Genomic DNA, 46,130 nt, shown 5'->3' on the forward strand with positions numbered 1-46,130 from the left:
ACCGCCGACACCGACCTGCGCCTCGCCCGCTATTTTGGCCTGTCTGACGGGTTTTGGATGGGCGTACAAGCCGACTACGAACTGATGGAGCGGCGACGGCAGATTGAAGCCGATCTTGCCGCCATCGCCCCTCGCCAGAACGCGGCATGAGGCGAACGGCCATAATCGCCGAATTTGTTCGGGGCACAGATAACCAGGTGTGACGTGGCGCGTCGCACCCGTCGGATCATCGGAACAGCCTCACCGTAGGGACCGGCGACGGCATCGGGGAATTGATCGTCACCAAAAATACACCGGCCGACCCGCCGCCAAATGCTCCCTGGCGACATCGCCGGAATCGTTCCTAAGAGCTTGAGTGAAGGCGTCCATGAAGCGGCATTCGTCCGCTTCGGTCATGATGTCGAGCACAGAGAAATCAAACTGTTCCATGATCCACGTCTCCGTTACTGGACGAGTGTAACCTCCTGCAGGGTGTCCAGGACAATTCCGTTATTTCCAGGGGGGATTACCATGCAAGCAGCCGCTAAAATTCCAGGCCAAAACTGAAACTGCCGAAGCAGGAAGAACTTTGAGGGCGAAAAAACTCCGATCCAAGATCAACCTGCGCAAAAAAACCACTGATATGGCTCGCGCGCACGCTGCTATGAACCAGCATGGCGTCCCGGCCCTGCATATCTGACCGACTTTCAAAATCTGGACTGTATCCCTTGAAACTGGCACTGCTGCTGAACGTTCCGTCAAGCCTGTCATGCCGCCAGCCAGCCAGAGTATCCCATGTGAGGGTTGTGCCATTATCCAGCGTGCGGGCAAGATTTGCATGGGCGCCCAAGACTGACGAGAGATTGTTGTAAGTGGCGGCATCAACCCTGAGTGCTGACGCCCCTGAGCCGCCCTCGGTAAATCCCGGTCTGGAACTCAGGCTATACTCCAGCCATGCCAGAGGGCCAGCTTCCACGCCGCCCCAGGCGGTTGCCCAGTCCCAGTTCTTGCCGCCGCCCACAAGCGTATCTGCGGTAAGGCCCGTCCATTTGCTGTTGTGGTTGCGCGCGTAGCCATTGAAGTTCACGGCCCGCTGCATTTGCACATCCTCAAAACCCACGCGTGCCATACCCACTGCATAGGCTCCATCCCACCAGCGGGGCTTAAAGCGTGCATGGCCGCCAACAGAGGCGGCTTGAGTTTCTGCCCTTGCTTCAGCCGCACTATGGATATCCGTGCGGCGGCCTGCGAGTACCAGATCAAATCCCGCAGTCAATCCGCTCTCCCACAGGCGGTCAACGCCAAGGGCCGACCCTGCACCTGACGCCGAGAAGCCCGCTGAGCCGCCATTGGCGTTCATGTTGCTGTAGCTGCTAAAAGGCAGTGCCCATGCCTGCCTGTCAGCAGCAGCACTGCTGGACACGCCAGTACCGCTCGCGCCTTGCTGGCCGTTGGCTCCCAAGAAGCGCCGCACCATAAGCAGATTAAGCTGCCGCTGCGCTTCAAGCCCGGCCCGCGCCACTGCATCATAACTGTTGGGACTCAACTGCTCCATTGCCGGAGCAATGTCGCTGCCGGAGGCATCGCTCCAGTCCAGAGCCTGAAACAGGTTTTGCATGTCGCCTGTTGCTTGCCCTGCCATCTGGTAAAGAGCGCGTCCAACACGGCTTGTGGTGGTACTGTCGGCATAGCGGCTGTAAGCGCTTGATACCCGCTGCTGACCCAATGAGGCCGCCCCGAGGCCATTGCTTGATGCAACGCTGAAATTCAATGTTGGTGAAGAGGAATTAACTCCAACGCTGTTAAATGCGCCCGTGGAGCTTGTTGCCTGCACACTGTTGATATTTATTGAATATTTTTCCGCATAAAATCCCGGCGAAGGAGAAAACCGCAAGGCTCCGTCAAGATTTGCAGAATTTGCACTGAGCACTGAATATTGGTCTCTGGAATTGAAACCGATTTGCAGCGTTCCCTGCCCTGTCTGGGTGTAGTCATTTACTGTGAGCGTCAGGCCGCGATAGCCTGGAGCAACAGTACCTGAATTGACTGCTCTCTTCTGTATTGCGCCATCACCCAGCAATACACCGCCCTGGCGCACGAGCACATCGCTGTTTTGCAGCACGCCGCCACTTCCGTCTGCCCGTTTGCTTACGGCCAGGCTTCCGCCATCAACCACTGTTGCCCCGGAATAGCTATTGACGCCGCTAAGAACCAGCAGGCCAGCACCCGTTTTTCGCAAGCCCACATCCTTACCACGCAAGGCCGTGGCGTCCGCACCAGCCAGAAAACTGGCGTGATGGTAGGCGTCATTCCACTGGCGCTGGGTGATATCATTGCTGAATTCGGCGACGTAGCCCTTGGTGTTAAACGTTTCAAGCGCATAATTACCCGGGGCCAATTCAGGCAACGCCACCACATCCGAAGCTGACATTCGGTTGGCATCCAGCCGGGCGATGCCGCGCACGGCCTTGCCCGCGTCCAGCAGACCCTGACCAAACACGTCTTCCTTGGTCAGGTCATTCACTGCCTTCTTGCCCTGATCAACCAACGCTTTCAAAGCATCTGCCGTCGTGCCTTGATAAACTTGTTCAATCCACTGTTTGATTGTCACATCATTCGGAGTGGGAACACTGTGATCTATAACGGTAATAATAACCTTATTTGGATTACGGCCATCATCAGATGTATATTGAACAAGGTGCGTTGGCGCTATAAAAGTACTATCCGCTGTGGTCAATACAGCATCAGCCAACTGCTTGCCGGTCATCCAGGGAAAAGCCTGCGCCACCAGGCCCACAGTGCCGCTCACATAGGGCGCCGCCATGCTGGTGCCACTTTTCTGCATATAGCCGTTCGTGGTGGCATTGAGCGAAATGATGTTGCTGCCGGGTGCCGCAACGGTCCAAAGATAGGCTTTGCTCCCAAGATTGCTGAAATAACTGACCCCAGACGGACCAATGGTACGTGTTCCGTCCGTCGCTGTGGTGATCCCGGCTGTATTAAGAGAAACTACGCTGATCCAGCCTGTCAGATCCGGCGCATAACGCGGCATCATGCCCTCAACATTGGGGGCTATCATGCTGTTGTTGCCGGCGGCAAACACAATGACCTTGCCGTAATCGTCACTGAGTTTGCGAAGTGCTCTGATCTCACCATCCTGGCCAGATATGACATCTGCGGGAATGTCTTTGAGAGGGTCAAGCGATGGGTAAAAATCCGAGCCCCAACTGTTGTTGATGACGCGAATCTCCGGATGCGCAGCAAAGAGGCTCAACAAATCAGGCGGAACAAGGTTCTCGTTACTCCCCGATGCTGTCCCAAGTATGACCGCCGAAACGAGGTTGGCGTCAAAAGCCACACCGTGCATACCAACACCATTGCGCAGGGCTGCCATAATGCCCGCCACATGGCTGCCATGCGTATCATATGCCCAGTTTGGCACGTATGTCTGACCCGTGGTCGTATCGAACGGCAAGGCCATCATCACGACTTTGCCAGCCAGCTCCGGGTGGTCGCCGCGTACGGAAGTGTCAATCATGCCCAGCGTGATGCCTGCACCGGTATATCCCAGGGCGTATGCATCGGCGGCGCGAATAAAATTTAACCCAGTGCCGCTCAAGTATTCATTGGTTTTAAAACTTTCGGCACTCGCCATTCTTAATGTGACCAGAGAAATAATTGGAACACAAAACAGAACAAGACAAAAACGCACCAAATAATCGTACAAATAAAGAAACATTTTACCTGCCCTGACAGCCGTAGACACACCTTACTCAGATTCCGGTCGCCTGGACACCTCGAAAAACCCTTGCCCTGAGCGGGGTCTGCTGATTCAATCAGCCTATGGTTGTGTTGGAGGAGGCAATGAGTCGGCAGCCTGGGCTCTTCGATCTTGAGGATCGGTATGCGGAATTGTCGAAGGCGGGCGACCCGCAGGAGAAGCTGCTGAGGGTGGTGAGCTTCGAGGCGTTTCGCTACCGGCTGGACAAGGCGCTGAACCGCAGCGACAGAGCCCGTGGCGGCCGTCCGCCGCATGACGCGGTTTGATGTTTAAGATCCTGGTGCTTCAGGCGCTGTACAACCTCTCCGACGACCAAGCGGAGTTCATGATCAATGACCGCCTGACGTTCAAACGCTTTCTCGGCCTGGGGCTGGCGGACAAGGCGCCGATTGCCCTCTTCGTCCGCACCATCGGCATCGCCAGGGCCAAGACCAAGATCGGCATGGACAATCTCGTCTACAACATGCGCCGCCTGGTCTGGTGGGACGGGAGAACTTCGCCCGCATGACGGCCCCGGGGCCGAGAAGAGGGGGCCGTAACGGCCCAAACACCTCGGCTTTAGACCGAAATCGCCCCAGAGTTCAGCGCGGTCACCCCATTTTCCCGTCCAAACCGTCCCAAAAATCGGTTCTTCGAGGTGTCCGATCGATCCCAGCTCCGTTCGACGGCCGGGTGGTCGAGCAGAAGGTGCGCAACCAAAAATTTGCTCAGCCCGGTCAAGCCTTGCTGGACATTCTTGACGATTCGGTGCTGGAACTCGATTTCGTGGTCCCCAGCAAATGGCTGGTCTGGTTGAAGCCAGGCCATAGCTTTCAGGTCGCCATCGACGAGACCGGGAAAAGCTATCCGGTCAAGCTGACCCACGTGGGGGCGCGTATCGATCCGGTCAGCCAATCGGTACGGATCACCGGAGCCATCGGCGGGCGGTTTCCCGAACTCTCTGCCGGGATGAGCGGCAAGGTACTGCTATCGCCCCCGTCATGAGTGACGCCTTGCTTACGCTGATCGAGCTGGAACGCCGGATTCTGGGGGTATAACCCGGCCGGACGAATTTGCCCTCCCATGCCGTGATCGTGCCCAGGGCGGGGAGTGTCACCGATCTGTCTCCGATGATACAGTCCGGCGGCGCAGCAGATAATTGTCCATGATCCAGCCCTTGCGGGCACGCTGCAAAGCGATAGCGGCGTCAATTTGATCGGCAACCGCGTCGAGCGGACCGGAGATCAAGCGTTCGTCAGGGCCGCCGACATCGCCGCCCCAATAGATATCGACCTCGCCCGAGCCTTCCAACCGACGGAAGGCCGAACGCGAATCCAGCATCACCACTGCATTGGTGATCGAGGCGGGATCGGCCTGTTCGATCTGGCGGCCGGTGGTGATGGTGATGCTTTCGCCAATCCGGTTGAGCGGGATTTTGTGACGGGCAACCAGCATCTGGACCGAGGTGATGCCGGGAATGACCTCGAAACAAAGATCGTTCCGACCCGACTCGATCAGATCGCGCAGATGCTGGATCGTCCCGTCATACAGCGCTGGATCGCCCCAGATCAGCAGCCCGGCGGTTTCGCCGTCGGACATCTCGGTGTCGATCAGCGTTCCGATGATTTCGGTGCGACGGCGGTGCCACTCTTGGACCGCACCGACATAGCCGTTGGCGTCCCGGTCGCGCTGGGGCAGAGCCGCAGAGGCAGTGCGATAGGGACGGTCGCCCCGGTGGGTTTGCAAAATTTGCTGGCGAAAGCGGATCAGTTGGTCTTTGCCCTCCCCTTCCTTTTCCAGAAAGAAGAACACGTCGGCGCGACTGATCGCCTTGATCGCAGCCAGGGTCAAGGCGTCGGGATCGCCCGGGCCAATACCGATCAGAAGAATGGTCTTCATCATGTTCCTTTCCCGTCTCTAATGACCGCCTCACCGCTGTCCGACGACCGGCAAGCCCGATAATCCGCTGTTGAGGCTAAACTGGACCGGCACCCGCAACGTCGCTGGAACCGGCGCAGAGTTGCGAGTTGCCGGATGAAATCGCCACGTCTTGACCGCTGTGATCGCGGCCTCGTCAAGGGAGGGGGTGCCGCTGCTGTCCGCCACACTGACCTCGACACACTCGCCAGACGCCGACAGAGTGACCAACAGGACGGTGCGCCCCTCGCGCCCCATCCGCCGCGCGCTCATGGGATAAAGCGGCGGCGGATTTCCTGCCATCGCGACGGGATCGGATGAGCCCGGCGGCGCGGAAGAAAGGCCGTTTGCCGTAGCGACGACGGCGGCTCCCTCGCCGCCTCCCGCCCCCGTCGTTCCGGTCGCGGACGATGCGGGGTCTCCTCCCTGCGGTGGCTCCTCTGACGCTGCGACCTCGTGCCGGATCGGCGGCGGTGTCCGAGCCGGTACCGAGGCCGGACGGGTGGCACGCACCGGGCGAGTGGATTGGGTCGCAGCGGGGGGAACAGCCACGGGAGCGGCAGCCACCGTAGGAGACGCGGCGGCGACCGGTGCCTCGGGAAACGATACAAGTTCGACCATTACCGGGGCAGGAGCCTCGTCCCCCGACGAAACGGACCAGGGACCAAAGCCGCCAAACAACCCGGCGTGCAGGATCAGCGACGCGGCCAGTCCACGCCAGGGTGGATAAGGCTGCTGGCTGAGATTCATCGCCCTGCCCCCGTTGGATTTGGCCCAGAAACCTGCTCCCACGGGATCAGCAGAGATTCGGCCCCGATCCGACCGCGATGGGCACGGATACCGAATGCCTGAGCCAGCACCTCATCCGACAAGGTTGCCTCGGTCGGTCCCACCGCCAGCAACCGCCCCTGACACAGCACGGCGACGCGGTGACAGAACCGCGCCGCCAGCGCCAGATCGTGCAGAACCACCGCGATACCGCGTCCTTCGGCCGCTAGCCGCCCCAGCAGATCCATCACCGCCAGCCGGTGTTGCGGGTCGAGCGCGGCGCAGGGCTCGTCGAGCAGCAGCAGATCGGACTCCACCGCCAGGGTCCGGGCGAACAGGGCCAGCGCCCGCTCTCCCCCTGACAGAGCGGTGATCGAGCGGTGGCGCAGCGATGCGATCCCAACCGCCTCCAGCGCCTTGTCCACCGCGTCGCGATCCTGCGGCGTCGCCCCGCCACCATGGGGGAGCCGCCCCAAGGCCACCGCCGCCTCGACCGGGATCGGCCACACCGCCTCGGTCTGTTGCGGAAGAAAGGCCACCGCCCGCGCCCGGGCCGAGGCTCCCAGACGATCAAGCGGAACTCCGCCGACGGTAATGCGCCCGGCCGTGGGCCGTTCCAACCCGCCGGCACAGCGTAGCGCCGTGCTTTTTCCGGCTCCGTTCGGTCCGACCAGACCGAGAACCTCGCCCGGTTCCAGCCGCAGCGCGATCTCGTCGAGAACCAGGGCATTGCCTCGGCGCAGGCTGACCGTCTCCCAGACCAGGGCGCTCATGACCGCCCCCGCATCCGCAGTACCAGTGTCAGGAAGAAGGGGGCTCCGACCAGGGCGGTCGCGACCCCCAATTTCAATTCGGGACCAACCGCAACCAGCCGGATCACAATGTCGGCGGCCAGCAGCAGGATTGCGCCGCCCAGGGCGCTGACCGGCAGCAAGCGGCGGGAATCGTGACCGACCAGCGGGCGCAGAAGATGCGGCACCACCAGCCCGACAAAGCCGATGCTGCCGGTCACCGCGACCGACGCGCCGACACAGCCGGCGGTGCCGACAATCGCCATCATCCGCAGCCGCCCCAGGTTGATACCGAGCGAACGGGCGACGTCCTCGCCCAGCGCCAGCGCGGCCAGCCCCCGCCCGGTGGCGAACAGCAAGCCCCAGCCGACCAGAATGAACGGAGCCGCCGTCTCGACATGGGTCCACGAACGGTCGGCGACCGATCCCATCAGCCAGACCATGATCTCGTAGGCTGCCAGCGGCGACGGAGCAAGGTTAAGGGCCAGCGCAGTCAAAGCGACGGCCAGACTGGACAGCGCCACCCCGGCCAGCATCAAGGTCAGGATCCCCGGAGCACGTCCGGCCAGGATCATCAGCAAAAGGGCGGCGCACAAAGCGCCAACGATGCCGCCGCCCGCCACCGACCACAGCCCGAAATAAAAGGCCAGCACCGACCCCAGCGCCGCCATCGACGACACCCCGATCACGCCGGGATCGGCCAGCGGGTTGCGCATCAACCCTTGCAGCACCGCACCCGACAGCCCCAGCGAGGCCCCGGCCAGCACGGCGAGCACCGTACGCGGCAGGCGGATATCGATCGTAACGGTGCGCGCCAGCGTCGCCCGAACCGGGTCGGCGGAGAAACTGTCCCACGGCATCAGCGCGGTGGGACCGACCGCCGCCGAGGCCACGATCAGCAGCAGCAGCAAGAAGACCAGGGCGATTTCGGTCCAATAACGTTTCATCGGCCTGCTCCAGCAATCAACGCCGCCGCCTCGATCAGGGCGACATCGGGACAGGCCCACAACCGCATCGGCACAGTGACCCGTCGTGCGCCTCCTGCGGCAAGAGCCGGATGGCGCAGCACTTCGCCCGCGATCGAGGGAGCCTCTTCTCCCATCGATTCGACAACGATCAGATCGGGACCGGCGGCTGCCAGGGTTTCCAGCGGCAAGGAGGCGAAGCCCACCAGTCCGGCCTCGGCGGCAATATTGTCCATCCCCACGGCGCGGAGCAGATCGTCGGCGGTGGTGCCGCGCCCAGCACTCCACCCCCCGGCTTGATAGATCGCGGCCTTCAGCCTGTGCTCAGGATGAGGCTGGGTGGCGAGCCCGGTTTCGATTGTCGCGACCAGCGCCTCTCCCGCCGCCTCGGAGCCAAGGTCGCGGGCTAGATCCCGGATCGCTGCCAGCGTTTCCGCGATCCCGTTGCCTGGGGCGAGGACATGAACCTGAATCCCGAGTTGACGCAGCATTGGGGCGGTGGTGGTGGCGTTGTAGGCTCCCAGCACCACCAGATCGGGAGCGCGGGCCAGGATGTCTTCAACCTCGCCCGTCGTCACCGCCAGCCCCGCCGCCTGCGCCGCCACCGTCGAGGCGACGGGATCGGCGGCAAAGCGGCTGACCGCCGCGACCCGGTCACGCCCGACCAGGGCCAGCACCAGACGGTCGGTGCACAGATTGGCGCTGACGATCCGTTGCGGCGGCGGCAGGTCCGCCCCGGCGGCGGAGACCGCCGCCAGGGACAGAAGTCCGGCCAGAAAAAGGGGCTTGGCGATCAGAACCGGACTCCCAGGCGGCCCATCATCGTCCGCCCCGGCATCGTATAGGTGCTGTAAGCGCCATAGGTGCTGGTGCTGGCGTAATGGAGGTCGGCATATTCGACATCGCCCAGGTTCTGGACCGTGAACGACCAATCGACCGGCTCGATCGTGCCACCGATCCGCAGATCGACCAGGGTGTAATCGGCAGCCAGCGGCTGGAAATTGGCCTGATCGTTATCCATCCGACTGCGGCCGACATATCGGGCATCGAGATCAAGCACGACATACTTGTCCCAGGCGTCCCACGACACCCCGCCGGTCGCGGTCCAGGGCGCCACCAGCGGCACGTCGTTACCCTCGTAACGCCCATCGCGGAACTTGGCCTGGGTATAGGCCCCGCCCGCCTTGAGCCGCACCGTGTCGGTCAGGCGATAGCCCAGACTGGTCTCGATCCCATAGCGGCGGGTGGGGTCGAGGTTGAGATTAACCCCACGCACAAGGTCGAAGTGAATTTCGTCGTTCAGATCCATCGCATAGGCACTGGCCCGCCAATCGAGCCGCCCGACCTGACCGCGCAATCCGGCTTCGATATCGCGCGAGGTCTGGGTCTTCAACTGCATCGGCGCCGTGATCCCCATCCCATTGGGGGCCGTGCCGACCCGGTCATCGACGTTGGGCAGGCGCAGGCTGCGCCCGATCCGGCCGAACACAGTGACGGCGTCAGTCAGGCGATGCTCGATCCCAAGATGGGCAGCATAATTGTATTCGATGTCGGAAAGCGGATTGGCCCCGGCACTGCCCGGAAGCGAACGATCGACCCCGCTGACATCGACCCGGACGACACGGGCACCCAGCGACAGGTCAGTGTCGGACCGCACCGCCAGGGTGTCCTGGCCGTACAGCGCAAGCGAGCGCTGCTGGAGGCGGTAACGGTCGGTGGGGGTGGAAGTCTTGGTTGCCGACCGGTCCGAATCGTAGAGCGAATGATAATAATCGAGACCGGCAGTGAAGCGGTTACCAAGACCGCCCAAGGTACCCTCGCCATTGAGACGCGGCGTGAGCGAGACGGTGGTCAGTGCGGTGTCGGTGTAGGAATAACCGAAACCTTGCCAGAACAGGCCCGATTGCTGGTCCTTGTGACGGATACCGGCGTCGGCAACCAGTTCCAGACCGGGGCTGAGGTCAAAGCGGCCGCCGAATGTCGCGTTGACGCCCTGCTTGTCGCCGTAATCCTCAGGAGTAGCGGTGCCGCGGCGGTTGCCGACAACCCGCTGTGCCTGTGACACGACACCGGGATAACCGAGTTTCTGATCGTCGGCCGACAGGTTGAGGTACAGTTCGCCGCTATCCAGCCCTTGGCGGATTTCCCCCGCCACGCTGCGCTGCTTCAGGTTGTTGTTGTCGCGATAGCCGTCCGAGGTGATCTGCGACCCGTTCAGCGACAGCGCGGTATCGCCGATTCGCCGGGTGATTCCACCGCTGGCCTCGCGATGACCAAGCGAGCCGATCGCACCTTCGGCCCGGACCTGATTGGGGGTGTTGATCGCATTCTTGGTGATGATGTTGACGACACCACCGACCGCGCCGTCACCATACAGCACCGCACCGGCATTACCGTGGATCACCTCGATCCGCTCGATCGAATCGCGCGGAATCGCGCTCAGATCGACCGCCGACATATCAACGTCGTTAAGGCGGCGACCATTGACCAGGATCAGGGTGTTGGACGTCGCGGCGGCACCAAAGCCGCGCATGTCGATCGTGGTCTGGGCGCTGTTGACCCCGCCGAAATTGCTTCGGATTTGAACACCGGGCACGCGGGCGAGAATCTCGGGGATCGTCTGGCCGGGCGAGCGTTCGATTTCGGCGGCGGTAATCACCGTGGTCGAGGCCCCGGTGACGCCCTCGCCCAATCGGCTGGCGGTGACCAGGGTGTCGGGCAAGGTGACAGGGGTATCGTCGTCGGCAAGGGCGGGCTGGCCGCCCAGCACGGCAAGCATCCCCGCCATGATCGTCAGGCCGTCGCGACAGGGAACAAGGGTCGTTTTCATCAAGACGCAATCCATCGGTCTCGCCCCCGCCGTCGGCGACGGGTGGGGCACAGTGGCAAGAACCGATGCGAACGCGCTGGGGGCGGCCTGCCCTTGGAGCAAGACAACCGACCAGACAAACAGGCACGGACAAAGCCCGTCGCCATGCTGTTCAAACAGCCGAAAGTCACGCGGGGAGGTCCCACCCGGCTTTCGCATCGGAAACGACGTCACCGCTGCGAAAGACCGCTCCGTGTGGTACGCCCCGCCCACCGGTTGGGTGACTGTGTCGGCAGGTCTCCTGGCTTGCGGGTCAATGCCCTTGGCGTCCGGCCTTCCCAGTTTCCCAGTGACCATGATGGACGCGGACTCGCCGCTTACAGTTGCGGGGGCAGCCGAGGCATCGGCCCAAACCGGGCGTCACCTCGTTCCCTCTTTCCTCCTCGGGGCAAACCGAGGAACCAACACGCTCCCACAATCCGTCACTTGCGGTTGAGGGGTCAAGGTGGAAGGTTGGACTATACCGTTCAGGCAGGCTTGCGCCCGCCCCGGCCCCATGACAAAGCGGTCGGCCATGACCCGATTGCTCAACATCACCTTGTCTCCGCCCTGGCTGATCGCCCGCCTGCCGGGCCTGTTCCGGATCGCGGGCTGGTCACTCAATCGTCCCGGCCTGACGATAGCGGACACGGTGGCGTGGCTTGAGGTGCGCGATGCCGACCTGCCGCTCGGCGTCGATCCGCTCGATCTGCTTAACCGCAGGCTGGCCGAACAGGGATTGGACAACGCAGCCGGTCTGATGACGGCCCGCGATGTTCGTCGCTTTTGCGTCGCGGCTTCGGCCGACGAGTCGATACGGGCCGAGTCCCTGGTCACGCTGGGGCTGACCAACGGGTCGATCCTGGACGAACAGGGCCAGCCGTCCGGTCCGGTCGGAGCGTTTCCGGTTGGCACCATCAATCTGCTGGTGGCGCTGTCGGAGCCGCTTGGCGACGGAGCGTTGCTCGAGGCGCTGGCGCTGGCGGCAACCGCGCGAACCGCCGCCCTGCTCGCGGAAGGGGGACGGATCGTCGGCACCGGCACCGATTGCATCCTGGTCGCCTGCCCGCCTGCCGCCAGAGGTCAAGATTATGCAGGTCTGCACACCGCAATCGGCCGTCACCTCACCAAAGCGGTTTATCGGGCCGTCCGTCAGGCCCGCCATGAGTGGGAAACGGAAAACGCATCGCTGCTCCGACAGATCGGCCTGGCCTGACCCCCTCTTTTCGCTTCGTCCGCCCCCCGTAACAGGCACGCGGATTGCTTTGTCCTCCGTCAATGCAGGGAAAGGGGCCGCAAAGCCGCCTTTCCCGCCACACCATTGACCAGCAAATTTTGCCCAAAAGGCAGATTTTGCCGAGCCGCAGCACGAGGGGAGAACACCCGTGAGCGTTAATCTGTCCGTTGATTCCGCCCGCGGGTATTCCGCGTTTCCCCAGACCAACCGCACCAGCAAAACCACCGAGCCCGAAGAATCGTTCGCCGACACCCTGGCGCGGGGAAGCGCCGCCTTGTTGGCGACGCCCCAGGAAAAGCAGGATTACGCCAGGGACTTGACCCAACGGTTGCAGGCGGCCGGAATCGACACGTCGAACCCGATTGCCTTAACCACCAACAGTTCCGGCGCGGTGGTGGCCAAGGACGGCACCCCCGATAAGGAGAAGATCGACGCCCTGTTCGCCAACGACTACAAGCTCGCCAACCAATATCGCAAGATTGCGAGCACCGAGTTGATGCAGGCGCTTGGCACCGAATATACCCCCTATGCCGCCGATTATCAGGCGGCGGGCAGCGACGCCGCCCGCAGTGCGGTGTGGCAGCGTTATCAGGGGACGTTCAGCGCGCTGGAAGCGGCGGGCAACGACCTGACCCTGTCGAACGGCAAACTGACCTCGCGCGCGGTTGAAATGGCCCAGTCCAGCGCCGCAGCCGCCACCCAAAACGGCCTGCCCGCCAAACTGGTGGCTCAGATCGAACGTTCGAACCAGGAAAGCCTGATGGCGACGGTCAGCGGCGGCAAGTAACTCCCTCCAATTGTCCGATGGATTTCCCGTCAAGGGACGCCGAAGATGTCTAAGACAGACTGAAACGAATGCGTGGGGTATCCCCCGCATTCGGATCGACGTCTTTGACACTGACCCGAGGATGGGACGCGACGAATGACGACAGGGGATTCCCTCTATAATGATTTGCGCCCAAGATTGCGCGATGCAACCAAGGCGCCACACCACCGCATTGACCACCGCCCTTTGATGGCTCCGCTGGTCCGGGGCGATTTGACCGCCCGCCTTTATGGCGATGCCCTGCTGGCGCTGTATAGCTTCCATGCCCCAAGCGAGCGGGCGTTCGCGGCGTTTCTGAACGATCCCGATGCGGTGCCCCCGCCGCGCAGCGCTTGGCTCGCCGCCGATCTCGACCGCCTGGGCCGGACGGAAATCACCCAGTCCGCAATTGGGTCGGTCTGGTCCGGACAGCCCCCCGCCTCCCCGTCCGAATATATCGGCATGCGTTATGTGATCGAGGGTGGATCGCTCGGCGCCCGGGCGATTCTCGCTCCCTTGATCGAGCGTCTTCCGTCCGAATGTAAGTCCGTCACCCGCTTTTTCGATGGTCAGCAGGAGGAACGCGACTGGCTAAACTTCTGGGCCTTGGCCGAACGCTTGGGGCCGCTTGATGCCGATGCGACCATCCATGCGGCAACGCGCTTTTTCGGCGAGATCGAATCCCTGGCCGATCGGCGTTGGCAGGAAAGCCACGGCACCGGATCAGCCTCTACCAAGAAGTAGGTATTGTTTTTAGCAATATCTGGGAATTGATAGGATCGGAACGGAGGTCTAATTTCAAGAGGATCCCGAATTATTTGGTGACTTTGTTGTGCCGAATAAGACCAATCCTCTTTACAACGAAAATGCGGGAATTACCCCTCTGCCGTGTGATGGTCGGGAAATCGACGCGGCGTTAAGAGCGGCGGCTCGGTGCTACGAGGCCAACCCGTATTTCATGGCGCGCTATGCCGAGCGCGGGGAAGCGTTTTCGCGCTCGGATGGCGGCTATATGGTGACGCTGGCCTCTCATCCCCTGGCTTACGTGATCCAGCAGATTAAATGGCTTGGTGTTCTGCTCGCGTCGCGCGGGATGCCCCGCTGGCTGCTGGAGAGCCATCTCGACCTGCTCTACGAAGAATTATCGGCCGCGATCCCTAAGCGCCGTATCAAATATCGTAAGCTGCTCAAGGCGGCGGAGGTTCTGCGCGAAGCCCGGCACGACTGGGTTTCCCAAACCGATTTTGAAACGCTGGCCGCGACGTTCGCGGCCAATTCGGGCGGCGGACTGGCACATGGCGGAGAAATGCTGGTCAGCGCCGTTTGTGACGAGTGTTGCGGCATCACCAAAGCAGTCCCCAGTCTGGTGGTGTGGCTGGGCGATCCCACTCGCTTTTCGGCGCAATGGTGTGCCGCTTTGAATCAGACCTTGGACAACGCCCGCGCCATGGCCGCACGAAATGGCAGCCCGTCGGCGAACCTTGAGGTTTCGGCGGGAGCCGCGTGATAGGCTTCTTCCGTCTCGGTTCAAGCGACCAGTGAGAAGGCGCGATGAGTCCCCTTGATACGTCCTCGTGCGAGACCGAGCCGATCCGCTATCCCGGGGCGGTTCAACCGCACGGTGCCTTGTTGGTCCTGGACAGCGACCAGCGAACCATCGAGGCCGCCAGCGATTCATGTCAGACGATGCTGGGCCTGTCGGCCGAAAGCTTGCTTGGCCGTCGGATCGGTCTGGTCGTCGGGTGGGAGGCCGAAACCGCCCTGCTCGCCCCTCAGACCGAGGGATTGGAGCCACTGGTTCCCCTCGAGATCAACGGAACAGCGTTCTATGCCCGCTCCAGCATGAACGATGCCGGTCTGATCGTCGTCGATATCGAAGCCGCTCACCAGGACGCGGCGACGATCCGGCGTTTGATCTATAATTGCCGCCGCGATCTGGCCCATCTGCGTCGGCTGAACGACATTCCCGAGATCACGCAGAGCGCGACCGAGATGATCCGCGACATCACCGGATTCGATCGGGTGATGCTGTATCGCTTCGACGAAGCGTGGAACGGCGCGGTGATCGCCGAAGCCCGCGCCGACGACATCGAACCCTATCTGGGGCTCAATTTCCCGGCCAGCGACATTCCTCGTCAGGCCAGGGAATTGTTCCAATTAAGCAAAGTGCGGATGATCCCCGACGTCTGCTACACCCCCTCGGGCCTGATCGCCCGGCGTGAAGCTCGCTCGATCGATCTGGGACGGTCGTGCCTGAGAAGTGTTTCGCCGATCCATATCGAGTACCTCACCAACATGGCGGTCCGTTCGACGATGGTCGGGGCCTTGGTGGTCGAAGGGGGATTGGTGGGGGCTGGTCTCGTGCCAGAACACGCGAGAGACCCGGTTCTTCGGTCCGGCCGAGCGCGACACGCTGGGCTGGATGTTCGAAGACATCGCCGCCTTGATCGAGGCGACCCAGATCCGGCAACGGCGCGAGCGGGAATATGGCTTGGCCCTGCACCGCCGTCGGCTGGTCGATGCGATGGGGGTGCATGATTTCAAATCCCTGATGCAGCACGAAAGCCGGGCTGACCTGCTTGAAGTGGTGGGTGCCGACGGCTTCGCCCTGCTGGTTGATGACTCGATCCAGACGATGGGAGTAACCCCCGACGCGGACCGCATCCGGGACTTACAGACACGGCGCCGGGCATTGCAGACCGACCCGACCTTCTTCGCTTCCAGTGCCCTGACCCACGATCTGGGCGCGCCCGAATGCAATGACGGGGTGGCGGGAGCGATCTTCGTCTCGCTGCGAGATCGTCCCGATATCACGATGATCTGGTTTCGCAACGAGCGCTATCACTCAATACGCTGGGCCGGTGATCCCGAGCACGCCCATTTTGTCGATGAAAGCGGGCGCATCTCGCCCCGGAAATCATTCGCGCAGTTTCTTCAGAACATTCGCGGCCAATGTCAGGCCTGGAGTCAGGCGGAACTGGATTCTGCGGGCGAACTGGGCTCGTTGATCGAAATCGAAGTCCAGCACCGCTATAAAGCCGAATTGAATATCCTTCAGACCGTTCTGTCCCGCGTCAACGAGGCGATCTTGGTGACCGAGCCGAATTTCGAGCCGGGCCAGAGCCAGAAAATCCTGTGGGTCAGCGAAACCTTCGAGCGATTAAGCGGCTTTAACGCCGAAGAACTGACGGAAATGCGGGCTGACATCATGTTCGGCCCCAAGACCGGGGCCGCCGACCTTGCCCGCATCGGCGAGCAATTCGCCAGGCGCGAAGCGGTTCGGGTCGAGGTGTTGCGACAAACCAAGGACGGCAAGCCGTTCTGGGTCGATATGGATATCCTTCCCGTACTCGACCGCACCGGCCAGGTCGCGCAATTGATTTCGATCGAACGGGACATCACCGCGCGCCGCCAGATGGAGGAATCGCTCCGGAAACTCTCGACCGCGATCGAGCAAAGTCCCGCTTCGGTGGTGATCACCGATCTCGACGCCAAGATCGAGTACGTCAATCCGCGCTTCACCGAGGTTACCGGATATAGCGCCGCCGAGGTGATCGGCAAGAATCCCCGCATTATCCAGTCGCAGGAAACGTCGCGGGAAACATTCCTGGCGCTGTGGAACACGTTGATGAACGGCGACATCTGGAGCGGCGAACTGCTGAACCGGCGCAAGAACGGCGAGCTGTATTGGGAGGAAAGCCACATCGCTCCGGTTAAAAATCCGGACGGAATCGTCACCCACTATGTCGCGGTCAATCTCGACATCACCGAAAGAAAGAACGCGGAAAGAGCCTTAAGGGCAAGCGAGGCTTTCACCAAGACCATCCTTGATTCGATTCCGGAACATATCTGTGTTCTTGATCCGCAAGGCCGCATCGTTTCGGTCAACAAGGCTTGGTGCCAATTCGCCGAAAACAATGAGGCGGCGTGGCTGGCCGAGAATTCGACGTCGTTCAGCTACCGCGACATCTGTATTGCCTCGACCGATCAGGCCGATAGCAGAATTGCGATTGATGCCTGGGCCGGGATTGAATCGATTCTGAAAAAGACCTCCGATCATTTCGTTCTCGATTATTTGTGCGACTCCCCCGACACCCCCCGCTGGTTCCGAATGAACGTCTATCCGATGATCGCGCCGTGCGAAGGAGCGGTGGTCGCGCACGAGAACATCACCGAACGCAAGCTGATGGAAATCAGCCTTGATAACGAGCGCACTCAATTGCGCACTTTGCTGGAGACGATTCCCGATCTGGTGTGGCTGAAGACTCCCGAAGGGGTCTATCTCACCTGCAACACCGCATTCGCCCTGTTTCTCGGGGCGACGGCCGCCGAGATCGTCGGCAAGTCCGATCGCGACTTTCTCGACGAAGAGCAGGCGGCGCTTTTCCGCGACAAAGATCGCGCCGCCATTGCCGCCGGTCGACCCTGTATCAGCGACGAAACCATGACCTTTGCCCATGATGGACACCGGGCCTTCATGGCGACAATCCGGACCCCGATGCTCGATCATTCGGGAGCTTTGATCGGCGTGCTCGGCATTGCCCGCGATATCACCGAACGGATGGAAGCCGAGGCCAGGATCAAGACGATCAATCTTCAACTGGCCGAGCAAGGGCGCAAGCTGGAACAGCGCGTGATCGAACGCACCGAGCAATTGCGCCAATTGGCGGTCAAAACCACCCTGGCCGAGGAACGAGAGCGTCAAGCCATCGCCGCCGATCTCCATGACGATCTCGGCCAGATGCTACATGTCGCCAAGATCAAGCTGGGCACGCTGTCAAAATCCCTGCGCGACGGCTGCTTTTCCGAAAGCCTGATCGCGGACATGAACGCAATCCTGTCCGAGGCAAGCGGGATGGTTCGGTCGCTGACCTCTCAACTCAGCCCGCCGGTGCTGAAGGATCTCGGGCTGGTTCCCGCGCTGGGCTGGTTGGCCGACGAGATGCGGCGGATCTACAGCCTGAACGTCACGGTCGAAGATGACGGGGCGCCGAAACCTCTTAGCGGGGCACAATCGGCGATCTTGTTTCGTGCGGTGCGCGAGTTGTTGATCAATGTTTCGAAACACGCCCGGACCGACCGCGCCGAGGTCAGGGTGCAGCGCGACGATAGTCAGATCGTTATCACGGTCGCAGACAAAGGCATCGGCATGACGGACCCTCGCGGGGCGACTCATTCGCCCAAAGGGTTTGGACTGAGCAGCCTGCGCGAACGCATTGCCTTCCTGAAAGGGGCGGTAACGATCGACAGCAATCCGGGGGGAGGAACCGTGGTGACCCTGCACATGCAGCTTGAGTCTGCTCCCGCCGCGGCCTCGGAGGGAGCATGACACCGATTCGCGTGATTCTCGCCGACGATCATCGAATGTTCCGCGAGGCCTTGCGGGTGCCGCTAGAGGCCGAAACCGATATCGCCATCATCGGCGAATCCAGCACGGGCGAAGAGACTCTGTCGATCCTGACCCGAATCTGTCCCGATGTTCTTCTGCTCGATATCGGCCTTCACGATATCAATGGCATCGATGTCGCCCGCAAGGTCGCCAAATTATATCCCGCCGTCCGCGTTATCGCCCTCTCCGGCTATGCAGACCGGCTGTATATCGAGGAAATGCTGAAGGCCGGGGCGCGGGGCTATGTCGTCAAATCGGCCGGAGCCGATGAACTGATCTCTGCCATTCGCGCCGTCGCCGCCGGGCATAGCTTTTTGTCGCAAGAGGCGACCCAGGTGATGATCCAGCGCATTCAGGACGACGCCAAGGCGCTGACTCCCCCTCCCAGCGTGATCAGCCCGCGTGAACGCGAAGTTCTCTGCCGACTGGCCAACGGGTTCCGAGCCGCCGAAATCGCCGCCAGGATGGGAATCACCGTCTCGACGGTCGAAGTTCACCGCCGCAACATTAAGCGGAAGCTTGGCCTTCACACCACGGCGGAGCTGACGCGTTACGCGATGCGCGAAGGTCTCGTCTCGGCATACGAAACCGGAGCCTGAGCTTTGTGCTCGCTTCGCCAGCCGGCCAAGGCCGGGCCAATTTCGTCAAGCTCGTCGAGGAAACGCACCCCGGCCATCGGCTTTAGACGAGTTACCCCCAGTCCGCCCACCCAAATCTCGACGGAGGGGTCGAGCCGACTGCGCAAGCTGTTGAGAAACTGGGTGGCGTTGCGGGCGGGATAGGCGATGCTGAACGACAAGCCGACGATATCGACCTCGCAGGCGGTGATGGCGGCAACCAATTCGGCCATCGGAATCTGCGAGCCGAGGCGGATGCACGAGGCCCCTTCCATCGACAACATCGCTTCGGCCATCAACAGACCGATCGTGTGAACCTCGCCCGGGGCCGTCGACATCAGAACGCGGGGCCATCCGGACGAACCCGAAACCGTCCGGATCGCATCGTGCAGAACGTCCAGCACCGCCTCGGTATAGATGTGTTCCTCGAACATCCGGATATCGCCCCGCAGCCAGGCTTCACCGATGAAGAGGGTTAATTCGGATAAGGTCTTCCCAATGAAATCGGCCAGACCGTCGCGGCCCCATTGCTGCTTGAACAGTTCTTTGAGGCGAGGAATATCGTGTTGCAAGACGGTATCGAGGACTTGCAACGAAAAGTCGGTCGGTTGAGAGGACATGGACGGCGAGCTTTCCCAAACCATCCGCTCCAGCGTTTCCATGTCCAGACCGACGACCTTGCCGGGGCGCAGACCCGCGCCGATCAATCGACGAATCAGCCGCAGCCGGTCGACTTGTTCGGCCGGGTAGATTCTATCGCCATTTTCGTCACGATCCGGGCATGGAAAGCCATAGCGGGTTTCCCATTTGCGAACGACCTCTTTGGTCAGTCCGGTTTCTTTCTCGATAGCGGCGATAGAAACAGCAGCACCCGAGGAGTCCGGCTGGTGCGGACTGGTCGGATCGGCGGCGATCTTGGGGGGGAATTCGGACAAAGACGATAAAGCCTCTCGTCAAGGCACAAAGCCGATGGGGGGATCCGGCGCTTAGAATTACAACAAAGACGCGAACAAACCGCTGCCCGGAGCAGTCTTTGCCCTCGGCAGGGGAACATCGTTGAGGGTGAGATAGACCGATCACTCACGGATATCAAGCTCCAGGGCGACGTGCCAGCGATTCTCAGCCTGGCAGGCATGGGGAAAAACGGATGGACCATCAGCAGGCGGCGATTTGGTCCTGAGCGCTGAGCCCCACCCTTCCGGGCGTCTGACCAGCTGGTCCAAGGCAAAGCAGAGATCGCATCCGTGGCGCGACTTCGCGTGACGCAACCGATCACGGGTGCTGACGAGAAAAAGATACGCAAAGGACATCACGGCACAACACCGCTGTCGGGCCTCCCCCGAAGACTGATGTCTCGACCGGACGAGAAACCCAACAGCGGCAGATCAAGGCAAAACCGATCCCAGTCATAATGGCGGGTCCGAAATCTGCCCTGGCAAGCTGGCACCCCTTATTGTGAATAGCCCCCCATCCACAACAGGGCGTAACGATCTCCAGCCTGACGGTTGACTTACTTCGTGGCGTGCTTCGCGGCCGAGGCGGCCAGGAAGTTGTAGCCCGGAACGGCGAGGACGAAGGTGTGGACGGCCAGAGCGGTGGCCAGCACGGCGATCCAGATCACGGGCAGCCAGGTCGACGGATTGATGACCAGCCAGATTTTGTAATCGTCTTTCGGATTGCTCATCTGAATTCCCCTAAAATATTGGAGCGGGCTCAAAACCAGGGCTTCCAGGCCCACACCAGCACATGGGCGGCGAGAGCGAAAATGACGAAGGTCAGGAAAGTGGTCTGGAACTGGCCATGAAATTCCAGAGCTTCCTGTTCGGTCAGCCCCGACAAGCTTCTTTCAGCCATGTCTCAATCTCCGAATTTTAGACGGAGCGAAATCGCTCCCCTGAATCACTCAGACTTGAATGAAAACGGGCGGCGCAGAGAAACAAACCCCAAACGCCGCCCGCCTCCATCAGTATAATCCCTCAGAAGAGAGGATTTTACTTCGTGGCAACCTTCGCGGCCGCAGAGGCCAGGAAGTTGTAGCCCGGAACGCTGAGGACGAAGGTGTGGACGGCCAGAGCGGTGGCGAGCACGACGATCCAGATCACGGGCAGCCAGGTCGACGGATTGATGACCAGCCAGATCTTGTAGTCGTCTTTCGGATTGCTCATGGAAAAGTTCCCCCAGAATAGAAAGTCAGAATTTAAAGGTCAGGATCCTGTCGGATCAGAACCAGGGCTTCCAAACCCAAACCAGCACGTGCGCGACGGCGGCGAGGATCAGGAAGGCGCTGAAGGTGGTCTTGAACTGATCGTGAAACTCAACAGCTTCTTCTTCGGTCAGGCCCGACAAGGTTCTCTCAGCCATGTTGTCTTCTCCAGTGTTGTGGCTGGGCTGCACTTTCATGCTGTACCCGGCCCTCATTAACGTTGGGTAATGTTGCACTGGCCGAGGCGAGAGTCAATTAAATTTGTCCTGGACAGAATCTTTGTTCGAACTCGCCAATTCCCCACCGCTCCCGACCGCTCCCTCCCTCCGTGTCATCCCAGAGCGAGGGACGGATCGAGGCGAGGATCGCAAAATCGAAGATCGATTTAGTACGTTGTTATATATCGATAATTTCATAATTAAGGCTTGATTCATAACCACAAAGGGACGAAGCAAGCCGACCGACCCTCTCCACTCGACCACGGTTCGATCGGACTCATCGTCCGTCAAACGGACGTCGCATCACCGTAATTTTGTCTATAACAAAATTACAATGGGGATGGACAATCGAAGGGGCAGAGGACGGGGGATGCACGTGGGCGGATCGCATCACGCCGCACAAGCTAAACGAACGGGACCGAGCAAGTCCCGTTCGCACTTAGGGGTTTTTACTACAAGCACACCAAAATACTGACGCACAAAACTTAACGACGCCAGTCTTCGCAGCCCTATAATGCTGGAGCCACGGAACACCCAAAAACGACTTCACCAGATATGATCGAATTAAGATTTACAAATCACGTCTTGGCCCGTCCGTCTCTTTCGTTGGACAGATCATCGCATCGCCGCCCACCCCCGTCAACGTTTTTGTCCAGGACAAATAATTTTTATCCAACCCGGGCAGACCACCAGCACCACCCCAGCCCGTTCTGCTCCCACCGAACCCTCCACCAAGCGCAAACACAAATCAGTGCCGATTTTCAAGAAAAACATTCTTTAACAAAGATTTAGCATAGATCCGATCATAATCACACCACCCTTCACAAGTCACAAATCTCCAAACTCCGCACAGCCCCCCACTTTCCCACCAAATTTTTGTCCATGACACATTGGGAGATCGACACACAGGCCGACACAACCTCACCCGCGCGCACGCGCCCCGTCAGCTCCAGGACGGAGACAAACGACCACTCGACCAGCTTGAGCAGGTTGACTATTACATTTTTATGACAGAGACTTCGCATCAGGTCCGACACACTGCCGCTCATGGCGAACGAGGCTGACATGCTAGGCCGATACGTAAGTACGAAAATGCCCGTCGGGCGGTAGCGGTAGCGATTGTCGCGCATCCACCGTCCTTGCGTTCAGCGTGGAAGGACAAGGTGGATGAAGACCAAGACAGTTCTTAAAACAGCAAAATCAGAAGCTCCCCAGGCCGCGCCGCCCAATCCGGCACCGTCGGGCTATGCCCCTGCGCCGCAAGACGGCCCCCCTGCCTTGGATCGGGGGAAATCGAACGGCTGTTCCATGATTTGGGGCAAGCGAACCTGCCGGAGCGGACCCGTCTTCTGATGGCGGCCAAACTGCCCAAGAAGGCGAAGAAATTGATCGAAGAGGCCGCCGAGGTGAGCCTCGACGCCGTTCTGGGCAACCAAAAGGGCCTGATCAACGAAAGTGTCGACGTTCTGTATCATCTGATCGTCTTGTGGCGTTCGTGCGACGTCACGCCCGACCTTGTCTGGGCCGAGATGAACCGACGCGCCAACAATCTGGGCGTTTCGGAGAAGCTGCCGAAAAAACCAAACAAAGGGGATGTCCAAAAGCTGGCCTAAACAAGCCCCACGCAACCACCCCATGGGAGGGATAATGGATGAGCGAGATCGGCGTTCTGGTGAACATCCTTGGCGCGGCGTCTCTTCTCCTGTGGGGATTGAGGATGGTCAGCACCGGGGTTACCCGAACGTTCGGCGCCAATCTCCGCCAATGGATTAATTTCGGGGCAGAAAATCGGCTTAAGGCACTGGGAACCGGCTTCCTTGTCACCATCGCCCTTCAGAGCAGCACAGCAACCTGCTTGATGGCGGCTTCGTTTGCCGGTCGGGGCTTGGTCGATGCCGCAATGGCCCAATCGATCATGCTGGGAGCCAATATCGGCACCAGCGCCGTCGTCAAAGTGCTGACCTTCGATGTCGGCCCCCTGTCCGCCCTTCTGGTCTTTATCGGTGTCGCGCTGTTTCGCTCCGGCAATGGACGGCGGCGGCATTTCGCCCGCATTTTCATCGGCCTGGGGCTGATGCTGCTCTCGCTTCATCTTCTCGGCCAGTCCTCGATCCCGCTGCGGGACTCGGCGCAGATGCGGCAAGTGCTGCATGACCTGGACGGGATGCCCCTGGTCGGTCTGGTTCTGGCGGCTCTCATCGCGATGGTGGCCCATTCCAGTATTGCTTCGATCCTGCTCATTTTACCGCTGGCGACCCAAGGCGCGTTCAGCGTGGCGTTCGGGCTGGCGCTGATTCTCGGGGCCAATCTCGGCAGCGCCATTCCGCCGATATTGGAAACCAGCCAGGAAAAGGCCGCCGTCCGCCGGGTCCCCTTGGGCAACGCAATCGTGCGATTGGCCGGGTGTGCCCTCGCTTTTGTATTTCTGGACCAAATCGCCGCCCTGATGACCAGGATCACGGGTGATGGCGCGATGCATCTGGTCGATTTTCACGTCGCCTTCAACATCGTGCTGGCCCTGCTCTTCCTTCCCCTGGTCGGACCGATGGCCAAGCTGGTGCGGCGCCTGCGCCCCGACGAGACCGTGCCTGATCAACCGGGACGGCCGAAATATCTGGACGAAACCGCGCTCGGCACCCCCCGGGTCGCCATTGCCGCGGCCACCCGCGAAACCTTGCGGATCGGCGATCTGATTGAGGAGATGCTGCACCGGAGCATGGAAGCGCTGCGCAGCAACGACCTTCATGCGGCGAACGATATCGCCAAGATGGATAATGTCGTCGATGCCTTACATCATGCGGTGAAGCTATATCTCGCCCGCCTGTCGAACGAAGACATGGAAGACGACGAACGCAGCCGTGCCAGCGACATCATGACCTTTGTGATTAATCTGGAACATATCGGCGATATCGTCGATCGCAACCTGCGTGAACTGGCGGAAAAGAAGATCAAGCAGCGCCTGACCTTCTCCACCGAAGGGCTCGAGGAACTGACAGCGATGTTCAATCAGACGCTGGAAAACCTGAAGGTGGCGATGACGGTGTTTGTCACCTGCGATGTCAGGCTGGCGCGCAAATTGGTTGCCGACAAAGCCGAGGTCCGCGCCCTGGAAAGGAATGCCACCGAATCGCATCTGTCCCGGATCAGCAGCGGTCGCCGCGAAAGCATCGAGACCAGCACCCTTCACCTGGACATTCTGCGCGATTTAAAGCGGATCAACGCCCACATCGCGTCAGTGGCCTATCCGATCCTGGAACAGCGCGGGGAATTGGTGGCGACCCGGTTGCGCCCGCTGTCGTTCGAGTGATCTCGTACGACAGCGGACCCCTCACCGTGACATAAAATCAGCTATGCAGGCCGGGCGCTTCGTGCCCGGTGCGGGCGACATATTCGGTATAGCCGCCTTCGTACTGGTGAATCCCATCCGGGGTCAGTTCCAGCACCCGGTTCGACAGCGTCGCCAGAAAGTGGCGGTCGTGCGAGACGAACAACATGGTGCCGTCGTACGTGTCCAACGCCTTGATCAGCATTTCCTTGGTATCGAGATCGAGGTGGTTGGTCGGCTCGTCGAGCACGAGGAAATTGGGCGGATTGAACAGCATGATCGCCATCACCAGCCGGGCCTTCTCGCCTCCGGACAGGACGCGGCACTTCTTTTCCACATCGTCACCGGAAAAGCCGAAACAGCCCGCCAACGCGCGAAGCGATCCCTGATTCGCCTGGGGAAAAGAGCTTTCGAGGGATTCGAACACGGTGGCGTCGCCATCGAGCAGATCCATCGCATGCTGGGAGAAATATCCCATCTTGACGCTGCCGCCGATTGAGACGGAGCCTTCGTCAGGCTGGGTTGAGCCTGCCACCAGTTTCAACAACGTCGACTTGCCCGCGCCATTGACTCCCATGACGCACCAACGCTCGCGGCGGCGGATTTTGAAATCCAGTGCCCGATAGATCGTCCGGCTGCCATAGCCCTTGTGCACATTGCGCAGAACCGCGACATCCTCGCCCGATCGGGGCGCGGGCGGGAAGTCGAACGCCACGATCTGGCGACGTTTCGGCGGCTCGAACCGTTCGATCTTGTCGAGCTTCTTGACCCGGCTTTGCACCTGGGCCGCATGCGAAGCCCGTGCCTTGAAGCGCTCGATGAATTTCAATTCCTTCGCCAGCATCGCCTGCTGCCGCTCGAACTGCGCCTGCTGCTGCTTTTCGTTCAGCGCCCGCTGCCGCTCATAGAATTCGTAATCACCGGAATAGGTGGTCAGAGAGCCGCCGTCGATCTCGACGATCTTGGTCACGATCCGGTTGAGGAACTCGCGGTCGTGCGAGGTCATCAGCAACGCGCCGTCATAGCCCTTCAGGAATTCTTCCAGCCAGATCAGGCTTTCGATATCGAGGTGGTTGCTCGGTTCGTCGAGCAGCATCGCATCGGGACGCATCAGCAAAATGCGGCCAAGCGCCACCCGCATCTTCCAGCCGCCCGACAGCACGCCGACATCGGCATCCATCATCTCCTGACTGAAGCTGAGACCGGCCAGCACCTCGCGGGCGCGGCCTTCAAGCTCGTAGCCGCCCAGTTCCTCGAACCTGGCCTGGACCTCGCCATAGCGCTCGATAATCGCGTCCATGTCGTCGCGATCGGGATCGCACATCGCCGCTTCAAGTTCGGCCAGTTCCGCCGCCACACTGCTGACCGGCCCGGCCCCGTCCATCACTTCGGCAACCGCGCTGCGGCCGGACATTTCGCCGACATCCTGGTTGAAATAGCCGATCGAGACCTGCTTCTCGATCGCCACCTGACCTTCGTCGGGCACCTCTTCGCCTGCGATCATCCGAAACAGCGTGGTCTTACCCGCCCCGTTGGGACCGACCAGACCGACTTTTTCGCCCCGGTTGAGCGCGGCGGACGCCTCGAAAAAGAGAATCCGGTGGCTGTTCTGCTTGGTAATATTTTCGAAACGTATCATCTGCGGCTGGGTTCCCGTGGTGAGGTTGGCACCTTATGCCACAGGATGACGGACGCGATAGAGTCCTTATCGATCTCGATATCGTGGCACTTGCTGCGGTTTTGCCGCCTGACCGCTCACATCGCCTGAGGGCGATGAGGGGCCGAGCGCCACACCTCACGGGCCCGCGACGGCGACAGGCCGAACCAGCGGGTAAACGCCCGGGTAAAGGCCGACAATTCGGAATAGCCCAGGAAAAACGCCAGATCCGACAACGGGATATGCATCTGGCGGACATAATGCTCGGCCAGATCGCGCCGCACGTCCTCGGCCAGGGCGGAAAAGGCGATCCCGTACTCGGCCAGTCGGCGCTGAAGGGTCCAACGAGCCAGCCCAAGCCTTTCGGCGACATCTTCGATATGCGCCGCTCCCTCGGGCAGACGGCTGCGGATTTCCGCCCGCACCCGGTCCAGGAACGGGGTTACCCCGGTGCCACCGGCCAGTGCGATCAAGTGGGCGCGCAGCCCGGTCAGCCGGGCCAGATTGCCGCCCGGCATCCGCCGCCCGAGATCGCGGTCACGGAATACCAGACAATTGGTCCGCTGGGCGAACTGAACCGGCGCGTCAAAGGCGGTGCGATGTTCGCGCCAGTCCAGCGGCTGGGGATGCTCGAACTGGACCTCTTCGGGAGTCCAATCGCGGCCCAGGCAGGTACGAAAGACGTTGGCGAACATCCCCATCGTCAGTTCGGCGTCCTGCCGTCGTTCGAGGATGCGCCCATCGAGAATGCGATATTCCAGCCGCAGCATCTCGCCCTCGCGGACGAACCGGGTCTCGGTCGCCTGCTGATGGAACGGAAACAGCGTCGCCAGATTCTCCACCGCCGCCCCCAGCGTCGGCGAGGCCAGAGCGATCTCGCCGATCAGACCCAATTCATGCGGTTGGAATTGCTGGCCGAACCACAGCCCGAAATTGTCATGCCGGGTTTCCCCCGCCGCCAGTTCCATCATCGCGCAATAGGCGCCCAGATCGAGGGCCAGAATCGGATTTCCCAGACAATCCTCGCTGACCCCGGCCCGGCTGAACACGGCGTCGGCTTGTCCGCCATGGCTGCCGATAAACCGGGCCACGCCTGAAGCTGCGGCAGCCAGGATGTTCCTTTGCCTATTTTCCGGGCACCCTGCCGGGGGAATTTGCTGATGATGCGCGCGCACCGATGCCATCGGACACCTCCACCCCATTCCCAAGCAAGCATCGCGCCAAACGAGGACGGGCCGCCCCGCTGGGGGCGACCCGCTGTCAGGATGAGGAGCGAATCCGATCAATCGACCAGGGCGCGCGCCTCGTTCTGGGCCAGATCGAGCAGATCGTCGGCTTCGGCTCCGTCCCGCAGATGAGCGGTGAAGCGGTAGAAGATGAAGCCAAGCAGGAACAACCCGCAGAACAGGGCGAACACCAGGACGTTGAAGTAGATCATCGTCACCAGCGCCACCACGGCGCAGACCAGCGCGATCGCCGGGAACACCGGATAGAACGGAGCGCGGAACGGACGGTCCAAGGCGGGTTCACTGGCCCGCAGTTTGAACAGAGCGGCCATCGACATGATGTACATCACGATCGCGCCAAACACCGACATCGTGACGATATTGGCGGTCAGCGGCTGTCCACCGATCTCGATCAGGCTGTCGGAGAAGATCGCGGCGATGCCGACGATTCCACCGGCCAGGATCGCCTTGACCGGGGTCTTGGTCACCGGATTGACGGTGGCAAAGGTCGGCGGCATGAAGCCAGCGCGAGCCAGGGCGAAGATCTGGCGCGAATAGCCCATGATAATGCCGTGGAACGAGGCAATCAGCCCGAACAGACCGATCCACACCAGCATGTGCAGCCAGCCGGAATTGTCGCCGACGACGATCTTCATCGCCTGGGGCAGCGGATCGTTGACGTTGGCAAGGCTGCTCCAATCGCCGACGCCGCCGGCCATGATCATCGTGCCGAACGCCAGCGTCACCAGGGTCAGGATGCCCGCGATATAGGCAACCGGAACGGTCCGGGTCGGGTTACGGGTTTCCTCGGCCGCCATCGCCGCACCTTCGATCGCGAGGAAGAACCAGATCGCGAAGGGAATTGCGGCGAACACGCCCGAAATCGCCTCGGCGGAAAAGCCGGACTGACCAGACCAGCCATTGGCCGCGAAATTCGCCCAACTGAACCCGGGCGACACCACGCCCATGAACACCAGCAATTCGATGATCGCCAGCACGGTGATGAACAGTTCGAAGGTGGCGGCGATCGTCACCCCGGCGATGTTGAGCCCCATGAACACGACATAGGCCCCGACCGCTGCCAGTTTCGGATCGAGTCCGGGGAACTGGACGTTGAGGTAGGACCCGATCGCCAGCGCGATCGCGGGCGGGGCGAACACGAACTCGATCAGGGTGGCGAACCCGGCGACAAAGCCGCCCTTGGCCCCAAAGGCGCGGTAGGAATAAGCGAACGGTCCACCGGCATGGGGGATCGCGGTGGTCAATTCGGTGAAGCTGAAGATGAAGGTGGTGTACATCACCGCGATCAGGATCGTCGTCACCAGGAAGCCCAGGGTTCCCGCCGCCGCCCAGCCATAGGACCAGCCGAAATATTCACCCGAAATCACCAGTCCGACAGCGATGCCCCACAGATGCAGCCCGGACAGGCTTCGCTTCAATTCAGTTTTTGGAGGATTGGACATGACGTTATTCCTTTACCGTGCAAAGGGTTCGGCATCGAGATCAAGCCGGGGAGCGCCCGCCTCGATACTCTCTGCACTGCGTGCGTCTTCTTTGAGATCCACCCCGGTCAGCCGTAAATGCCGGGCTTGGCGCGCCAGCCAGACCAGCTTGTCGGCGGCTTGCTGCGGCGACAGGCCGCCACCATGGATGTTGGAGATACAGTTCCGCTCGGAATCCCGCCGACCGGAGCGGGGCGCGTAGGTGAGATAAATCCCCAGCGAATCCGCCGCCGACAGACCGGGGCGTTCGCCGATCAGCACCGCCACCAATTGGGCACCCAGCTTTTCCCCGATCGGATCGCCGATCGCGACCCGGGCCTGACTGGCGAACACCACCGGCGCGATCCGCCAATCCGGCAGGCGGTCGAGGATCGCGGCAATCGTCGGTGCCGCCCAGCTCTGCACCGCCGCCGCGGACAATCCATCGGCGACCACCAGGGCCAGATCCCACCCACCGTCGCTGAGGCCAGCCGCGCTGGATTCGTCCAGCCTGCGGCCAAGATCGGGGCGGCGCAGATAGGTCTGGCGATCCGGCGCGGCGCTATGGACCGACAGAACCGGACCGGACGGCAAGGCTTCGGCCACCCGGTCCCAATCGACCCGCCCATGCACCGCGTCGCGCGCCTGGGCGTGGGCGAGTTGGAAATCGAGCAAAGGCCGCAACGGCATCGCGTCGCCGGACCGGCCGAGCCCGATGCGGGCGCGGGTGGCGGCGCGGAAGCGGGCGAAGGGATCGAGCGGAATCGGGCTGTCGGCCATAATCAGGCTCCCTGTCCCAGCAGGTGGGCGATCGGCTGCGCCCCCGCCGAAAGCGGGGCCAATCGTCCGGTGGAATCGAGCATCCCCATCCGCCCCAGCCAGGACTCGAATTCCGGGGCGGGGCGCAGGTCGAGCAGATGGCGCAGGCCCAGCACGTCGTGATAGCTAAGACTTTGATAGTTCAGCATCACGTCGTCGGCTCCCGGCACGGCGATCACGAAATTGACCCCGGCGGTACCCAGCAGAGTCATCAGGACGTCCATGTCGTCCTGATCGGCCTCGGCATGATTGGTGTAACAGACGTCCACGCCCATCGGCACGCCGAGCAACTTGCCGCAGCAATGGTCTTCCAGACCAGCGCGGATGATCTGTTTCGAATCGTAGAGATATTCCGGTCCGATGAAGCCGACGACGGTGTTGACCAGCAATGGCGAGAACGCTCGCGCCACGCCATAGGCGCGGACCTCAACGGTCTGCTGGTCGAGACCGTGATGGGCATCGGCCGAAAGCGCGCTGCCCTGTCCCGTCTCGAAATACATCACGTCAGTGCCGACGGTGCCGCGCCCTAACGACAGCGCCGCCGCCTGGGCCTCGGCCAGCATCGACAGCGAGACACCAAAGCCCCGGTTGGCCGCCTCGGTCCCGGCGATGCTCTGGAATACCAGATCGAGCGGGGCGCCGCGCTCGATCGCCTGGATCGAATTGGTGACGTGGGTCAGCACACAGGTCTGGGTCGGGATGTCGAAACGGGTGCGAACCTCGTCCAGCATCGACAAAAGCGTGACGCAGGCTGAAACATTGTCGGTGGCGGGATTGATCCCGATCACCGCATCGCCGATCCCGAACAGCAGCCCGTCCAGGGTCGAGGCGGCGATGCCCAGCGGATCATCGGTGGGATGGTTGGGCTGGAGCCGGGAGCCCAGCCGACCGGGCAGCCCCAAGGTCGAGCGGAAGGCGGTGACAACCCGGCATTTCGCCGCGACCGCGATCAGATCGGCGTTGCGCATCAGCTTTGACACCGCCGCCACCATTTCCGGGGTCAGGCCGGGCGCCAACGCCGCCAGGACCTCGCTCGTCGCGGCATAGGACAGCAGCCAGTCGCGGAATTGTCCCACCGTCATGTGGGAGACGGGGGCAAAGGCGACCCGGTCGTGACCATCCACGATCAGACGGGTAACCTCGTCCTCTTCATAGGGGACCAGCGCCTCGGACAGAAAGACCGTGAGCGGCAGATCGGCCAGCACCATCCGTGCCGCCACCCGGTGCAATTCGCTGTCGGCGGCAAGACCGGCCAGTTCGTCCCCCGACCGTCGCGGCGAGGCACAGGCCATCACCGTCTTCAGGTCGGAAAAGACATGGCGCTCGCCGCCCGCATTCACCGCATACCGAGGCATCGCTGCCCTCGCCTAGTTCATCATTGCAGCGAGTATGGCAAGGGCACGGCAGGGCCGCTTGACATTTCAGCACAAAATTTAAGCTTCGACTCGAAGTGCCTTTAGATTGGGCATATCGGACTTTTTTCACGCGTCCAACGAAAAAGGCCCCGGAAAATCCGGGGCCTGCATCAGCAATCTTCGGCTGCGAAGACTTACTTGGCGATGATGACTTCCGACGATTTAATGATCGCCTGAACGGTGTCACCAACCGTGAGGGCGAGATCGTCAACGGCTTCGTTGGAAATCAAAGACGTCACGGTCTGACCACCGACATCGACCTTCACCTTGGCCATGATCTGACCCTTGACGATTTCAACGACTTTACCGTTGAGAGCATTGCGAGCGCTGAGCTTCATAACCATCTCCATCAGAATATCAGATGATAAAATTGTTTAACGATCGCTTCATTATGAAATTTCATGCAATTTTGTCAACAAATATATCGCGATACGCGCATATATGACCCTGGCCACAAAGTCTTCCCACTAAGGCAAACAAAGCCAACACCAGCCTAAACTTCCGATTCGTCATAAAGTTTGCCGTAACAACGCCTCTTATCTGACCAATAACGATAAAAACTCATATCCTTATCTTACCAATATCTTTGCACATCTCCCTATCAATAACGAGACAACCCACCGCGACGCGCAACACATTCCCCGAATGGTTTCGTCGTTTTGGCGGTCGATGCTATCGTCCTTTCAGACCGACAGCCCCACCCGAGAAGGATTTACCCACATGAAAAACGAATCGTTCTGGCTGCTGGCCCTTATCGCCGTCATCTTGGTGTGTGCCGCGCTGGAAGTGCAGCAATCCAATTCCGCCGCCGATGCGCAAATCCAGGGCAGCCCCGCCCGCTAGCCATCTTTTTTCCTTATTTCTCGGGCACAAAGCCCAACCCTGCCCCCTTTTTTGGAGCCCCGATGCCCCTTTCGACGATCCGCGCCTTTCTGCGTCTTGAAGTTGCTGGCGGTATCGCGCTGGTCGTCGCCGCAATCATCGCGATGACCCTGGCCAACTCTCCGGCACAATCGGGATATCAGGCATTACTGCATCTGCCGCTGGGCGGTGCGATCGGTGGGATCGATCTGTCGAAGAGTCTGCATCATTGGATCAATGACGGCCTGATGGCGGTGTTTTTCCTGCTGGTCGGGCTGGAGATCAAACGCGAGGCGATTTCGGGCGAGTTATCCAGCCTGCGCCGCGCCGCCCTGCCCGTCCTCGCCGCGCTGGGCGGCATGATTGTTCCGGCACTGGTCTATCTCGGCTTCACCTGGGGCGATCCGGTGACGATGCGGGGCTGGGCGATTTCTTCGGCGACCGATATCGCGTTTGCCGTCGGGGTGCTGGCCCTGGCCGGACGGCGAGCGCCACCCTCGCTCCGAATTTTCCTGCTGGCGCTCGCGATCATCGACGATCTCGGCGCGATCATCATCATCGCTCTGTTCTATACCGCCCAGATTTCGCTGACCTTCCTGGCGCTGGCCGCCGCCGCCCTGGCTGGCCTGATCGCACTGAACCGATTGGGCGTGACCCGCCTCCTCCCCTATCTGGTGCTGGGATTGCTGCTGTGGCTGTTCGTGCTGGAATCCGGCATTCACGCTACCCTGGCCGGTGTCGCGCTGGGGCTAACGATCCCGCTGCGCCCGCCCGTTCACCAGCCGGATCGGTCGCCGCTGCTGCGGCTCGAACATGCCCTGCATCCCTGGGTGACTTTCGCGATCCTGCCGTTGTTCGCCTTTGCCAATGCCGGAATCCCGCTCTCCGATGCCGATCCGGCGGTACTGTCGCATCCGGTGACGCTGGGCGTGGCGCTGGGGCTGTTCCTGGGCAAGCAGGTCGGAATCATGCTGGCGATCGGGCTGGGCCTACTGCTGAAGATCGGCTGCCTCCCTGCCGGAGCGTCGCCCCGCCAACTCTATGCAATGGCGGTCCTGACCGGGATCGGCTTCACCATGAGCCTGTTCATCGGTACCCTGGCCTTTACCGATCCCGCTTATGACGTCCCGGTTCGCCTCGGCGTGCTGGGCGGCTCGCTGTTGTCGGCGGCCCTGGGATTCGCTCTGCTGACAATGGGAGTGAAAGTGCGGCGCTGATCCTGGGCTTGCCCCGGATGAGACAGATCGGTATCATTCTTCTCTCTTCCGAGATCGAACGAGGGTAGAATGAGCCAACCGATCCTGTTTCAGCCGCTTTCTCTGCGCGGGCTGACCCTATCCAACCGCATCGGGGTCGCGCCGATGTGCCAGTACAGCGCCCGCGATGGTCAGGCTCAGGACTGGCACTTTCAGCATTATGGCGCGCTGGCGGCGTCGGGACCGGGGATGGTGACGCTCGAAGCCACCGGCGTGGTGCCCGAGGGGCGGATTTCCGCCTATTGCCTGGGCCTTTATGACGATGCCAGCGAAGCGGCGCTGACCCGGCTGGTTTCCTTCCTGAAACCGCTCGGCTCCGGCGCGATTGCGATCCAGTTGGCCCATGCCGGGCGCAAGGCGGCAGCGGTGCGGTCATGGGAAGGCGGCGGTCCGGCTCCCGACGGCTGGCCGACCCTGTCGGCCTCCGCCCTTGCCTTCGGCCCCGGCTGGCCAGCGCCCAAGGCGGCGACGCCGGACGATCTCGACCGGGTGACCGAGGGCTTTGTCCAGGCGGCCCAGCGCGCCTTGCGGGCCGGGATCGATGCGATCGAACTGCATTCGGCCCACGGCTATCTGCTCCACCAATTCCTGTCGCCGCTGACCAACCATCGCACCGACCGCTATGGCGGTTCGCTCGACAACCGGATGCGCTTCCCGCTTGAGGTTGTCGCGGCGCTGCGCAAGGCGTGGCCCGCCGACAAGCCGCTCGGCATCCGCATCAGCGCCACCGACTGGGTCGAAGGCGGATGGGATATCGACGAGGCGGTGGTCTATGCCAAGGCGTTCCGTGATGCCGGGATCGATTATGTCTGCGTCTCGACCGGCGGGCTGGTCCCCGATGCCAAGGTACCGGTCGGGCCGGGCTATCAGCTTCCCTTCGCCCGGCGGATCAAGGCCGAAACCGGGCTGGTGACTCGTGCTGTCGGGCTGATTGCCAATGGCCTTGAGGCCGAAGCGGCATTGCAGAACGGCGATGCCGATCTGATCGCGATCGGGCGTGGCTTCCTCGACAATCCGCGTTGGGTCTGGCATGCCGCCGAGGCGCTGGGAATCGAACCCGCGACGCCGCCGCAATATATCTCTGTCCGCCCCCGCTATTGGCCGGGGGCGGCGCTGACCCGCCCGAAGGCGTCATAGCGAATAGCGCGCAGGCCAAAGCCGACGGGGGAGCCTCTTTCCCCGTCGGTGCCTGGGTGGTCAGGCCGCGCTGGCGTCGGCCAGGATCAGATCGGCGGCGCGTTCGGCAATCGCGATCACCGGCGCGTTGGTGTTGCCCGAAACCAGCGTCGGCATGATCGACGCATCGACGACGCGCAAGCCGCCGATGCCATGAACCCGCAATCGGGCATCGACCACCGCATCGGCGCCCCGCCCCATCTTGCAGGTTCCGGCGGGATGGTAGAGGGTCCGCCCGCTTTCCCGCGCGAAACCGAGCAGATCCTCATCGCTGACCACGCCGGGACCGGGCGAGGTCTCATCGACCAGGAACGGGGCCAGAGCCGGTTGCGCTGCGATGGCCCGGCCCAATCCCAGCGCCCGAACCAAAGTGGCGCGGTCGCGCTCGGCCTCAAGATAGTTGGGCCGGATCGAAGGGGGCTGCAACGGATCGGGTGAGGTGATCGTGATCTCCCCCCGGCTGTCCGGACGCAATTGGCACGGCCCCAGGGTAATCCCCGGCTGGTGCTCCAGTTCGTTGGTGCGTGGATCAAGTGTCGCGGGCATGTAGTGGAACTGAATGTCGGGGCGGGTTCCGTCAATGCCGCTGGTGGCAACCAAATTGACCTGGGCGGCACTCGCGCTCAACAGCCCGCGTCCACCGAACAGATAACGGGCAATCTCCCATCCCAGCCGGGGCCAGCGGGATTGCTGGTTGACCGTCACCGCGTTCCGCACCCGGTATTTCAGATCGACGATATAATGATCCTGAAGATTGGCGCCAACGCCGCGCAGGTTGGCGCGGACCGCGATTCCCTGCCCGCTCAGGATTTCGGCCGGACCTAGTCCCGAAAGCTGAAGAATCTGCGGCGAGCCAATCGCCCCGGCGCTCAAGATCACCTCACGCCCGGCCCGGATCTCTTCCTCGCGTCCCTGGCGCAGGAAGCGAAGCCCGACCACCCGCCGTCCTTCGAACGACAGAGCGGTGACATGAGCGTCGGTGATGACCCGCAGATTCTTGCGCCGCCGCGCCCGCCGCAGATAGGCGACGGCGGTGCTATAGCGGCGGCCATGGCGGACAGTCTGCTGGAAATACCCGGCTCCATCGGCCCGGCTGCCGTTGAAATCGTCGGTCCGGGGCAGACCGGCTTGCTCGGCGGCAGCGATCAGAGCCGCCGAAAGCGGATGGCGCAGGCTGGGATCGCTGACCGCCAACGGCCCGCCGATGCCATGATACGGATCGGCGCCGCGCTGCTGATCCTCGGCCCGGATGAAATAAGGGAGCAGATCGCTCCAGCCCCAGCCGGGATTGCCCAGCGCCCGCCAATCATCGTAATCCTCGGCCTGCCCTCGGATGTAGAGCAAGCCGTTGATCGCCGAAGACCCGCCCAGAACCTTGCCGCGCGGCCACGAAATCTGGCGAAAGCGGGTGCCGGGCTGGGGATCGGTGCGGTACAGCCAATTGCCGCGTGGGTGGGTGCGGTTCCACACATAGCCGACCGGAATATGGAACGACGGATGTCGACCCGGCCCTCCGGCTTCGATCAGCACCACCCGATACAGACCGTTGGCGCTCAGCCGGTCGGCCAGGACGCACCCGGCCGAACCGCCGCCGACGATAATGAAATCCGCGCTGTGGGCGTCGTGTGCGTGCGTTACCATGTCTCGGCCAATCCCAGCAACTCCATTGCCTTGTGCCGCAATCCGGTCAGATAGGGATCGCTGCGATGACGGGGATAAGGCCGCTCGATCGCGATATCGGCCTTGATCCGCGCCGGACGTCCGCTGAACACCACCAGCCGGGTCGCCATGAACAGGGCTTCCTCGATATCGTGGGTGACCAGCAACGTGGTGAAGTTCGAACGCTGCCACAGCGCCACCAATTCCGACTGCATCGAAATCCGGGTGATCGAATCGAGCTTACCCAGCGGCTCGTCGAGGATCAGCAGGCGGGGATCGTTGACCAGGGCGCGGGCCAGCGCGGCACGCTGGGCCATACCCCCCGACAATTGCTGGGGAAACGCCTTGGCGAAGCCATCCAGCCCGACCAGCGAAATCGCCTCACCGATGCGGTGGCGATGGCTTTTCAGCAGCCCCTGGGCCTGAAGGCCGAGGGCGACATTGTCATGGACGGTACGCCAGGGATACAGGGTCGGGTCCTGGAACACCACCACCCGCGACGGGTCCGGCCCGGCAATCGGGAGGCCGTCAGCCTCGATACTGCCTGATTTCGGCGTGTCCAACCCGGCAACGAGGCGCAGCAGGGTCGATTTGCCGCATCCGCTGGGCCCCAGCAGGGCAACGAACTCGCCCGGCTGGATGTCGAGAGTGACATCGGACAGAACCGGCAGCACCTGACCGTCAAGATCGAAGCTGTGATCGACATGCGCGATCGACACCGCCATGCCGGGCAAAACCGCCGGTTCGGCTTGGGCGAGCGCTACCATCGGACCAGACCCTTCTGCCAGGATAACAGGTGATTGCGGACCTTGAACAACAAGGTGACCAGGGAGGAGCACACCACCGCCATCACCAGCAAAGCGGCGTACATATTGCCGTAGGCCGCCCACCCTTGCGCCCATTGCAGATACCAGCCAAGACCGGCCTTGACCCCCATCATCTCGGCGACGACCAGGACGACGAAGGCGCTGGTCAGTCCCATGAACAGGCCGACAAAGACGTGGGGCAGCGCCGCCGGGATCGCGACCCGCAGCACCAGAAAGCGCTGAGAGCCCCCCAGGGTGCGGGCGATGTCGTAATAGCTCGACGGCACGCTGGAGACTCCCGACCACGTCAGGATCGCGACCGGAATGCCGGTGGCCAGCGCGATCAGAAACACGCTGGCGCTCCAGCTCGAGGGGAACAGGAAGAAGGCGACCGGCAGCCAGGCCACCGGCGGCAGCGGTCCGATCAGGCGCAGGATCGGATGGCCCCAATAGGCGGCGGCTTGCGACCAGCCGATCGCGACCCCGGCGACAAAGCCGGTTGCCGCCCCACCCCGAAGCCGACCCCCAACAGCGCGATCGAGTGATAGGCGCATTCGAACAAACGCGGCCAATCGTCAAGATAGGCTTCCAACAGCCCCTGGGGCGGCACGAAGAACGGCGGCGGCAGCAACAGCAGCTTCGCGGTAACCGCTTCCCAGGCGGCGGCCGACAGGCCGAGCGCAACCAGCCAGGGGCCGGAACGTTCGAGCCGTGCCAGCACCGGACCGCTCAACGAGCCCGCCAGACCGATGGCCAGCAGCACCCCGCCGATCGCCGCCTCAATTGCGGCAAGCTGCGCGGTGTAGGTCCATTCGTTGATGTCCTCCCACACCCCCGTCACCAGGGCGGCGGCCAGCCAGGCCAAGCCGGCCAACAGTCCGCCATACCAGGGGGCATACTGAGATGCGGAAGCGGGGGTGGCCCGGTGCGGAGCCGCTTTTGCTCCGCCGCGAAGGACCAGAGTGTTGGCGGTCTCCATCGGATCAGCCCAACACGTCGACATAGACCCGGTCCGCATATTTCTGCGGATCGGTCGTCGGCTTCAACACGTTGATCTGCCGCAATTCCTCGGCATACAGAACGACTTCCTGGCGGAAGGCGGTGCCGACCGGAGAATGGCCGTGGGTGTGGGTTTTCAGCATCGCGATCAAATCCTCGACACTGCTTTTGGGGGAATAGGGCTGGAACGCCTCGGCGGCCAGACGCGGTTCGTTGTTGGTCAGGGTCTGGGCGTCGAGCAGGGCGCGGTAAATCCGCCCCGCCGTCGGTTTGTCCTGCCGCAGCAGCGAGCCGCGCACGCCAACCAGGCAGCACAGCCGGTTGGCGTACTCGCCGGTCAAATTGTTGGCGACCTCGAACAGGTTGGGATAGCGCTTCAGGAACAGCCAGGTCAGCGGATCGGAATGGCTGAAAGCCTGAACTTCGCCCTTCTCCGCCGCCAAAGGCAACAGATCGGCGGGATATTGCCGCCAATTGATGTCCTTGACCGGATCAAGGCCACGCTTTTGCGCCAGCAGCGAGAAGAAATTCTTGTCCGGACCGCCAAGATCGGGGGTGCCCACCGTCTTGCCCTTCAGGCTGGTGATGTCGTCGGTGACCCCGGTGCCCTGAACCCCCAGCATCCGCAGGCAGCCGCCATGGGTTCCGCCGACCAGTTTGACATCGAAGCCCTGTTCGAGCGGCTTGATCCAGCGCAGCGCCATCCCGACGGCGGCATCGGCCTTGCCGGTTGCCAGGGTTTCCAGCAACTGATCGGTCGATCCGGCAAAATTGATCAACTCGACATCAAGACCATATTTCTTGAACAGACCGCTGCTTTTAGCCAGCGCGACCGGAGCCAGGCAGGCGGCATTGGCGTTCCAGGCAAAACGGATCGGCTTTAGCGCTTCGGCGGCGGGGGCAGCGGATTGGGCAAAGGCAGTTCCGCCCAGCGGGACAGCAATCCCGGCCGCAGCGGCCCCCAGCAGAACGGAGCGGCGCGAAAGGGAGGTCGAGATATCGGCCATGTCAGGATTCCCATAATGATCAGAGTCGTCAGCGACCGGACAGTCGGATATGACACCGATCAATCCACTGAGTCAATAGACTAGTAGAAATGTAGTTTATTGGGCGATGCGGGCGTGACCAAGGCGGGCATCGCACCCCCATTGCCACAACAGCCCGAGCGCCATCAGCGTCAGCCCGACTCCACCCAGAACCGGACCGAACGGAGCCAGGGCCAGGGCCAGATCGACCGGAAAACCAGCCATCGCCACCGCCACCACCCAACTGGGCGCGAGGCAGCACGCCACCCAGCCCAGGCTGGTCAGGCACAGGATGACGATCCCCGCCCCGGAATCGATCAGGACGGAGGAAATCCAGCCACGCCGCCGATCCTGTCGCGCCGCCAGCCACACCGCCACCACCAGGATGCTCGCCAACAGATTGGCCGGAAGGATGTGGAGCGACCATTCCGGCAAGGGAGTCTCCGGCATCGAACGGCGCACCTCGAACAGCGGTTCGCGCAGAACAACCGGCACGGCCATGCCCAGCCGGGGGGTATGGGTCAGAACGATACGGAGATTGTCGGCCCAGGGACGAACCCGCACGCTGTCGGGTCCATGGGCGCTGCGCAGGCTCGCCAGCCCGATCAGCCCCAGATGGAGCGAGACAACAATCAGCAGGACACGGCCCCAGAAGCCAAGGCGGAACAGAGGGGGAAAGGACGTCATACCAGAGGTTTCCGCGATGGCCAGACCGAGGCGGATCACTCTGCCCGACCTTAAAAATAATATCTACTAGATTTATAAGCTATACGACATCAGCGCACCTGAACCGGCACGGTGAAGCTCAAGCCCGCATCACCGATCACAGCCGGAGGCGCGGGAAAGGGCGCGGCGGCGGCAAGCCCCTCCAGTACCGCCTGATCCAGCGTCTCCGCGCCACTGGAACGGGCGATTGCCGCCTGGATCACCGCGCCCTGGCGCGACAGGGTAAAGGCCAACACCACACTCCCCTTCAGGCGCAGCCCCCGAGGCCGATGGGCCAGCAGATGCCGCCACACCGTCTCGGCATAACGCCGGGCCGTCTCGTCCTCGCCCGGTTCGGCGGCGACCGAGGTCGTGCCGCTCGACGGCGCATTCGCCGTCAACGCGGCCTCGGACACATTCTCTTTCGCCTCCATAGGCACCGCCTCCGCGCCCACCGCAACCGGTGGCGGAGCGGCCTTGGCTTGAGGCGCCGCCGCCGCGGCCCGGCGCGGACGCGGTGGCACCACCGCCGGATCGGATGCAACCGGAGGCGGCGAACGAACCTCGGGCGGAGGCGATGGCGCAACGGGGGCGATGGGAGGCGGGATCAACTCCACCACCGACACGATGGCCGGGTCGCCTTGGCTCGGCTGGGCCGGAACGGGCGAAGCGGCGGCAATCCAGCCCAAAACCGCCCCATGCCCGGCCAGGGACAGCAGCATTGCCGCGCCAAAGCGCCGCCTGCCCCACCCGCTCCGGTCGCTTTTCATCAGAACCGGACCGTGACGCCAGCATTGAATGAACGCCCCGGCGCGGCCAGTGGCCCATAGGGCAGCCGTGACCCGTTCTGGCGGAACCCGATATAATCGACGCCGCCCAGAGGCTGATAATATTGGGTGTCGAACAGATTGGTGATGCCGACATCGAAGCGGATCACCTCGATATCGTAAGAACTGCGCAGGTCGAACACCGCATATTCCGGTGTCACCGGCTCGTGACGCAGGGTGCTGACGTCGGTGGAGCGGCCGACCAGACGGGCGTCGATTCCGTTGCTCCAGCGGCCGATTTTCTGATCGAGCCCGATCTTGGCGTTGATCGGCATCAGGTGATAGAGGCTGTCGCCGGTATTGAGCCGCTCACCCTGAACCCAACCCAACGCCCCGGTCAGATCGAACCGGCCATAGGATGGGCTGACCGCCAATTGCTTGCGCCCACCAAGATCGATTCCGTACAGCAACGCATCGTGATTTGCGAAGCGATATTGTGAAAAGCCCGCCCGCGAGGCATTGCCGGTATAATCCTTGATCTTATCGACATCGATGTAATCGCGGACATAGGTGATGTAGGGCGTGGCCTTGATGCCCCAATCGTCCTGGGCCGCATCGTGCCAATTGCCGCTGAGACTGGCGGTATAGGCGGTTTCCGGCTTCAGATTGACGTCACCGATATAGCCGTTGCCATCACCGAACCACGTCACCATCGAACTGGCCATGTCACCCGTCGACCAGGCATAACGTTCATACAGGTTGGGCGAGCGGGTCTTGCGCGCCAGCCCGGCCTCATAGGTCGCGTCGGGACCGGGTTCGAAACGGACCAGCCCGGTCACATCGACATTGATGTCGGTGGTGTGATGGTCGCGGGCGTTGAAGGCGGCAGCGTTGGCGGCATAGGTCGCCGAGGTGTTATAGCCCTGCACCGCCCCGGCATTCATCAGCACGGTATCGTTCCTGAGCCCGAACAACGTCGTCCATTGCGGATTCCACGACCGTTGCCACTCGGCATAGGTGCCGAGAACGTCGCGGCTGCCGTCATTGATATTGATGAAGGTGTTCGGTCCCATCATTCCGCCTGCGGCGGGCCACCAATCATTCAGCGTGGCGCTGTGCAATTCGTGGCCGACCCGCAGCAGATCGGTAGCCGACAGCGGGATTTCGCCTTTGACCGAATAACCGAGATCACGCCCAGCCGTGTACATCGGCATGTTGCCGGTCGCACTCTTCTCCGGCAGGAAGTTCATGAAATGATCGACCTCCTGCCAATAGAGCCGGACGTCCAGCGTTCCCCAACCGAACGCCTTGTTCAGACTTGAATTGAGGAAATGGCTGCGGTTCCACAGCAAATCCATCCGCTGGTTGGGGTAGCCTTCATAAGGGATGAATTGCTGGCCGCCCTGAAGGGTGACCAAGGTGCCGTCGCTTCGGGCGGCCAGTGTCGCGGCGTGGTTCAAGGCGGCATATTGGCTGACGCCAATGCGGTTGCCGTTGCCATCCTGGTAATTGCGCGCCCGCACCCCCGACCCGGTGTAGCCGAGGCTGACATCCTCGGTCGCCACCGTGCCCGACACCGCGCCCGACAGAGTGCGGGCATTGCTGCGATAGAACGAAGACAGGCTGCCTTCGGTGTGAAGCCCTTCGTTCGGCGCGGCAAACACCGGCGAAACCGATTTGACCGCGATCGTCGAACCGATGCTGTCACCACCCTGGCTGACCGGGGTGATCCCGGCCACGACATCGATGCTGCCGATCCGGGTTGGGTCGATATAGGAGGTCGCCGGATTCATATGATTGGGGCAGGCCGAGGTCAGCGGCATGCCGTCGATCAGCACCCGATTGCGGTCGTCACCCAACCCCCGCACGGTGGGCAGGCCGGAAACGCCGCTGCCGGTAGCGGAGTCCACGCCGGGAATCGTGCCCAGCACAGCGGCGGTATCGCTGACAAAGGCACGGCGGGTGGCTAAGGCTTCGCCGTCGAGCGTGGTGGTCGATTGAGTCCGATAGTCCGTTGATGTCTCGGCATCGACCGGAAGGGGCGGAAGCTCGGTGGCGGTCTGGGCTATCGCCCGTTCGGAGGGGAGAGCGGCCATCCCCGACAAGAGGGCAACGGCGGCGGCGGACAGGCGGAGGTGCTCCGCGAAAAGACGATGCGGCATCGGGAATCCTTGACGCGCGGACAACGGGAGGTCCGTTCGAAAATCTGCGTTCGGGGCGACGATCAGCGGGGCGTCAAACGCCCGGCGGGGCCCGGGGCGGAGCCCAGGGGCGGACAGGTTCGGGCTGAACCGGCACCATCGCAGGGGGACGCGCCACCGCCATATCCCAGCGCGGACCGGGCACTGGCACCGCCACCTCTTCCGTCAGGGCAAGATGGCCCTGCAACAGCGGCAGGCAGAACAGGCAATGGACGCAATCGGCCTGTCCGGCGGGCAAAACCGGCGGAGTCTGAGGCGGATGCCGTTGCGTCCCGCAGATCGGCCCGTCCGCGATGGCCCGGTCCTGGACGCTCGCCACCGTCACACCCGGCATCAGCGCGGCCGCCGCCACCTGAAAGACGATCAGGACCAATCCAAACCACGAAATCAGGCGGAATCGGGTCATGCAGGCAGAGCTTCATCCCGGCGGTAAGCGTTGCGATCGGGCCACCCCTGTCGCGGGGCGGGCTCGGAGGCCTTGACGGCACCAATTCCCTTGTAGTCTACTAGTCTACAGTTTTAAAGGAGATTTGCGGTGCCCCGTGCCATCCCCTTAAGAATCGTACCGTTCGGCCCCGGCCCGACATGAGTCCCCGCCCCGATAAACGGGTTGGTCTCGACGATCTGGCTGCCGCCATCCCCAACCGGTCCTTGCTGGCGATTCCCGCCGATTACAGCGGACCGGCGATTGCCGCCACCCTGGCTCTGCTGCGCCGGGGTGTGCGCGATCTGCGCTTGGTGACCGCCCCAACCTCGGGGCTTCAGGCCGATCTGCTGATCGGAGCCGAGGCGGTCAGCGAAATCGAAACGGCCGGTGTGGCCTTGGGCGAACATGGGATGGCCCATCGCTTCCGCGCCGCGATCAGCGCGGGTACGCTGAAGATCAAGGACGCGACCTGTCCCGCCCTTCATGCCGGATTCCAGGCCGCCGCCAAGGGGGTTCCCTTCCTGCCGTTGCGCGGCATCCTCGGCAGCGACCTGCTGCGCCACCGTCCCGACTGGACAGTGATCCAAAATCCGTTCAGCGAGGCGAGCGATCCGATCGTCCTCGTCCCCGCCATTCACCCCGACGTGGCGCTGTTTCATGCTGCTCTGGCCGACCGCTTCGGCAATGTCTGGGTGGGGGTCCGCCGCGAATTGCTGACCCTGGCCCAGGCGGCGCGCCGCACCCTGGTGACGGTCGAAGCGATCTATGACGGCGACTTACTGGCCGATCCGGTCCGCGCCGCCGGGACTATCCCGCATCTGTATATCGAACAGGTCGCGCTGGTCCCGGGCGGGACAAAACCGCTGGCCTATAACGGCCACACCCCCGCCGACGATGCAGCCTTTGAGCGCTATACCGAGGCCAGCCGCAGCCAGGACGGCTTTGCCGCCCTTCTCGCCGAGTGGCTGGCATGACCGGCCGGTTTTCCTCGGCCGAATTCCTCGCCGCCACCCTCGCCCGCCTGCTGGCCGGGTCGCGAACCGTCGCGGTCGGCACCTCGTCACCGATCCCTGCCGCCGCCGCCTTGCTGGCCAATCTGGCGTCGCGCCAGCCGATGACGGTATCGCTGCTCGGCTCGTCCAGGACCAATCCGTTTACCAGCGGCGGCGTCGAACTGTTCGATTTCGCCGCCCAGGGACGATTGGACAGCTTCGTTCTCGGCGGCGGTCAGATCGACGGAGCCGGAAACGTCAATCTGGTCGGGATCGGCGGCTACCCCACCAGCCGGGTCCGCTTTCCCGGTTGTTACGGCTCGGCCTATCTCGCCTCGCTGGTGCCCAATCTGGTGCTGTTTCGCGAGGAGCACAGCCACCGCGTCCTGGTGCCCCAGGTCGATTTCATCAGCGCGGCGGGACGCGGCCCCGACGGAACCTACCGGCCGGGCGGGCCGACCCATCTGCTGACCGGACGCGCCCTGTTCCGCTTCGACCGCGACCGGGGCGGCTTCACCCTGCTGTCGGTTCATCCCGGCGAGACCGTCGCCTCGGTGCGGGAGCAGACCGGCTTTGCCTTCGACACCGACCCCTCGGTTGGCGAAACGCCGCCCCCCGATGCCGCCGCTCTGGTGCTGCTGCGCGGGCCGGTCGCGGCGGGACTGACCGAGCTTTACCCCGCCTTCACCCAACGCTTGCTGAAAACGGTCTAAGTCCATGCATCATTTCAATGTTCCAACCCGTGACCCCGGGGAATATCTGGCCGAACTGAACCGCCGCCGCTTTGAAAAGCTGAAACGGCAGATCGCCTATCTTTGGGGCAACGAAGAGTATTTCCGCCCCCGCTTCATCGCTGCCGGGGTGACCTCGCCCGGCGACATTCGGACCTTCGACGATTTCCGCGCCCTGCCCCCGTTCATGGACAAGGCCAGCCACCGCGCCTCGCAGGAAGAGTCTCTGGCTCGCCATGGCCATCCCTTCGGGCTGCATCTGACCGCGCCGTTAAAGAACGTGATTCATCTGGCGGCGACCTCGGGCACCACCGGACAGCCGACCTGGTACGCCTTCACCCGCAAGGATCAGGCGATCACCAACGAGATTCTGGCCCGCTTGTTCGCGGTCGCCGGAGTCCGGCCGGGCGACACCACCTTTCACGCCTTCGGCCTGTCGCTGTGGCTGGCCGGGATCACCTTCATGCAGGCGCTCGAAGCCTATGGTGCCCGTCCCGTCGCGGTCGGGGCCGAGGGGGGCATTTCCAAAATCCTGCGCTATATCGAGATGACCCGGCCGCGCGCCTTGTTCGCGACGCCGTCGCTGGTGGCGCAATTGATCGAGCGCGCTCCGGACGAGATCGGCAAGCCGGTCGGCGCGCTGGGCATCGAAATCCTGTTCTGCTCGGGCGAGCCGGGGGTCGGCCTGCCAGCCTTCCGCGAGCGGGTGACCGAAGCCTATGGCGCCCGGATTTTCGACGTGACGGGCGGAGCCTGGCACAACGGAACCATCTCGTGCGGCACCGGCTGGCACGGGATGCATCACCTCGCCGAGGATTATTGCTTCCGCTACGATCTGGTTGATCCCGTCACCCGCGCTCCGATCGAGTTGAAAGACGGCGCGGTCGGCGAAGCCCTGCACACCGCGCTGGAATACGAAGCGGCTCCGGCCTTCCGCAATGCGACCGGCGACATTTTGCGCCTGCATGTCGGCGAATGCCCCGGCTGCGGCCAGTTCGGGTCGCGGATCGAGATCATCGGGCGGGCCGACGACATGCTGAACGTCGAAGGGGGTGAAGGTCTATCCCTCGGCGCTTCAGGACATCGTCACCGGCTTCCTGCCCCA

44 protein-coding genes, 1 pseudogene and 1 riboswitch are annotated in these 46,130 nt (G+C 62.3%); of the genes and pseudogenes, 17 read left to right on the forward strand and 28 right to left on the reverse strand.

Annotated elements, in window-relative coordinates:
* Positions 1-279: 279 nt before the first annotated feature.
* On the reverse strand, positions 280-429 hold the full coding sequence (locus tag K678_RS18590) for a hypothetical protein (protein WP_155804494.1): 150 nt from the start codon (positions 427-429) through the stop codon (positions 280-282).
* Between the two features lie 94 nt (positions 430-523).
* Entirely contained in the window at positions 524-3,718 is a 3,195-nt protein-coding gene (locus tag K678_RS07610; protein ID WP_081673200.1) for a S8 family serine peptidase, read from the reverse strand.
* Positions 3,719-3,987: 269 nt separating this feature from the next.
* On the opposite strand from K678_RS07610, the pseudogene K678_RS20010 reads away from it, so the two are divergent.
* Positions 3,988-4,154: pseudogene (locus K678_RS20010) on the forward strand (transposase); the annotation flags it as partial.
* A gap of 110 nt (positions 4,155-4,264) precedes the next feature.
* Positions 4,265-4,744, forward strand: a complete 480-nt coding sequence (locus tag K678_RS19735) for an HlyD family efflux transporter periplasmic adaptor subunit (protein ID WP_269210507.1) — start codon at positions 4,265-4,267, stop codon at positions 4,742-4,744.
* A 108-nt stretch (positions 4,745-4,852) separates the two neighbouring features.
* Here the strand turns inward: K678_RS19735 and cobF are convergent, their stop codons facing one another.
* From cobF to K678_RS07650, 6 genes are read right to left on the reverse strand one after another with little or no spacing between them, the layout of a single operon-like run.
* Positions 4,853-5,641 (reverse strand): precorrin-6A synthase (deacetylating), encoded by a 789-nt coding sequence (gene cobF, locus K678_RS07625; RefSeq protein WP_021131885.1) that lies wholly within the window; start codon positions 5,639-5,641, stop codon positions 4,853-4,855.
* Between the two features lie 27 nt (positions 5,642-5,668).
* A complete protein-coding gene (locus tag K678_RS18160; protein ID WP_081673201.1) occupies positions 5,669-6,406 on the reverse strand; it encodes an energy transducer TonB in 738 nt (245 codons plus the stop codon).
* The gene (locus K678_RS07635; RefSeq protein ID WP_021131887.1) at positions 6,403-7,197 is read right to left on the reverse strand and encodes an ABC transporter ATP-binding protein; all 795 of its coding nucleotides are present in this window, start codon (positions 7,195-7,197) and stop codon (positions 6,403-6,405) included. Before K678_RS07635 ends, K678_RS18160 begins: the two co-directional genes overlap by 4 nt.
* Positions 7,194-8,162 (reverse strand): FecCD family ABC transporter permease, encoded by a 969-nt coding sequence (locus K678_RS07640; protein WP_021131888.1) that lies wholly within the window; start codon positions 8,160-8,162, stop codon positions 7,194-7,196. Before K678_RS07640 ends, K678_RS07635 begins: the two co-directional genes overlap by 4 nt.
* A complete protein-coding gene (locus K678_RS07645; RefSeq protein ID WP_269210509.1) occupies positions 8,159-9,076 on the reverse strand; it encodes an ABC transporter substrate-binding protein in 918 nt (305 codons plus the stop codon). The genes K678_RS07640 and K678_RS07645 overlap by 4 nt, the downstream gene beginning before the upstream one ends.
* On the reverse strand, positions 8,974-11,010 hold the full coding sequence (locus tag K678_RS07650) for a TonB-dependent receptor (RefSeq protein WP_021131890.1): 2,037 nt from the start codon (positions 11,008-11,010) through the stop codon (positions 8,974-8,976). The genes K678_RS07645 and K678_RS07650 overlap by 103 nt, the downstream gene beginning before the upstream one ends.
* Before the next feature lie 253 nt (positions 11,011-11,263).
* Positions 11,264-11,470: riboswitch (cobalamin riboswitch) on the reverse strand.
* Positions 11,471-11,563: 93 nt separating this feature from the next.
* Here K678_RS07650 and K678_RS07655 point away from each other — a divergent pair.
* The 7 genes from K678_RS07655 to K678_RS07685 all read left to right on the forward strand — a co-directional run bounded on the left by K678_RS07655 (position 11,564) and on the right by K678_RS07685 (position 19,058).
* Positions 11,564-12,244, forward strand: coding sequence for an adenosylcobinamide amidohydrolase (locus K678_RS07655; RefSeq protein ID WP_021131891.1), 681 nt, complete (start codon positions 11,564-11,566; stop codon positions 12,242-12,244).
* 169 nt (positions 12,245-12,413) lie between these two features.
* Positions 12,414-13,052 carry a hypothetical protein gene (locus K678_RS07660; protein WP_021131892.1) on the forward strand — a complete coding sequence of 213 codons (639 nt, stop codon included), beginning with the start codon at positions 12,414-12,416 and terminating at the stop codon, positions 13,050-13,052.
* A 135-nt stretch (positions 13,053-13,187) separates the two neighbouring features.
* The gene (locus tag K678_RS07665; RefSeq protein ID WP_081673205.1) at positions 13,188-13,814 is read left to right on the forward strand and encodes a biliverdin-producing heme oxygenase; all 627 of its coding nucleotides are present in this window, start codon (positions 13,188-13,190) and stop codon (positions 13,812-13,814) included.
* 268 nt (positions 13,815-14,082) lie between these two features.
* Positions 14,083-14,577, forward strand: a complete 495-nt coding sequence (locus K678_RS07670; RefSeq protein ID WP_155804495.1) for a hypothetical protein — start codon at positions 14,083-14,085, stop codon at positions 14,575-14,577.
* A gap of 44 nt (positions 14,578-14,621) precedes the next feature.
* Positions 14,622-15,608: a GAF domain-containing protein gene (locus tag K678_RS07675; RefSeq protein WP_021131895.1), complete on the forward strand. Its 987-nt coding sequence runs from the start codon at positions 14,622-14,624 to the stop codon at positions 15,606-15,608.
* The gene (locus K678_RS17665; protein ID WP_081673206.1) at positions 15,493-18,399 is read left to right on the forward strand and encodes a PAS domain S-box protein; all 2,907 of its coding nucleotides are present in this window, start codon (positions 15,493-15,495) and stop codon (positions 18,397-18,399) included. The genes K678_RS07675 and K678_RS17665 overlap by 116 nt, the downstream gene beginning before the upstream one ends.
* The gene (locus K678_RS07685) at positions 18,396-19,058 is read left to right on the forward strand and encodes a response regulator (protein ID WP_021131897.1); all 663 of its coding nucleotides are present in this window, start codon (positions 18,396-18,398) and stop codon (positions 19,056-19,058) included. Before K678_RS17665 ends, K678_RS07685 begins: the two co-directional genes overlap by 4 nt.
* Here the strand turns inward: K678_RS07685 and K678_RS07690 are convergent.
* The 5 genes from K678_RS07690 to pufB (K678_RS07710) all read right to left on the reverse strand — a co-directional run bounded on the left by K678_RS07690 (position 19,010) and on the right by pufB (K678_RS07710) (position 21,437).
* Positions 19,010-20,011, reverse strand: coding sequence for a MerR family transcriptional regulator (locus K678_RS07690; protein WP_021131898.1), 1,002 nt, complete (start codon positions 20,009-20,011; stop codon positions 19,010-19,012). The genes K678_RS07685 and K678_RS07690 overlap by 49 nt on opposite strands.
* Positions 20,012-20,586: 575 nt before the next feature.
* A complete protein-coding gene (pufA, locus tag K678_RS07695; RefSeq protein ID WP_021131899.1) occupies positions 20,587-20,760 on the reverse strand; it encodes a light-harvesting antenna LH1, alpha subunit in 174 nt (57 codons plus the stop codon).
* A 29-nt stretch (positions 20,761-20,789) separates the two neighbouring features.
* Positions 20,790-20,930, reverse strand: coding sequence for a light-harvesting antenna LH1, beta subunit (gene pufB / locus K678_RS07700; RefSeq protein WP_021131900.1), 141 nt, complete (start codon positions 20,928-20,930; stop codon positions 20,790-20,792).
* Between the two features lie 137 nt (positions 20,931-21,067).
* Positions 21,068-21,241 (reverse strand): light-harvesting antenna LH1, alpha subunit, encoded by a 174-nt coding sequence (gene pufA / locus K678_RS07705; RefSeq protein ID WP_002726757.1) that lies wholly within the window; start codon positions 21,239-21,241, stop codon positions 21,068-21,070.
* 55 nt (positions 21,242-21,296) lie between these two features.
* The gene (pufB, locus tag K678_RS07710; protein ID WP_002726759.1) at positions 21,297-21,437 is read right to left on the reverse strand and encodes a light-harvesting antenna LH1, beta subunit; all 141 of its coding nucleotides are present in this window, start codon (positions 21,435-21,437) and stop codon (positions 21,297-21,299) included.
* Between the two features lie 1,412 nt (positions 21,438-22,849).
* On the opposite strand from pufB (K678_RS07710), the gene hisE reads away from it, so the two are divergent.
* On the forward strand, positions 22,850-23,110 hold the full coding sequence (gene hisE, locus K678_RS07720) for a phosphoribosyl-ATP diphosphatase (protein ID WP_231376224.1): 261 nt from the start codon (positions 22,850-22,852) through the stop codon (positions 23,108-23,110).
* Positions 23,111-23,148: 38 nt separating this feature from the next.
* On the forward strand, positions 23,149-24,804 hold the full coding sequence (locus K678_RS07725; RefSeq protein ID WP_021131903.1) for a Na/Pi cotransporter family protein: 1,656 nt from the start codon (positions 23,149-23,151) through the stop codon (positions 24,802-24,804).
* 37 nt (positions 24,805-24,841) lie between these two features.
* Here the strand turns inward: K678_RS07725 and K678_RS07730 are convergent, their stop codons facing one another.
* The 6 genes from K678_RS07730 to K678_RS07755 all read right to left on the reverse strand — a co-directional run bounded on the left by K678_RS07730 (position 24,842) and on the right by K678_RS07755 (position 31,758).
* Positions 24,842-26,461, reverse strand: coding sequence for an ABC-F family ATP-binding cassette domain-containing protein (locus K678_RS07730; protein ID WP_021131904.1), 1,620 nt, complete (start codon positions 26,459-26,461; stop codon positions 24,842-24,844).
* A gap of 116 nt (positions 26,462-26,577) precedes the next feature.
* Positions 26,578-27,570 carry an AraC-like transcriptional regulator QhpR gene (gene qhpR, locus K678_RS07735; RefSeq protein ID WP_021131905.1) on the reverse strand — a complete coding sequence of 331 codons (993 nt, stop codon included), beginning with the start codon at positions 27,568-27,570 and terminating at the stop codon, positions 26,578-26,580.
* A gap of 191 nt (positions 27,571-27,761) precedes the next feature.
* Positions 27,762-29,168 (reverse strand): ethanolamine permease, encoded by a 1,407-nt coding sequence (gene eat, locus K678_RS07740; RefSeq protein WP_021131906.1) that lies wholly within the window; start codon positions 29,166-29,168, stop codon positions 27,762-27,764.
* 12 nt (positions 29,169-29,180) lie between these two features.
* On the reverse strand, positions 29,181-29,966 hold the full coding sequence (eutC, locus tag K678_RS07745) for an ethanolamine ammonia-lyase subunit EutC (RefSeq protein WP_021131907.1): 786 nt from the start codon (positions 29,964-29,966) through the stop codon (positions 29,181-29,183).
* Positions 29,967-29,968: 2 nt separating this feature from the next.
* Complete coding sequence (locus K678_RS07750) at positions 29,969-31,360, reverse strand: ethanolamine ammonia-lyase subunit EutB (protein ID WP_021131908.1); 1,392 nt, start codon at positions 31,358-31,360, stop codon at positions 29,969-29,971.
* Between the two features lie 194 nt (positions 31,361-31,554).
* Complete coding sequence (locus K678_RS07755; protein WP_021131909.1) at positions 31,555-31,758, reverse strand: TOBE domain-containing protein; 204 nt, start codon at positions 31,756-31,758, stop codon at positions 31,555-31,557.
* 382 nt (positions 31,759-32,140) lie between these two features.
* Between K678_RS07755 and K678_RS19740 the strand changes: the two genes are divergently transcribed.
* The 3 genes from K678_RS19740 to K678_RS07770 all read left to right on the forward strand — a co-directional run bounded on the left by K678_RS19740 (position 32,141) and on the right by K678_RS07770 (position 34,674).
* A complete protein-coding gene (locus tag K678_RS19740; protein WP_269210508.1) occupies positions 32,141-32,263 on the forward strand; it encodes a hypothetical protein in 123 nt (40 codons plus the stop codon).
* A gap of 62 nt (positions 32,264-32,325) precedes the next feature.
* Entirely contained in the window at positions 32,326-33,498 is a 1,173-nt protein-coding gene (nhaA, locus tag K678_RS07765) for a Na+/H+ antiporter NhaA (protein ID WP_021131910.1), read from the forward strand.
* Between the two features lie 69 nt (positions 33,499-33,567).
* Positions 33,568-34,674: an NADH:flavin oxidoreductase/NADH oxidase gene (locus K678_RS07770; RefSeq protein ID WP_021131911.1), complete on the forward strand. Its 1,107-nt coding sequence runs from the start codon at positions 33,568-33,570 to the stop codon at positions 34,672-34,674.
* 60 nt (positions 34,675-34,734) lie between these two features.
* On the opposite strand, the gene K678_RS07775 is transcribed toward K678_RS07770, so the two are convergent.
* The 9 genes from K678_RS07775 to K678_RS07810 all read right to left on the reverse strand — a co-directional run bounded on the left by K678_RS07775 (position 34,735) and on the right by K678_RS07810 (position 43,281).
* Positions 34,735-36,354 (reverse strand): GMC family oxidoreductase, encoded by a 1,620-nt coding sequence (locus K678_RS07775; protein WP_021131912.1) that lies wholly within the window; start codon positions 36,352-36,354, stop codon positions 34,735-34,737.
* Positions 36,348-37,139, reverse strand: coding sequence for an ABC transporter ATP-binding protein (locus K678_RS07780; RefSeq protein WP_021131913.1), 792 nt, complete (start codon positions 37,137-37,139; stop codon positions 36,348-36,350). Before K678_RS07780 ends, K678_RS07775 begins: the two co-directional genes overlap by 7 nt.
* Positions 37,133-37,654: an ABC transporter permease gene (locus tag K678_RS19440; RefSeq protein WP_231376225.1), complete on the reverse strand. Its 522-nt coding sequence runs from the start codon at positions 37,652-37,654 to the stop codon at positions 37,133-37,135. The genes K678_RS07780 and K678_RS19440 overlap by 7 nt, the downstream gene beginning before the upstream one ends.
* Complete coding sequence (locus tag K678_RS19010) at positions 37,603-38,181, reverse strand: hypothetical protein (protein ID WP_196802553.1); 579 nt, start codon at positions 38,179-38,181, stop codon at positions 37,603-37,605. The genes K678_RS19440 and K678_RS19010 overlap by 52 nt, the downstream gene beginning before the upstream one ends.
* On the reverse strand, positions 38,162-39,184 hold the full coding sequence (locus tag K678_RS07790; protein ID WP_021131914.1) for an ABC transporter substrate-binding protein: 1,023 nt from the start codon (positions 39,182-39,184) through the stop codon (positions 38,162-38,164). Before K678_RS07790 ends, K678_RS19010 begins: the two co-directional genes overlap by 20 nt.
* Before the next feature lie 96 nt (positions 39,185-39,280).
* The gene (locus K678_RS18595) at positions 39,281-39,889 is read right to left on the reverse strand and encodes a hypothetical protein (protein ID WP_155804496.1); all 609 of its coding nucleotides are present in this window, start codon (positions 39,887-39,889) and stop codon (positions 39,281-39,283) included.
* An 89-nt stretch (positions 39,890-39,978) separates the two neighbouring features.
* Positions 39,979-40,677, reverse strand: coding sequence for an energy transducer TonB family protein (locus tag K678_RS07800; protein WP_039852426.1), 699 nt, complete (start codon positions 40,675-40,677; stop codon positions 39,979-39,981).
* Positions 40,677-42,836, reverse strand: coding sequence for a TonB-dependent receptor (locus tag K678_RS07805; RefSeq protein WP_021131917.1), 2,160 nt, complete (start codon positions 42,834-42,836; stop codon positions 40,677-40,679). Before K678_RS07805 ends, K678_RS07800 begins: the two co-directional genes overlap by 1 nt.
* A 73-nt stretch (positions 42,837-42,909) precedes the next feature.
* Positions 42,910-43,281, reverse strand: coding sequence for a DUF2946 family protein (locus K678_RS07810; protein WP_021131918.1), 372 nt, complete (start codon positions 43,279-43,281; stop codon positions 42,910-42,912).
* A 179-nt stretch (positions 43,282-43,460) separates the two neighbouring features.
* On the opposite strand from K678_RS07810, the gene K678_RS07815 reads away from it, so the two are divergent.
* From K678_RS07815 to K678_RS07825, 3 genes are all read left to right on the forward strand, one after another.
* The gene (locus K678_RS07815) at positions 43,461-44,276 is read left to right on the forward strand and encodes a CoA transferase subunit A (RefSeq protein WP_021131919.1); all 816 of its coding nucleotides are present in this window, start codon (positions 43,461-43,463) and stop codon (positions 44,274-44,276) included.
* Positions 44,273-45,007 (forward strand): CoA-transferase, encoded by a 735-nt coding sequence (locus K678_RS07820; protein ID WP_021131920.1) that lies wholly within the window; start codon positions 44,273-44,275, stop codon positions 45,005-45,007. The genes K678_RS07815 and K678_RS07820 overlap by 4 nt, the downstream gene beginning before the upstream one ends.
* Before the next feature lie 4 nt (positions 45,008-45,011).
* Positions 45,012-46,130 (forward strand): phenylacetate--CoA ligase family protein (locus tag K678_RS07825; RefSeq protein ID WP_021131921.1); only part of this gene is annotated, 1,119 nt, incomplete at its 3' end.

The organism is Magnetospirillum fulvum MGU-K5 (assembly GCF_000442515.1).
GTDB classification, from domain to species: Bacteria; Pseudomonadota; Alphaproteobacteria; order Rhodospirillales; family Magnetospirillaceae; genus Phaeospirillum; species Phaeospirillum fulvum_B.

What these genes read in the sequence shown, in the direction of transcription:
- K678_RS18590 (WP_155804494.1), bottom strand. Translation starts at nt 429, where the DNA reads ATGGAACAGTTTGATTTCTCTGTGCTCGACATCATGACCGAAGCGGAC.
- K678_RS07610 (WP_081673200.1), bottom strand. Translation starts at nt 3,718, where the DNA reads ATGTTTCTTTATTTGTACGATTATTTGGTGCGTTTTTGTCTTGTTCTG.
- K678_RS19735 (WP_269210507.1), top strand. Translation starts at nt 4,265, where the DNA reads ATGACGGCCCCGGGGCCGAGAAGAGGGGGCCGTAACGGCCCAAACACC.
- cobF (WP_021131885.1), bottom strand. Translation starts at nt 5,641, where the DNA reads ATGATGAAGACCATTCTTCTGATCGGTATTGGCCCGGGCGATCCCGAC.
- K678_RS18160 (WP_081673201.1), bottom strand. Translation starts at nt 6,406, where the DNA reads ATGAATCTCAGCCAGCAGCCTTATCCACCCTGGCGTGGACTGGCCGCG.
- K678_RS07635 (WP_021131887.1), bottom strand. Translation starts at nt 7,197, where the DNA reads ATGAGCGCCCTGGTCTGGGAGACGGTCAGCCTGCGCCGAGGCAATGCC.
- K678_RS07640 (WP_021131888.1), bottom strand. Translation starts at nt 8,162, where the DNA reads ATGAAACGTTATTGGACCGAAATCGCCCTGGTCTTCTTGCTGCTGCTG.
- K678_RS07650 (WP_021131890.1), bottom strand. Translation starts at nt 11,010, where the DNA reads ATGAAAACGACCCTTGTTCCCTGTCGCGACGGCCTGACGATCATGGCG.
- K678_RS07655 (WP_021131891.1), top strand. Translation starts at nt 11,564, where the DNA reads ATGACCCGATTGCTCAACATCACCTTGTCTCCGCCCTGGCTGATCGCC.
- K678_RS07665 (WP_081673205.1), top strand. Translation starts at nt 13,188, where the DNA reads ATGACGACAGGGGATTCCCTCTATAATGATTTGCGCCCAAGATTGCGC.
- K678_RS07670 (WP_155804495.1), top strand. Translation starts at nt 14,083, where the DNA reads ATGGTGACGCTGGCCTCTCATCCCCTGGCTTACGTGATCCAGCAGATT.
- K678_RS07675 (WP_021131895.1), top strand. Translation starts at nt 14,622, where the DNA reads ATGAGTCCCCTTGATACGTCCTCGTGCGAGACCGAGCCGATCCGCTAT.
- K678_RS17665 (WP_081673206.1), top strand. Translation starts at nt 15,493, where the DNA reads ATGTTCGAAGACATCGCCGCCTTGATCGAGGCGACCCAGATCCGGCAA.
- K678_RS07685 (WP_021131897.1), top strand. Translation starts at nt 18,396, where the DNA reads ATGACACCGATTCGCGTGATTCTCGCCGACGATCATCGAATGTTCCGC.
- pufA (WP_021131899.1), bottom strand. Translation starts at nt 20,760, where the DNA reads ATGAGCAATCCGAAAGACGATTACAAAATCTGGCTGGTCATCAATCCG.
- pufB (WP_021131900.1), bottom strand. Translation starts at nt 20,930, where the DNA reads ATGGCTGAAAGAAGCTTGTCGGGGCTGACCGAACAGGAAGCTCTGGAA.
- pufA (WP_002726757.1), bottom strand. Translation starts at nt 21,241, where the DNA reads ATGAGCAATCCGAAAGACGACTACAAGATCTGGCTGGTCATCAATCCG.
- pufB (WP_002726759.1), bottom strand. Translation starts at nt 21,437, where the DNA reads ATGGCTGAGAGAACCTTGTCGGGCCTGACCGAAGAAGAAGCTGTTGAG.
- hisE (WP_231376224.1), top strand. Translation starts at nt 22,850, where the DNA reads ATGGCGGCCAAACTGCCCAAGAAGGCGAAGAAATTGATCGAAGAGGCC.
- K678_RS07725 (WP_021131903.1), top strand. Translation starts at nt 23,149, where the DNA reads ATGAGCGAGATCGGCGTTCTGGTGAACATCCTTGGCGCGGCGTCTCTT.
- K678_RS07730 (WP_021131904.1), bottom strand. Translation starts at nt 26,461, where the DNA reads ATGATACGTTTCGAAAATATTACCAAGCAGAACAGCCACCGGATTCTC.
- eat (WP_021131906.1), bottom strand. Translation starts at nt 29,168, where the DNA reads ATGTCCAATCCTCCAAAAACTGAATTGAAGCGAAGCCTGTCCGGGCTG.
- eutC (WP_021131907.1), bottom strand. Translation starts at nt 29,966, where the DNA reads ATGGCCGACAGCCCGATTCCGCTCGATCCCTTCGCCCGCTTCCGCGCC.
- K678_RS07750 (WP_021131908.1), bottom strand. Translation starts at nt 31,360, where the DNA reads ATGCCTCGGTATGCGGTGAATGCGGGCGGCGAGCGCCATGTCTTTTCC.
- K678_RS07755 (WP_021131909.1), bottom strand. Translation starts at nt 31,758, where the DNA reads ATGAAGCTCAGCGCTCGCAATGCTCTCAACGGTAAAGTCGTTGAAATC.
- K678_RS19740 (WP_269210508.1), top strand. Translation starts at nt 32,141, where the DNA reads ATGAAAAACGAATCGTTCTGGCTGCTGGCCCTTATCGCCGTCATCTTG.
- nhaA (WP_021131910.1), top strand. Translation starts at nt 32,326, where the DNA reads ATGCCCCTTTCGACGATCCGCGCCTTTCTGCGTCTTGAAGTTGCTGGC.
- K678_RS07770 (WP_021131911.1), top strand. Translation starts at nt 33,568, where the DNA reads ATGAGCCAACCGATCCTGTTTCAGCCGCTTTCTCTGCGCGGGCTGACC.
- K678_RS07775 (WP_021131912.1), bottom strand. Translation starts at nt 36,354, where the DNA reads ATGGTAACGCACGCACACGACGCCCACAGCGCGGATTTCATTATCGTC.
- K678_RS07780 (WP_021131913.1), bottom strand. Translation starts at nt 37,139, where the DNA reads ATGGTAGCGCTCGCCCAAGCCGAACCGGCGGTTTTGCCCGGCATGGCG.
- K678_RS19010 (WP_196802553.1), bottom strand. Translation starts at nt 38,181, where the DNA reads ATGTCGACGTGTTGGGCTGATCCGATGGAGACCGCCAACACTCTGGTC.
- K678_RS07790 (WP_021131914.1), bottom strand. Translation starts at nt 39,184, where the DNA reads ATGGCCGATATCTCGACCTCCCTTTCGCGCCGCTCCGTTCTGCTGGGG.
- K678_RS18595 (WP_155804496.1), bottom strand. Translation starts at nt 39,889, where the DNA reads ATGACGTCCTTTCCCCCTCTGTTCCGCCTTGGCTTCTGGGGCCGTGTC.
- K678_RS07800 (WP_039852426.1), bottom strand. Translation starts at nt 40,677, where the DNA reads ATGAAAAGCGACCGGAGCGGGTGGGGCAGGCGGCGCTTTGGCGCGGCA.
- K678_RS07805 (WP_021131917.1), bottom strand. Translation starts at nt 42,836, where the DNA reads ATGCCGCATCGTCTTTTCGCGGAGCACCTCCGCCTGTCCGCCGCCGCC.
- K678_RS07810 (WP_021131918.1), bottom strand. Translation starts at nt 43,281, where the DNA reads ATGACCCGATTCCGCCTGATTTCGTGGTTTGGATTGGTCCTGATCGTC.
- K678_RS07815 (WP_021131919.1), top strand. Translation starts at nt 43,461, where the DNA reads ATGAGTCCCCGCCCCGATAAACGGGTTGGTCTCGACGATCTGGCTGCC.
- K678_RS07820 (WP_021131920.1), top strand. Translation starts at nt 44,273, where the DNA reads ATGACCGGCCGGTTTTCCTCGGCCGAATTCCTCGCCGCCACCCTCGCC.